Annotated in this window: 54 protein-coding genes and 1 pseudogene (1 of these 55 running past the window's edge); 26 read left to right on the top strand and 29 right to left on the bottom strand. The window is 62.7% G+C overall.

The features are described from left to right. Positions 1–280: the end of an inorganic phosphate transporter gene (locus ABM562_RS27250; RefSeq protein ID WP_115085492.1), read on the top strand. It extends 1,193 nt beyond the left edge of the window; the window shows 280 of its 1,473 coding nt (coding positions 1,194–1,473); its start codon lies beyond the left edge, outside the window; its stop codon occupies positions 278–280. 55 nt (positions 281–335) lie between these two features. Here ABM562_RS27250 and ABM562_RS27245 read toward each other — a convergent pair whose 3' ends face one another. Then, entirely contained in the window at positions 336–1,814 is a 1,479-nt protein-coding gene (locus ABM562_RS27245) for a helicase HerA-like domain-containing protein (RefSeq protein WP_115085491.1), read from the bottom strand. A 170-nt stretch (positions 1,815–1,984) separates the two neighbouring features. Here ABM562_RS27245 and ABM562_RS27240 point away from each other — a divergent pair. From ABM562_RS27240 to ABM562_RS27220, 5 genes and pseudogenes are all read left to right on the top strand, one after another. Then, positions 1,985–3,007 (top strand): annotated as a pseudogene (locus tag ABM562_RS27240) (HAMP domain-containing protein); the annotation flags it as partial. Positions 3,008–3,100: 93 nt separating this feature from the next. Beyond that, positions 3,101–3,865: a methyl-accepting chemotaxis protein gene (locus ABM562_RS27235; RefSeq protein ID WP_371128668.1), complete on the top strand. Its 765-nt coding sequence runs from the start codon at positions 3,101–3,103 to the stop codon at positions 3,863–3,865. 209 nt (positions 3,866–4,074) lie between these two features. Continuing rightward, a complete protein-coding gene (locus ABM562_RS27230) occupies positions 4,075–5,196 on the top strand; it encodes a glycosyltransferase family 4 protein (RefSeq protein WP_115085489.1) in 1,122 nt (373 codons plus the stop codon). Further along, positions 5,189–5,950 carry a DUF2334 domain-containing protein gene (locus ABM562_RS27225; protein WP_115085488.1) on the top strand — a complete coding sequence of 254 codons (762 nt, stop codon included), beginning with the start codon at positions 5,189–5,191 and terminating at the stop codon, positions 5,948–5,950. The genes ABM562_RS27230 and ABM562_RS27225 overlap by 8 nt, the downstream gene beginning before the upstream one ends. After that, positions 5,947–6,951, top strand: a complete 1,005-nt coding sequence (locus tag ABM562_RS27220) for a lysylphosphatidylglycerol synthase transmembrane domain-containing protein (RefSeq protein WP_460423923.1) — start codon at positions 5,947–5,949, stop codon at positions 6,949–6,951. Before ABM562_RS27225 ends, ABM562_RS27220 begins: the two co-directional genes overlap by 4 nt. On the opposite strand, the gene ABM562_RS27215 is transcribed toward ABM562_RS27220, so the two are convergent. Together ABM562_RS27215 and purU are read right to left on the bottom strand one after the other, a co-directional pair. After that, positions 6,926–7,099, bottom strand: a complete 174-nt coding sequence (locus tag ABM562_RS27215; RefSeq protein ID WP_166675645.1) for a hypothetical protein — start codon at positions 7,097–7,099, stop codon at positions 6,926–6,928. The genes ABM562_RS27220 and ABM562_RS27215 overlap by 26 nt on opposite strands. Positions 7,100–7,122: 23 nt before the next feature. Next, positions 7,123–7,974, bottom strand: coding sequence for a formyltetrahydrofolate deformylase (gene purU / locus ABM562_RS27210; protein ID WP_115085486.1), 852 nt, complete (start codon positions 7,972–7,974; stop codon positions 7,123–7,125). Between the two features lie 312 nt (positions 7,975–8,286). On the opposite strand from purU, the gene mvaT reads away from it, so the two are divergent. Continuing rightward, positions 8,287–8,664, top strand: coding sequence for a histone-like nucleoid-structuring protein MvaT (mvaT, locus tag ABM562_RS27205; protein WP_045197447.1), 378 nt, complete (start codon positions 8,287–8,289; stop codon positions 8,662–8,664). Between the two features lie 77 nt (positions 8,665–8,741). On the opposite strand, the gene sbcB is transcribed toward mvaT, so the two are convergent. The 3 genes from sbcB to ABM562_RS27190 form a co-directional block, all read right to left on the bottom strand. Further along, a complete protein-coding gene (sbcB, locus tag ABM562_RS27200; RefSeq protein WP_115085485.1) occupies positions 8,742–10,172 on the bottom strand; it encodes an exodeoxyribonuclease I in 1,431 nt (476 codons plus the stop codon). A 61-nt stretch (positions 10,173–10,233) separates the two neighbouring features. Continuing rightward, positions 10,234–10,593 (bottom strand): PilZ domain-containing protein, encoded by a 360-nt coding sequence (locus ABM562_RS27195; RefSeq protein WP_115085484.1) that lies wholly within the window; start codon positions 10,591–10,593, stop codon positions 10,234–10,236. A 126-nt stretch (positions 10,594–10,719) separates the two neighbouring features. Then, positions 10,720–11,106, bottom strand: coding sequence for a tetratricopeptide repeat protein (locus tag ABM562_RS27190; RefSeq protein WP_115085483.1), 387 nt, complete (start codon positions 11,104–11,106; stop codon positions 10,720–10,722). A gap of 229 nt (positions 11,107–11,335) precedes the next feature. Between ABM562_RS27190 and pyk the strand changes: the two genes are divergently transcribed. Further along, the gene (pyk, locus tag ABM562_RS27185) at positions 11,336–12,787 is read left to right on the top strand and encodes a pyruvate kinase (RefSeq protein WP_115085482.1); all 1,452 of its coding nucleotides are present in this window, start codon (positions 11,336–11,338) and stop codon (positions 12,785–12,787) included. Between the two features lie 66 nt (positions 12,788–12,853). On the opposite strand, the gene ABM562_RS27180 is transcribed toward pyk, so the two are convergent. Continuing rightward, positions 12,854–13,792 carry an iron-sulfur-binding ferredoxin reductase gene (locus ABM562_RS27180; RefSeq protein ID WP_460423922.1) on the bottom strand — a complete coding sequence of 313 codons (939 nt, stop codon included), beginning with the start codon at positions 13,790–13,792 and terminating at the stop codon, positions 12,854–12,856. Then, a complete protein-coding gene (locus ABM562_RS27175) occupies positions 13,785–14,897 on the bottom strand; it encodes a GGDEF domain-containing protein (RefSeq protein ID WP_460423921.1) in 1,113 nt (370 codons plus the stop codon). The genes ABM562_RS27180 and ABM562_RS27175 overlap by 8 nt, the downstream gene beginning before the upstream one ends. Before the next feature lie 315 nt (positions 14,898–15,212). Here ABM562_RS27175 and ABM562_RS27170 point away from each other — a divergent pair, with 315 nt between their 5' ends. Next, positions 15,213–16,736, top strand: a complete 1,524-nt coding sequence (locus ABM562_RS27170; RefSeq protein WP_045197431.1) for a fumarate hydratase — start codon at positions 15,213–15,215, stop codon at positions 16,734–16,736. Positions 16,737–16,923: 187 nt separating this feature from the next. Here the strand turns inward: ABM562_RS27170 and ABM562_RS27165 are convergent, their stop codons facing one another. The 6 genes from ABM562_RS27165 to ABM562_RS27140 form a co-directional block, all read right to left on the bottom strand. Next, positions 16,924–17,505, bottom strand: a complete 582-nt coding sequence (locus ABM562_RS27165; RefSeq protein WP_233673898.1) for a DJ-1/PfpI family protein — start codon at positions 17,503–17,505, stop codon at positions 16,924–16,926. A gap of 65 nt (positions 17,506–17,570) precedes the next feature. Continuing rightward, complete coding sequence (locus ABM562_RS27160) at positions 17,571–18,728, bottom strand: phospholipase D-like domain-containing protein (RefSeq protein WP_115085478.1); 1,158 nt, start codon at positions 18,726–18,728, stop codon at positions 17,571–17,573. Between the two features lies 1 nt (position 18,729). Next, a complete protein-coding gene (locus tag ABM562_RS27155) occupies positions 18,730–19,311 on the bottom strand; it encodes a YceI family protein (protein WP_115085477.1) in 582 nt (193 codons plus the stop codon). Between the two features lie 45 nt (positions 19,312–19,356). Further along, positions 19,357–19,653 (bottom strand): amidase, encoded by a 297-nt coding sequence (locus ABM562_RS27150; RefSeq protein WP_460423920.1) that lies wholly within the window; start codon positions 19,651–19,653, stop codon positions 19,357–19,359. Next, positions 19,650–20,726, bottom strand: coding sequence for a serine hydrolase domain-containing protein (locus tag ABM562_RS27145; protein WP_115085697.1), 1,077 nt, complete (start codon positions 20,724–20,726; stop codon positions 19,650–19,652). The genes ABM562_RS27150 and ABM562_RS27145 overlap by 4 nt, the downstream gene beginning before the upstream one ends. A gap of 63 nt (positions 20,727–20,789) precedes the next feature. Beyond that, positions 20,790–21,677, bottom strand: a complete 888-nt coding sequence (locus ABM562_RS27140; RefSeq protein ID WP_134061446.1) for an acyl-CoA dehydrogenase middle domain-containing protein — start codon at positions 21,675–21,677, stop codon at positions 20,790–20,792. 133 nt (positions 21,678–21,810) lie between these two features. Here ABM562_RS27140 and olsB point away from each other — a divergent pair, with 133 nt between their 5' ends. Beyond that, a complete protein-coding gene (olsB, locus tag ABM562_RS27135; RefSeq protein WP_460423919.1) occupies positions 21,811–22,566 on the top strand; it encodes an L-ornithine N(alpha)-acyltransferase in 756 nt (251 codons plus the stop codon). Beyond that, positions 22,566–23,351 carry a lysophospholipid acyltransferase family protein gene (locus tag ABM562_RS27130; RefSeq protein WP_134061444.1) on the top strand — a complete coding sequence of 262 codons (786 nt, stop codon included), beginning with the start codon at positions 22,566–22,568 and terminating at the stop codon, positions 23,349–23,351. Before olsB ends, ABM562_RS27130 begins: the two co-directional genes overlap by 1 nt. Here ABM562_RS27130 and ABM562_RS27125 read toward each other — a convergent pair. Beyond that, the gene (locus tag ABM562_RS27125) at positions 23,348–23,920 is read right to left on the bottom strand and encodes an acyl carrier protein phosphodiesterase (protein ID WP_115085472.1); all 573 of its coding nucleotides are present in this window, start codon (positions 23,918–23,920) and stop codon (positions 23,348–23,350) included. The genes ABM562_RS27130 and ABM562_RS27125 overlap by 4 nt on opposite strands. 155 nt (positions 23,921–24,075) lie before the next feature. Between ABM562_RS27125 and ABM562_RS27120 the strand changes: the two genes are divergently transcribed. The 3 genes from ABM562_RS27120 to ABM562_RS27110 are packed head-to-tail and all read left to right on the top strand — an operon-like array spanning position 24,076 to position 26,628. After that, positions 24,076–24,378 carry an ArsR/SmtB family transcription factor gene (locus tag ABM562_RS27120; RefSeq protein ID WP_028943335.1) on the top strand — a complete coding sequence of 101 codons (303 nt, stop codon included), beginning with the start codon at positions 24,076–24,078 and terminating at the stop codon, positions 24,376–24,378. Between the two features lie 13 nt (positions 24,379–24,391). Further along, positions 24,392–25,561: an MFS transporter gene (locus tag ABM562_RS27115; protein WP_115085471.1), complete on the top strand. Its 1,170-nt coding sequence runs from the start codon at positions 24,392–24,394 to the stop codon at positions 25,559–25,561. Between the two features lie 17 nt (positions 25,562–25,578). Continuing rightward, positions 25,579–26,628: an alkene reductase gene (locus tag ABM562_RS27110; RefSeq protein ID WP_115085470.1), complete on the top strand. Its 1,050-nt coding sequence runs from the start codon at positions 25,579–25,581 to the stop codon at positions 26,626–26,628. A 127-nt stretch (positions 26,629–26,755) separates the two neighbouring features. Here the strand turns inward: ABM562_RS27110 and ABM562_RS27105 are convergent, their stop codons facing one another. From ABM562_RS27105 to ABM562_RS27095, 3 genes are all read right to left on the bottom strand, one after another. Next, positions 26,756–27,598, bottom strand: coding sequence for an ATPase (locus ABM562_RS27105; RefSeq protein ID WP_115085469.1), 843 nt, complete (start codon positions 27,596–27,598; stop codon positions 26,756–26,758). A gap of 87 nt (positions 27,599–27,685) precedes the next feature. After that, positions 27,686–28,690 carry an NAD-dependent epimerase/dehydratase family protein gene (locus ABM562_RS27100; RefSeq protein WP_115085468.1) on the bottom strand — a complete coding sequence of 335 codons (1,005 nt, stop codon included), beginning with the start codon at positions 28,688–28,690 and terminating at the stop codon, positions 27,686–27,688. A gap of 52 nt (positions 28,691–28,742) precedes the next feature. Then, a complete protein-coding gene (locus tag ABM562_RS27095; RefSeq protein WP_460423918.1) occupies positions 28,743–29,633 on the bottom strand; it encodes a LysR family transcriptional regulator ArgP in 891 nt (296 codons plus the stop codon). A 121-nt stretch (positions 29,634–29,754) separates the two neighbouring features. Here ABM562_RS27095 and ABM562_RS27090 point away from each other — a divergent pair, with 121 nt between their 5' ends. The 9 genes from ABM562_RS27090 to ABM562_RS27050 all read left to right on the top strand — a co-directional run bounded on the left by ABM562_RS27090 (position 29,755) and on the right by ABM562_RS27050 (position 43,189). After that, the gene (locus ABM562_RS27090; RefSeq protein WP_115085466.1) at positions 29,755–30,354 is read left to right on the top strand and encodes a LysE/ArgO family amino acid transporter; all 600 of its coding nucleotides are present in this window, start codon (positions 29,755–29,757) and stop codon (positions 30,352–30,354) included. 189 nt (positions 30,355–30,543) lie between these two features. Beyond that, complete coding sequence (locus ABM562_RS27085; protein ID WP_010220832.1) at positions 30,544–31,140, top strand: superoxide dismutase; 597 nt, start codon at positions 30,544–30,546, stop codon at positions 31,138–31,140. Positions 31,141–31,485: 345 nt separating this feature from the next. Continuing rightward, on the top strand, positions 31,486–33,537 hold the full coding sequence (locus ABM562_RS27080; RefSeq protein ID WP_115085465.1) for a putative bifunctional diguanylate cyclase/phosphodiesterase: 2,052 nt from the start codon (positions 31,486–31,488) through the stop codon (positions 33,535–33,537). A 148-nt stretch (positions 33,538–33,685) separates the two neighbouring features. Next, on the top strand, positions 33,686–35,026 hold the full coding sequence (locus ABM562_RS27075; protein ID WP_115085464.1) for an imelysin family protein: 1,341 nt from the start codon (positions 33,686–33,688) through the stop codon (positions 35,024–35,026). Positions 35,027–35,222: 196 nt separating this feature from the next. After that, complete coding sequence (locus tag ABM562_RS27070) at positions 35,223–36,650, top strand: di-heme oxidoreductase family protein (protein ID WP_460423917.1); 1,428 nt, start codon at positions 35,223–35,225, stop codon at positions 36,648–36,650. A gap of 15 nt (positions 36,651–36,665) precedes the next feature. Then, positions 36,666–37,730 (top strand): imelysin family protein, encoded by a 1,065-nt coding sequence (locus ABM562_RS27065; protein WP_115085462.1) that lies wholly within the window; start codon positions 36,666–36,668, stop codon positions 37,728–37,730. Positions 37,731–37,732: 2 nt separating this feature from the next. Then, entirely contained in the window at positions 37,733–38,830 is a 1,098-nt protein-coding gene (locus tag ABM562_RS27060) for a DUF1513 domain-containing protein (protein ID WP_134061438.1), read from the top strand. A 125-nt stretch (positions 38,831–38,955) separates the two neighbouring features. Then, positions 38,956–40,107 (top strand): efflux RND transporter periplasmic adaptor subunit, encoded by a 1,152-nt coding sequence (locus ABM562_RS27055; protein ID WP_115085460.1) that lies wholly within the window; start codon positions 38,956–38,958, stop codon positions 40,105–40,107. A gap of 13 nt (positions 40,108–40,120) precedes the next feature. Further along, positions 40,121–43,189 (top strand): multidrug efflux RND transporter permease subunit, encoded by a 3,069-nt coding sequence (locus ABM562_RS27050; protein ID WP_115085459.1) that lies wholly within the window; start codon positions 40,121–40,123, stop codon positions 43,187–43,189. A 61-nt stretch (positions 43,190–43,250) separates the two neighbouring features. On the opposite strand, the gene ABM562_RS27045 is transcribed toward ABM562_RS27050, so the two are convergent. The 5 genes from ABM562_RS27045 to colR all read right to left on the bottom strand — a co-directional run bounded on the left by ABM562_RS27045 (position 43,251) and on the right by colR (position 46,984). Next, entirely contained in the window at positions 43,251–43,478 is a 228-nt protein-coding gene (locus ABM562_RS27045) for a hypothetical protein (RefSeq protein ID WP_115085458.1), read from the bottom strand. After that, positions 43,478–44,188: a lipopolysaccharide kinase InaA family protein gene (locus tag ABM562_RS27040; RefSeq protein WP_233674843.1), complete on the bottom strand. Its 711-nt coding sequence runs from the start codon at positions 44,186–44,188 to the stop codon at positions 43,478–43,480. The genes ABM562_RS27045 and ABM562_RS27040 overlap by 1 nt, the downstream gene beginning before the upstream one ends. A gap of 7 nt (positions 44,189–44,195) precedes the next feature. Beyond that, complete coding sequence (locus tag ABM562_RS27035; RefSeq protein WP_115085456.1) at positions 44,196–44,876, bottom strand: class I SAM-dependent methyltransferase; 681 nt, start codon at positions 44,874–44,876, stop codon at positions 44,196–44,198. Positions 44,877–45,012: 136 nt separating this feature from the next. Beyond that, positions 45,013–46,311: a sensor histidine kinase gene (locus tag ABM562_RS27030; protein WP_115085455.1), complete on the bottom strand. Its 1,299-nt coding sequence runs from the start codon at positions 46,309–46,311 to the stop codon at positions 45,013–45,015. After that, a complete protein-coding gene (gene colR, locus ABM562_RS27025; protein WP_100782556.1) occupies positions 46,301–46,984 on the bottom strand; it encodes a two-component system response regulator ColR in 684 nt (227 codons plus the stop codon). The genes ABM562_RS27030 and colR overlap by 11 nt, the downstream gene beginning before the upstream one ends. A gap of 189 nt (positions 46,985–47,173) precedes the next feature. Here colR and ABM562_RS27020 point away from each other — a divergent pair, with 189 nt between their 5' ends. Further along, positions 47,174–47,908, top strand: a complete 735-nt coding sequence (locus ABM562_RS27020; protein WP_115085454.1) for a phosphatase PAP2 family protein — start codon at positions 47,174–47,176, stop codon at positions 47,906–47,908. A gap of 162 nt (positions 47,909–48,070) precedes the next feature. Here the strand turns inward: ABM562_RS27020 and groL are convergent, their stop codons facing one another. The 5 genes from groL to ABM562_RS26995 all read right to left on the bottom strand — a co-directional run bounded on the left by groL (position 48,071) and on the right by ABM562_RS26995 (position 52,736). Beyond that, positions 48,071–49,723: a chaperonin GroEL gene (gene groL, locus ABM562_RS27015; RefSeq protein WP_460423916.1), complete on the bottom strand. Its 1,653-nt coding sequence runs from the start codon at positions 49,721–49,723 to the stop codon at positions 48,071–48,073. Positions 49,724–49,770: 47 nt separating this feature from the next. After that, the gene (locus ABM562_RS27010; protein WP_003260750.1) at positions 49,771–50,064 is read right to left on the bottom strand and encodes a co-chaperone GroES; all 294 of its coding nucleotides are present in this window, start codon (positions 50,062–50,064) and stop codon (positions 49,771–49,773) included. A 257-nt stretch (positions 50,065–50,321) separates the two neighbouring features. Next, on the bottom strand, positions 50,322–50,825 hold the full coding sequence (locus tag ABM562_RS27005) for an FxsA family protein (protein WP_460423915.1): 504 nt from the start codon (positions 50,823–50,825) through the stop codon (positions 50,322–50,324). 64 nt (positions 50,826–50,889) lie between these two features. Continuing rightward, entirely contained in the window at positions 50,890–51,621 is a 732-nt protein-coding gene (locus tag ABM562_RS27000; RefSeq protein ID WP_115085451.1) for a HugZ family pyridoxamine 5'-phosphate oxidase, read from the bottom strand. 107 nt (positions 51,622–51,728) lie between these two features. Further along, the gene (locus tag ABM562_RS26995; protein ID WP_460423914.1) at positions 51,729–52,736 is read right to left on the bottom strand and encodes a DUF481 domain-containing protein; all 1,008 of its coding nucleotides are present in this window, start codon (positions 52,734–52,736) and stop codon (positions 51,729–51,731) included. Positions 52,737–52,888: 152 nt separating this feature from the next. On the opposite strand from ABM562_RS26995, the gene ABM562_RS26990 reads away from it, so the two are divergent. Both ABM562_RS26990 and ABM562_RS26985 read left to right on the top strand, forming a co-directional pair. Then, positions 52,889–53,242, top strand: coding sequence for an MGMT family protein (locus tag ABM562_RS26990; RefSeq protein WP_115085450.1), 354 nt, complete (start codon positions 52,889–52,891; stop codon positions 53,240–53,242). Positions 53,243–53,285: 43 nt separating this feature from the next. Next, positions 53,286–54,827 carry an AmpG family muropeptide MFS transporter gene (locus ABM562_RS26985; RefSeq protein WP_134061434.1) on the top strand — a complete coding sequence of 514 codons (1,542 nt, stop codon included), beginning with the start codon at positions 53,286–53,288 and terminating at the stop codon, positions 54,825–54,827. Positions 54,828–54,851: 24 nt separating this feature from the next. Here the strand turns inward: ABM562_RS26985 and ABM562_RS26980 are convergent, their stop codons facing one another. Beyond that, complete coding sequence (locus ABM562_RS26980; RefSeq protein WP_460423913.1) at positions 54,852–56,102, bottom strand: MFS transporter; 1,251 nt, start codon at positions 56,100–56,102, stop codon at positions 54,852–54,854. Positions 56,103–56,297: the final 195 nt, after the last annotated feature.

Raw genomic sequence — 56,297 nt, 5'->3', positions numbered from 1 at the left:
CATCGGCGAGAAGATCGGCAAGCAGGGCATGACCTACGCCCAGGGCATGTCGGCACAGATCACCGCAGCCTGCGCCATCGGCATGGCCAACATCTTCAGCCTGCCGGTATCGACCACCCACGTACTGTCCTCGGGTGTGGCCGGTACCATGGTGGCGAACAAGAGCGGCCTGCAAGGTGGCACCGTCAGGACCATCCTGCTGGCCTGGGTACTGACCCTTCCGGCCACTGTGGGCCTGTCGGCAGGCTTGTTCTGGCTGGCGACCAAAGCCATCGGCTAAAGCACCCCGCAGTAAAAAGGCGCCCCGAGGGGCGCCTTTTTTATGCCTGATACAATCAGCGGCGCTTGCTGCCACCGAGCAACGAGCCCATCAGGCCACGCACCAGCTGGCGACCGAACTGGTTCGCCGCCTGGCGTACCGCCGACTTGATCGCCTGCCCCGCCGCGCTCTGGAGGAACTCGCCGGCCTTGTCGGCAAAGCTCTCTTCAGCCGCTGCCGGTGCTTGTTCAGGCGCAACCGCGCCGCCTTTGCGGGCATTGAGCAGCTCATAGGCCGATTCACGGTCTACCGGCTTGTCATAACGCCCGACCAATGGCGAAGCGGCAATCAGCGCCGCCCGTTCAGCAGCGCTCAGCGGCCCGATACGCGACTGCGGCGGCGCGATTAGCACACGCTGGACCATGCCCGGCGTGCCTTTTTCCTGCAGGGTACCGACCAGTGCCTCACCGATACCCAGCTCGGTCAATACGCTCAGGGTGTCGAATTCCGGGTTGGGACGGAAGCCATCGGCCACGGCCTTGAGGGATTTCTGCTCCTTGGCGGTAAAGGCCCGCAGGCCATGCTGGACGCGCAAGCCCAACTGCGCCAGAACATCATCCGGCAGGTCGCTCGGCGACTGAGTGACGAAATACACCCCTACGCCTTTGGATCGGATTAGCCGCACCACCTGTTCCAGGCGGTCCTGCAGGGCCTTGGGGGTGCCGTTGAACAGCAGATGCGCTTCATCGAAGAACAGCGCCAGTAACGGCTTGTCGGCATCGCCGCGCTCGGGCAATTGCTCGAACAGCTCGGCCAGCAGCCAGAGCAGGAAGGTCGCATAGACCTTCGGCGCTTCATGCACCAGGCGGCTGGCATCGAGCAGGTGAATGCGTCCGCGGCCATCGGCATCCGGTTGCAGGATGTCTTCCAGCTGCAAGGCCGGCTCGCCGAACAGCGCTTCGGCGCCCTGCTGCTCCAGGGTTGCCAGTCGCCGCAACAGGGCCTGGCTGGAGCCTGTGGTCATCAGCGCACTGTCTTCACCGAGCAGTTGCGGGTTGTCCTTCAAGTGCGCCAGCAGGGCCTTGAGGTCCTTGATATCCAGCAGCAACAGGCCTTCGCGGTCGGCGACCTTGAACGCGGCATACAGTGCGGCCTGCTGGCTGTCGGTCAGCTCCAGCAGATTACCCAGCAGTAGCGGGCCCATTTCACTGAGGGTGGTGCGCAACGGATGACCGGACTGACCGTGGATATCCCACAAGCTTACTGGATAAGCCTGAGGCCGATGCCCCAGCCAGGGCATGCCGGCAATGCGTTCGGCCACCTTGCCCTGGGGGTTGCCCACTGCGCCCAGCCCGCACAGGTCGCCTTTGACGTCGGCGGCAAATACCGCCACGCCCGCGTCACTGAAGGCTTCGGCCATATGTTGCAGGGTCACGGTCTTGCCGGTACCGGTCGCCCCGGCCACCAGGCCGTGACGATTGGCCAGGCGCATGGCCTGGGCCACCGGCTGTCCGGCAAGGTCGGCGCCGAGCACGAATTGCGAAGAGTCAGGCATGTTTTTTCACCCTCTGTTTAAAGCTTTGGCTTGAAACGGCCGATATTAAATAGCGATAGACCACCAGGAAGACAGGAATAGCCCGACAAGGAATTGGGACCTGCACCGCTTTTCACGCTGTTCTTTGTGCGAACGACCCGGATAACAAGACCTTAGCGGACCGACACGTTATGAACAAAAGCCTCCGATTCAGCCACAAGATCCTATTGGCCGCCTCGCTGATCGTCATGATCGCCTTTACCCTGTTTACTTTGTACAACGATTTCTTGCAGCGTAATGCCATTCGCGAGGATCTGGAAAACTATCTTGAGGAAATGGGCGAAACCACTTCGACCAATATCAAGAACCTGTTTGACGGTCGTATTCTGCTGGTACAAAACGTTGCACAAAACATTGCCGCGTTTCCCGAGGCCGACAAAATCGGCACCCTGCTCGGCCAACAGGCCCTGGTCTCAAGTTTCCTGACGATTTACCTGGGTGACGTCAACGGTGGCTTTACCATCCGCCCACAAACCAAGATGCCGGACGGCTACGACCCGCGCGTACGCCCCTGGTACAAGGACGGCATGGCGGCCAACGGAGCGATCCTGACCGAACCCTATATTGATGTCAGCACCGGCAAGATGGTCATCTCGGTAGTCGCGACCGCTGCGCGCAATGTCGGCGTGGTCGGTGGCGACCTGGCCCTCGATGGCCTGACCGAGATCATCAACTCGCTGAACTTCGGCGGCATGGGCTACGCCTTCCTGATCAACGATCAAGGCAAGATCCTCGTGCACCCGGACAAGAACCTGGTGATGAAGTCGCTGTCGGACCTGTTCCCGCAGAACACCCCGCGCATCAGCAAGGAACCGAGTGAAGTCCAGCTCGACGGCAAGACCCGGATCCTCAGCTTCGCCCCGGTCAAGGGCCTGCCTTCGGCCAACTGGTACATCGGCCTGTCGGTAGACAAGGACGAGGCCTACTCGATGCTGAGCAAGTTCCGCACCTCCGCGGTGATTGCCACCCTGGTCGCCGTGGTCATCATCATCGCCCTGCTCGGCCTGTTGATCCGCGTGCTGATGCAACCGCTGCACACCATGACCCGGGCCATGGAAGACATCGCCGAAGGTGAAGGCGACCTGACCAAGCGCCTGGCCATTCATAACCACGATGAGTTCGGCATCCTCGGTAGCGCCTTCAACCGCTTCGTCGAGCGCGTCCATGGCTCGATCCGCGAAGTGTCCTCGGCCACCGAGCAGGTCAACGAAGTGGCCCTGCGGGTGGTCAGCGCCTCGAACTCGTCGATGGTCAACTCCGACGAGCAGTCCAACCGCACCAACAGCGTGGCCGCGGCGATCAACCAGTTGGGTGCTGCCGCCCAGGAAATTGCCCACAACGCCGCGCAAGCCTCGCAACAGGCAAGCTCGGCACGGCATCTGGCCGAAGAAGGTCAGCAGGTGGTCGATCGCAGCATCCAGGCGATGAACCGTCTGTCGGACCTGATCTGCACCTCCAGCGCGCACATCGAGACGCTCAACAGCAAGACTGTGAACATCGGCCAGATCCTCGAAGTGATCACCAGCATCTCGCAGCAGACCAACCTGCTGGCGCTCAACGCCGCCATCGAGGCAGCACGGGCCGGTGAAGCCGGTCGCGGTTTTGCCGTGGTCGCCGATGAAGTGCGCAACCTGGCGCACCGCACCCAGGAGTCGGCGCAACAGGTGCAGAACATGATCGAAGAGCTGCAGGTCGGCGCCCGCGAGTCGGTCGACACCATGGGCCAGAGCCAGCGCCACAGCCAGGACAGCGTCGAGATCGCCAACCAGGCCGGCGAGCGCCTGGGCAGCGTGACCCTGCGCATCGGCGAGATCGACGGCATGAACCAGTCGGTGGCCACCGCCACCGAGGAACAGACCGCCGTGGTCGATTCGATCAACATGGACATCAACGAAATCAACATGCTCAACCAGGAAGGCGTCGAGAACCTGCAGTCGACCCTGCGCGCCTGCGCCGACCTGGAGCAGCAGGCCAGCCGCCTGAAACAACTGGTGGGCAGCTTCCGTATCTGAACTTGAGCTGCAAGCGGCAAGCTTGAAGCTGCAAGAAGAAACAGAGCCGAGTGCGCTTGTCTTTTTCTTGCAGCTTGTAGCTTGTAGCTTGCAGCCAGCCGCTGCCGAACCCCATCGAACAAACTATCCTTCATAGAGGTCAACCTTAGGGCGCGTCTCCAGCGGCGAAAAGCTGCCTGGCGACACACTCTGGAGACGATCTCGGAGGGATGCTGATCGTGCACATCGCTGACATCACCATGTTCTACGCTCCTGCCAGTGGCGGCGTGCGTACCTATCTTGATGCCAAACACCGCCGCCTGGGCCTTACTCCCGGTGTCCGTCACAGCCTGTTGATCCCCGGCGCCAGCGCCAGCCACGACAACGGTATCTACAAGGTACCGGCACCGGCCCTGCCGTTCGGCAACGGCTACCGCTTTCCTCTGCGCCTGGCGCCCTGGCGCAATGTCCTGCAGGATCTTCAGCCCGATCTGATCGAAGTCGGCGACCCTTACCTGACCGCCTGGGCAGCCCTGGATGCCCGCCGCCAGCTCGACGTACCCGTGATCGGCTTCTACCATTCCGACCTCCCGCTGCTGGTGAGCAACCGCATGGGCAATTGGTTTACGCCCAATGTCGAAGCCTACGTCAGCAAGCTCTACGGCAACTTCGACCGGGTCCTGGCGCCGAGCCAGGTGATGGCCGACAAGCTGCGCGGCCTGGGCATCGATAATGTTCACGTGCAGCGCCTGGGCGTCGACCTGACGACCTTCAACCCGCAGCACCGCGACCTGTCTCTGCGCCGTGAACTGGGTATAACCGATACCACCCGCCTGCTGGTGTTCGCCGGGCGCGGCTCGCGGGAGAAGAACCTGCCGGTGCTGCTCGACTGCATGAAACGCCTGGGCAAGCACTACCATCTGCTGCTGGTCGGCTCGCACATGCCGGCCAATGTGCCAGCCAATGTCAGTGTCATCGATCACTTCTGCCCGGCCAGCGAAGTCGCCCGCCTGCTGGCCAGTGCCGATGCCCTGCTGCACGCTGGCGACCAGGAAACCTTCGGCCTGGTCATTCTCGAAGCCATGGCCAGCGCCATCCCGGTCATTGCCGTGGCCGCCGGGGCCTTCACCGAAATCGTCAATGACCAGTGCGGCCGCCTGTGTACGCCCAACGATGGCTTGGCCATGGCCCGCACGGTCAGGGAGGTGTTCGAGGTCGGCGCCCGGCAAATGGGCCTGCAGGCCCGCGCCCATGTCGAGCAGCACTACGCCTGGGACACCGTGGTCAACGGGCTGCTGGAACATTACCGGGCAGTGCTGGGCCACCCGATGCTGGTGCGCGCTCATGCCTGAGCATGCTGATCGACAAAGCCTGCTGCTGGTGCTGCATGATGTTGCGCCGGAAACCTGGCCGGACTACCAGCCTTTCGTCGAAGCGGTCGATGCCCTGGGCGACATTCCCATGACCTGGCTGGTGGTGCCGGACTTTCACAAACGCAATGCCCTGGAGCATTCGCCCGGTTTTCGCCTGATGCTTGACCGGCGCCTGCAGCGTGGCGACGAAATGGCGCTGCATGGCTACTTTCATGCTGATGACAGCCCGCCGCCACGCTCGCCGCGAGACTACTTCATGCGCCGGATCTACACCTGGGAAGGCGAGTTCTACAGCCTCGACCAGGCCCAGGCACGCGAGCGTCTGGAGGCCGGCATCGCGCTGTTCCAGCGTTATGACTGGCCACTGGCGGGCTTCGTCGCCCCGGCATGGCTGATGAGCGACGGTACACGCCAGGTATTGCGCAGCTTGCCGTTGCGCTATACCAGCGACTCGCAGCACATCTATCAACTGCCAGACTTCAGCCCGATCCCCGCGCCCGGCCTGGTCTGGAGCGCCCGTAGCCGTTGGCGGCGAGGCCTGTCGAAAGTGCTCTGTGATATGCGTGAAACGCGCCTGCGCCAGGCCCCGGTCATCCGCCTGGGCCTGCACCCGGTGGACATGCGCCATGGCTTTTCCCGCCGCTACTGGCTGCAAACCGTGCAACGCCTGTTGCGCCAAGGCCGCGAACCGCTGACCAAATCCGCCTGGCTGGCCAGCAGGCACGGCCGGTGAACCGCCTGCTCTGGCTGCTCCTGGCGCTGATTGTGGCGTTGTTGGTGCCGGCGTTGCTCGGCGGCAGCGAGCTGTTGTCGCGTCTGCGTGGCTTTGCCCCGCACCTGCTGCTCGGCCTGTTCGCCATGATCGTGCTGTGCTGGATCATCAACGCCGTCCGCCTGCGCTTGCTGCTCGGCAGCCAGGGCGCGGCGTTGGGACGCTGGCGCAGCCTCGGCGTGATCATGGCCACCGAGTTCGCCATCTGCACCACCCCGGGCGGCAGCGGTGGCCCGCTGGCGCTGATGGCCTTGCTGGCCCGCGACCGCATTGGTCCTGCGCGCAGCAGCGCAGTGTTTGCCGCCGACCAGCTCAACGACCTGCTGTTCTTTTTCTGCGCCATGCTGGGGATCGCCGGCTACACGCTGTTCCACAACCTCAACCGCCGCCTGGAAAGCATGTTGCTCGGCAGCGCGGTCTTGATGTTCGCAGCCTTTGGCGCGTTGCTCGGACTGGTGCGCTACCGCCGCGCGCTGCTGTGCCTTAATGGCCGGCTGCTGCGCAGGCTCAAGATGGCCGCCCCCAGGCGTCGGCGCTGGACGCGCAAGCTGCTGCACTTCTTTCGCGCCTTCGGCGAAACCTGGCGCCTGCCCAAGCGCACCCTGGCACTGGTGTTTGCCCTGACCTGCGTGCATTGGGGGTTACGTTACAGCGTGCTGTACCTGGCGCTGCGCGGGCTGGGCGTCGACCTGCAATGGATACCGAGCTTTCTGGTACAGATGCTGTCGCTCAGCGCCGGTCAGTTCAGCCTGCTGCCGGGTGGCGCGGGCGCCGCCGAAATGACTTCGGCCGCGTTGCTTTCGCCCATGGTGGGAACGTCCACCGCGGCGGCGGCAATCCTGATCTGGCGGTTGGTGACCTATTACTTCTATCTGCTCGCCGGTGGCCCGGTGTTCCTCTGCCTGCTGGGTCGGCCATTGCTGCAGCGCTTGCGGCTCAGTCAAGCGCGGATTCGTCGCTAGCCGGCTTGACCCGCTCCCAGAGCTCGGCGGCACCGGGAAAATCGGTGCCGTCTTCGCTGTCCAGCGCATCCGGGTCGTAGCGGCTCAGGCAGCCCTCGCCGAGGGTCGGCGGGGCCTTGGAGGTGGCCTTGTCGAGGGGATCGGCCATGGGGCAACCTCCTGCACTGAGGCTTAGTTGAACACCACGGTCTTGTTGCCGTGCACCAGCACGCGGTCTTCCAGGTGGTAGCGCAGGCCACGGGCCAGGACCATCTTCTCGACATCACGGCCGAAACGCACCATGTCTTCGATGCTGTCGCTATGGCTGACCCGGACCACGTCCTGCTCGATGATCGGGCCGGCATCCAGCTCTTCGGTGACGTAGTGGCAGGTAGCACCAATCAGCTTGACCCCACGCAACGAAGCCTGGTGGTACGGCTTGGCGCCAACGAACGACGGCAGGAAGCTATGGTGGATGTTGATCACCTGCTGGGCGTATTCCTGGCACAGTTGCGGCGGCAGGATCTGCATGTAGCGCGCCAGCACCACCACGTCGGCACCGTGCTCCTTGACCAGGCGCGACACTTCGGCAAAGGCCGGCTGCTTGTTCTGCGGGTCGACCGGGACATGGAAGAACGGGATGCCGTGCCACTCGACCATGCTGCGCAGGTCATTGTGGTTGGAGATCACGCAGGGAATATCGCAATCGAGTTCCTTGGTGTGCCAGCGGTGCAGCAGGTCAGCCAGGCAGTGGGACTCACGGCTGGCCATCAGCACCACGCGCTTCTTCTGGTCGGTATCGGTGATACGCCAGACCATCGAGAACTCTTCGGCGATCGGCGCGAACGCTTCGCGGAACGCCTCGATGCCGAATGGCAGGGTTTCGGCGCGGATTTCGTGGCGCATGAAGAACCAGCCGCTCTGCTCATCGGAGTGATGGTTCGCTTCGTTGATCCAGCCGTTATAGGACGCCAGGAAATTACTGACTTTGGCGACGATGCCAACACGGTCGGGGCAGGCAATCACCAGCCGGTAGGTGCGCATGAAATGGACTCCAGAAACTTTCGCAAAGGCGCACATTCTAGCGAGTGCCCGACAAAACTGCAGTACTCATTGCGCGCGGCCTGTCGCCTGCCCAGGTAGCACCGTACGGGGTGCACCCGCCTGGTGCGGTGGGCCGGCGACTAAGTTAACTATTGGAAAAAAGTCTTAGTTTGTAAATTTTTCTTAACCTATTCTATCGAGGTGATTAACAATTCATTGAGCTAATTGCCCGCTTTAATGTTTACTTGGGGGTACCGTCTGATTATTATTGCCGCACTGTCTCTCTAAACCTTCATTTCCAAGGAACGCCTCATGTCCCTGATCAACGAATATCGCGCTACCGAAGAAGCCATCAAAGAACTGCAGGCGCGTTTGCAGAACCTGTCGCAAGACGACAAGCTGCAAACCGAGCTGGAGTTCGAAGGCAAACTGCGTGCACTGATGGGCGAATATTCGAAGTCCCTGCGTGACATCATTGCGCTGCTGGATCCAGAAGCCAAACTGAACAAAGCCCCTCGTGGCGCGGTAAAGACCACCGGCACCAAACGTGCGCGCAAGGTCAAGCAATACAAAAACCCGCACAACGGTGAAGTCATCGAAACCAAAGGCGGCAACCACAAAACCCTGAAAGAATGGAAAGCCAAATGGGGTGGTGACGTGGTTGAAGGCTGGGCAACCCTGCTGGGTTAATACGCCCGCTGGTAACCATGTGTTACTCGCTAAAAAAAACGCCAGCTTAGCTGGCGTTTTTTATTTTCAACGATTGCTTACATCCCCAATTGCAACTTCAATGCCTGTACATGGCTGCGCCACTGGCCAAGCAGCGCCTGTTGTTCGGCATCGGCTTGCGCCCAGCAGTCCTGCAAGGCCCGCTCGAAATCCCCGAGGGTATTGGGTGCGCCCATCAGCGGATCGCTCAAGCGTTGCTGGCAGAAGGTTTGCCAGCGCTGGCGTTCTTCGGCATTCAAGGTTTCGCTAAAATTACGCGCGCGGTAGCGAAACAACAGTTCCGGCAAACGTTCATCATCGAACATCCACTGGCCCTGCCCCAATTGCTGCGGATCGACACTGCGCACTTGCTCGCACAAACGACGATCGCGGTCGCCAAGAAAACCGTCATACAACTGCTGTTCCGGGTCTTCACTGGGGGCAAACTCCTCGGCGCTGTAGATCACCGGCAATTTGTCCTGCCATTGTCCTGCTGCAGCTATCAGGCTCGCGGCTCGCGCCTGATAAACAGCCATATCCAGTTCCAGACGCTGCTGATCTTCGCCGCGCAATACACTCAAGGGCGCGACCACCGGGCAGCGATTGATATGGATTAGTTTCAGCGGCACCGGCAATTGTCCGTCAGGCATTTCCTCGCGACGTGTGTATAAACGCTGACGCAGTGAATCAGCATCCTCATCTATCAAGGGTTGAGCATCCAGATGCAGGTCACAGACAATCAAGGCATTGCGATTACGCGGATGCCAGGCCAGGGGTAATACCACGCCTAAATAATTGCGTGCGGCAGAGAAGCGTCCGGAAATATGCACCAGCGGTTGTAATAATCGAATCTGGTCGAGGACTTTCTGCTTGCTGCGCAGTTGAAACAACCAGTCATAAAGCTTGGGCTGTTTCTGTCGGATCAATCGCGCAAGTGCAATGGTGGCGCGCACGTCTGACAGCGCTTCATGGGCCTGACCATGGTCGATGCCGTTGGCGGCAGTCAGCAACTCCAGGCGCAAACTGGTGCGACCGTCCTGTTGCGGCCAGACAATCCCGTCCGGGCGCAGGGCATAGGCAGTGCGGACGATGTCGATCAAATCCCAGCGGCTGTTGCCGCCCTGCCACTCGCGGGCGTACGGATCAAAGAAGTTGCGATAGAGGCTGTACCGGGTGACCTCATCGTCGAAACGCAAGCTGTTGTAACCAGCACCACAAGTACCTGGGCGCGCCAGTTCGGCATGCACCCGGGTCATGAATTCGGCTTCGCTCAAACCCTGGCTGGCCAGCTGCTGCGGGGTGATGCCGGTGACCAGGCAGGCCTTGGGGTGGGGCAGGATGTCGTCGCTGGGCTGGCAATAGAAGTTGATCGGCGCCTCGATCTCGTTGAGGTCAAGGTCGGTGCGCACCCCGGCGACCTGCAAGGGCCGGTCGTTGCGCGGGTTGATGCCGGTGGTTTCGTAGTCGTGCCAGAAAATGCTGGAGCTCACGGGGTCGTCCTGAACAGAAGATCGACCAGAGTCTAGGGCCACAGGCCCGTCACGGCCAGCGTCAGGCCGAAGCGTTCAACGGATGGAAGCTGAAATAGTTGCGCAGGGCGCGCACCAGTTGCTCGTAGTCGCGCGGCGCCTGCAGCAGCATGAAGCCGGAGTCGTAATGCCCGGGCGTCTGGTCTTCATGGCTCCACAGGCAGCTGGCGGTAAGGTTGATCGGGTGCACGGTGCCGTCGCGACCAGGGACTTTGAGTTGCAACTCGAAATCCGGGCCGACCAGCATCGGCAACTGGCTGATCAGCATCAGGCCGTCTTCAGACACATTTCCCAGGTAGCCGATGGGCTGGTCGGTGAAGCGGTTGAAGACTTTGAGAAAATAAGGGAGCTGGTGACGCTCGATGCGGCGCTCGTCAAACATGGTCGGGATCGCTGTCGAAGACCCTTTTAGCAGGGCCGCGCTAGGGCTGCTGATTTTCATTCATCTCAGCAACAAGATTAGCGCACCCTGACCCGCGCGTCACAATCAGACCTGCTGACTTTAGTATTAACGCCAAGGCGTGGTCGTGACCGGGCGGGCAATCGCCGCTTCGCCGGTGCGGTAGTGGCCCAGTTGCTCGAGGGTCTGCAGGCGGGCACGGGCACGGAAGGCGTATTCGCTCTGTGGGTAGCGCTGAAGGATGAACTGGTAGGTCTGTGCCGCATCGACGAACAGCTTCTGCCGTTCCAGGCACTGGCCGCGCAGCAGCGACACTTCCGGCTGGATGAACGGTCGGGCACGGCTGGTGCGTTCGACCTGGGACAGCTCCAGCATCACCTTCTCGCAGTTGCCCCGGTCATAGGCGCGGTAGGCGTTGTTCAAATGATGGTCCATCGACCAGCGGGTACAGCCGACGACGCTGGTGGCCAGGGCTAAAACGATCAAGGCTCGCATGGGGGATCTCCTGTATTGAGCAGTGTATCGGCTTTGTACGGAAAATCTGTAGACGTTGCTGGCTGCAAGGGCCTCATCGCGGGGCAAGCCCGCCCCCACAGCGGCCGCGCTCGGGCCCTGCCGCCGTTCAAACGCCACCCGCGCTAACCGGCAGGTAGTGCAAAGGAACAATGACTACAGCGATTTTCCGGAGTAGCCTTTCGCTGCGCTTCACTATAGGAGTCTGTGCATGACCATCCGCCGTACCAAAATCGTCGCCACCCTTGGCCCCGCCAGCAACTCGCCGGAAGTGATCGAGCAACTGATCCTTGCCGGCCTGGATGTCGCTCGCCTGAACTTCTCCCACGGCACGCCTGACGAGCACAAGGCTCGCGCGCGCCTGATCCGCGAAATCGCCGCCCGCCTGGGCCGCCACGTGGCGCTGCTCGGTGACCTGCAAGGGCCGAAGATCCGTATCGCCAAGTTCAGCAACAAGCGTATCGAACTCAAGGTCGGTGACCGCTTCACCTTCTCCACCGCCCACCCGCTGACCGAAGGCACCCAGGAAATCGTCGGCATCGACTATCCGGACCTGGTCAAGGACTGCGGCGTCGGTGATGAACTGCTGCTCGACGACGGCCGCGTGGTCATGCGCGTAACCAGCGCCACTGCCGATGCCCTGCACTGCGAAGTACTGATCGGCGGCCCGCTGTCCGACCACAAAGGTATCAACCGTCGCGGCGGCGGCCTGACCGCCCCGGCCCTGACCGAAAAAGACAAGGCCGACATCAAGCTGGCAGCCGAAATGGACCTGGACTACCTGGCCGTTTCCTTCCCACGCGATGCCTCCGACATGGAATACGCCCGTCGCCTACGCGACGAAGCCGGCGGCAGCGCCTGGCTGGTGGCCAAGATCGAGCGCGCCGAAGCGGTCGCCGATGACGAGACCCTCGACGGCCTGATCGCCGCCAGTGACGCAGTCATGGTTGCCCGTGGCGACCTGGGCGTGGAAATCGGCGATGCCGAGCTGATCGCGATCCAGAAGAAGATCATCCAGCACGCCCGCCGCAACAACAAGGCGGTGATCGTTGCGACCCAGATGATGGAGTCGATGATCCAGAACCCGATGCCGACCCGTGCCGAAGTATCCGACGTGGCCAACGCTGTGCTGGATAACACCGACGCGGTGATGCTGTCGGCCGAAAGTGCCGCCGGTGCCTACCCGATCGAAGCCGTACAGGCCATGGCGCGCATCTGCCTGGGCGCGGAAAAGCATCCGACCAGCCAGAAGTCCAGCCACCGTCTGCACACCCGCTTTGAGCGCTGCGACGAAAGCATCGCCCTGGCGGCCATGTACACCGCCAACCACTTCCCCGGCGTCAAGGCGATCATCGCCCTCACCGAAAGTGGCTACACCCCGCTGATCATGTCGCGCCTGCGTTCTTCGGTGCCGATCTACGCCTTCTCGCCGCACCGCGCCACCCTGGCCCGCGCCGCGATGTTCCGTGGTGTGTACCCGGTGGCCTTCGACCCGGCAGCCCTGCCGGCCGAGAAAGTCAGCCAGGCGGCAGTCGACGAGCTGCTGCAGCGTGGCGCGGTCGAGCCAGGTGACTGGGCGATCCTGACCAAAGGCGACAGCTACCACACCATCGGTGGCACCAACGGCATGAAGATCCTGCACGTCGGTGATTCGCTGGTCTGATGCTCGGACATTGCTGAACAAAGCCCCGCAGCCTGTGCTGCGGGGCTTTTTTTTGCCTGGCCGGAATCAGGCGTGACCGATGAAAATGTCGGCGAACAGCTGGTTGCGCGGCAGGCCGGCGAGGAACATGCGCCGGGAAAACTGTTCGACATTGGCTGCAGAGCCACACGCCAGGGCCACGGTCTGGCGTGACTGCAAACGTAACGCCGCCAGGGCCTGGGGCAATTGAGCCGGGGTCAGCAGCTCGACCTGCAGCTGCGGGTGGCGGCTGGCCAGCGCCGCCAGGGCCGGCGCCAGGTAATGTTCCCGGGTGTCATGGGCCAGGTGCAGCAAGCGAATCGGGCCGTGATGCTCCTGGCGCAGCGCCTCGCGCAGAATCCCCCACAACGGCGCCAGCCCCGTACCGGCGGCCAGCAGCCACAACGGGCGTTCCTGCCAGTCCGGATCGTAATGCAGGGCCCCGCCGCGCAATTCGCCCAGGCGCAGCGTTGCACCGAGACTCAGTTGCCGCGCGGCATCGCAGAAAGCGCCGGGTTGCCGGCAATCGAGATGAAACTCCAGAAAGCCCTCCTCCCCCGGCAGGCTGGCCAGCGAGTAAGGCCGGGCGACCCCGTTCGGGCTCCACAACACCAGGTGCTGGCCGGCCTGATAGCGCAGCGATCTTTGTGGCTCAAGACGCAGGCGCAGCACGGTCGGGCTCAGCCAGTCGAGGCTGGTAACCTGGGCCGGCAAGCCATCCTGGAGCGGGTCGAACAAGGCCACCTGCAAGTCTTCCTCGACGCTGCACTGGCACGACAAGCGCCAGCCTTGCTGGCGTTTGTCCGCCGCCAGGGCATCGGGCCGGGCATCCCCCGGCTGGCCCTGCAGGCAGCGCACCAGGCAGGCGTGACAACTGCCCGCGCGGCAACTGTAGGGCACCGACAACCCGGCATCATTCAAGGCATCGAGCAGGTTGCTGCCCGGCGCCACCGTCCATTGCCGCTCACCGACCCGCAACTCAGGCATCGACGGCCTCCCAGGCGGCCAGGCAGCGATTGCGTCCGCTGCGCTTGGCCCGATACAGGGCCTGGTCGGCGCGCTGCAGGGCATCATCGAGGTCATCACCTTCGCTCAGCAGAGTCATCCCTGCCGACAGGCTCAACGGTTCGACCCGCAATCCGACGGCCGGTGGCTGGGCCAGGGCAAAAGCCTTGCGCAGCCGCTCGCAACAGCTGGCCAATTGCTCTTCGCTGCAATCAGGCAGCAACAGCACGAACTCTTCACCGCCGTAACGGGCCAGTACTGCAGTGTCACCCAGGCAGTCGCTGGCGATCGTGGCAAACACCTGCAGCACCTGGTCACCGGCGGCATGACCATACACATCATTGATACGCTTGAAATGGTCGAGGTCGATCAGCGCCAGGCCATGGCAACTGTCCGCGCGCATCCGCTCCAGTTCGCAGGTGGCCAGGCTCAGGAAGTGCCGACGGTTGAACAGGCCGGTCAGCTCGTCGGTGGCGACCAGGTCTTCAAGCTGGCGCATCATGCCGCGCAAGGTGTCCTGATGGGCTTGCAGGGCATAGCGCCGCTGGCGCATGCGCTGGCGTGCGGCCTGAACATAGCGGGCATACAGGCACAACCAGCACAGCACCACCAGCAAGGCACAGGCCTGCAACGCCAGCAACGACCCGTCGAAATGTGCTGTCTGCCAAGCCTCCCAGGCAATCAGCCCAACGAAACTGCACAACACCAGCAGCGCGCAGCGCACAAACACCCGCCCGCTCAGGTGAAACAGGCCGAACATCAGGATCAAGGGGTAGAACATCAGGAAGGTGCCGCGGCCCTGGTCAAGCTGGGCCAACAGCCAGGTTTGCCAGGCGATCGCCAGCAACACCTGGAATTCGGTCAGGCTCGGGTCGCTAAAACGCAGGTTGTGGCCGCTGGCAAATACCCAGCCGAGCAGCAACTGGCACACCAGCAACAGGCCGCTACCCAGCAGCAAAGCATTCAGGGAGGCTTGCAGATGACCGCTCAAAAGCGCCACCCAGACCAGCGCCAACACCAGCAGATAAGTGCCAGCCGCCATGAGAAAGCGTTTGAGAAGAAGTTTCTGCAGCGCTGTTTCGGTCACAGGTGACTCACCGTGCTCTGGCCAGGGCAGAGGAATGGGGCATGGCCAACCGCCACTTTAGGGTGTGTGAAGAATAATTGCCATGTTTGCACAAATCGCTCGGGCAAACGCTCAGGCAAGAACAGTGCCCGGCCACTGCCGACCTTGGTGGGGACCTTTGGTACGTGTACCAGCGGCGGATGCGCGCTATACTGCCGCGCCTTTTTTGCGCCGACAGCCTTGCGTTGGCGCCTGTTGAAGGTCGTTTCGACACCTCGGCCAGTCCGCGTCGAAATACCTTAATGAATGTTCCCGTCTTTAAGAGGAGCGCGCTGCATGACCGTGATCAAGCAAGACGACCTGATTCAGAGCGTTGCCGACGCCCTGCAGTTCATTTCGTACTACCACCCCGTTGATTTCATCCAGGCCATGCATGAGGCCTATCTGCGTGAAGAGTCGCCTGCTGCGCGCGATTCCATCGCCCAGATCCTGATCAACTCGCGCATGTGCGCCACCGGCCACCGACCGATCTGCCAGGACACCGGTATCGTCACCGTGTTCGTGCGCGTCGGCATGGACGTTCGCTGGGACGGCGCGACCATGAGCCTGGACGACATGATCAACGAAGGCGTGCGCCGCGCCTACAACCTGCCGGAAAACGTCCTGCGTGCCTCCATCCTGGCCGATCCGGCAGGTGCGCGTAAAAACACCAAGGACAACACCCCGGCGGTCATCCACTACTCCATCGTCCCGGGCAACACCGTGGAAGTGGACGTGGCGGCCAAGGGCGGCGGCTCCGAGAACAAGTCGAAGATGGCCATGCTCAACCCGTCCGACTCGATCGTCGACTGGGTGCTCAAGACCGTTCCGACCATGGGTGCTGGCTGGTGCCCACCGGGCATGCTCGGCATCGGCATCGGCGGCACCGCCGAGAAAGCCGCGGTGATGGCCAAGGAAGTGTTGATGGAATCCATCGACATCCACGAGCTCAAGGCCCGTGGCCCGCAGAACCGCATCGAAGAGATCCGCCTGGAGCTGTTCGACAAGGTCAACCAGCTGGGCATCGGCGCCCAGGGCCTGGGCGGCCTGACCACCGTGCTCGACGTCAAGATCATGGACTACCCGACCCACGCCGCCTCGTTGCCGGTGTGCATGATCCCTAACTGCGCCGCCACCCGTCACGCCCACTTCGTGCTCGACGGTTCCGGCCCGGCTGACCTCGAAGCGCCATCGCTGGACGCCTACCCGGAAATCGTCTGGGAAGCCGGCCCGTCGGCCCGCCGTGTCAACCTCGACACCCTGACCCCGGAAGACGTGCAGAGCTGGAAGCCGGGCGAGACCATCCTGCTCAATGGCAAGATGCTCACCGGTCGCGACGCTGCGCACAAGCGCATGGTCGAGATGCTCAACAAGGGCGAAGAACTGCCGGTCGACCTCAAGGGTCGCTTCATCTACTACGTTGGCCCGGTTGATCCGGTTGGTGACGAAGTGGTTGGCCCGGCCGGCCCGACCACCGCGACGCGGATGGACAAGTTCACCCGTCAGATCCTCGAGCAAACCGGCCTGTTGGGCATGATCGGCAAATCCGAGCGCGGCCCGACCGCCATCGAAGCGATCAAGGACAACAAGGCCGTGTACCTGATGGCCGTCGGCGGCGCTGCCTACCTGGTAGCCCAGGCGATCAAGAAGTCCAAGGTCCTGGCATTTGCCGAACTGGGCATGGAAGCGATCTACGAGTTCGAGGTCAAGGACATGCCGGTCACCGTCGCGGTCGACAGCAACGGCGAATCGGTACACATCACCGGCCCAGCGATCTGGCAGCACAAGATCGCTGAAAGCCTGGCGGTGGAAGTGAAGTAAGCCGTAAAGGTTTGCTGATAGAAAAAAGCGGCAGGGGGATTATTCCCCTGCCGCTTTTTTATTGCCTGTACCGGCCTCATCGCTGGCAAGCCAGCTCCCACAATGGCTCTTCATGCACCTGACCTGTGGGAGCCGGCCTTGCCGGCGATCGAGCGCGAAGCGCTCGTACTTCGGCCAGCACCTTGGTTCACAGGGTAATGCGCGTACCCAGCAGTTGCAGGAAACCCGCCAGCCACGCCGGGTGCGCCGGCCAGGCAGGTGCCGAGGCCAGGTTGCCCTGCACATGGGCCTGATCGACGGCGATCTCGACATACTGCCCTCCGGCCAGGCGCACTTCCGGGGCACAGGCCGGGTAAGCGCTGCACTCGCGCCCTTCGAGCACGCCAGCCGCCGCCAGCAGCTGTGCGCCATGGCACACCGCGGCAATGGGTTTGCCGGCCTGATCGATCGCCTTGACCAGCGCCAGCACCTGTTCGTTCAAGCGCAGATACTCCGGTGCCCGGCCCCCCGGAATCACCAGCGCGTCGTAGTCATCAGCCTTGACCTGGGCAAAATCAAAGTTGAGCACGAAGTTGTGCCCGGGTTTTTCGCTGTAGGTCTGATCGCCTTCGAAATCGTGGATCGCAGTGCGCACCGTCTGCCCGGCGCTCTTGCCCGGGCACACTGCATGCACGCTATGGCCAACCATCTGCAGGGCCTGGAACGGCACCATCACTTCGTAATCTTCAACGTAGTCGCCAACCAGCATCAGAATCTTCTTCGCAGCCATGTCATCAACTCCTTCAGGTGCAATGGAAAGGTAAAGACACCATAGACCGTCAGCTTGCGACAGGCTCAATCACGCCGGTCGAGCAGGTTGACCACCAGGCGATCAAGCCAGCCCCACAAGCGTTGCTGCACCCGCTTCCACAACGGCCGCGCATGCCAGTGGGCCAGGTCGACGGCCAGGCTTTGGGCAAAGTCGCGCTCGAAGCTTGCCGCCACGTCTGCGGTCAACGGCGGGTCGATTGCTTCGACGTTGGCCTCAAGGTTGAAGCGCAGGTTCCAGTGATCGAAGTTGCACGAGCCGATGCTCACCCAGTCATCCACCAGCACCATTTTCAGGTGCAGGAAGCACGGCTGGTACTCGAAGATTTTCACCCCGGCGCGCAACAGCCGCGGGTAATAGCGATGGCCGGCGTAACGCACTGAAGGGTGATCGGTGCGTGGCCCGGTCAGCAGCAATCGCACATCGACACCCCGGGACGCGGCGCGGCGCAGGGAGCGACGGACTTTCCAGGTCGGCAAGAAATACGGTGTGGCCAGCCAGATGCGCCGTTGGCCGCTGTTCAGGGCACGCACCAGCGACTGCAGGATATCCCGGTGCTGGCGGGCATCGGCGTAGGCTACCCGCCCCATGCCGGCGCCACTGAGCGGTATCCGTGGCAAACGCGACAGGCCGAAATGGGTCGGTGGCCGCCAGGCCGTACGGCGCAAGTTGGCCCGCCACTGGCGGTCGAACAGCATCTGCCAGTCGGCCACCAGCGGGCCTTGCATCTGCACCATCACTTCGTGCCATTCACTGACGTCTTCCGTTGGCGTCCAGAACTGGTCGGTAACGCCGGTGCCGCCCACCACTGCCCAGCGCTGGTCAACCAACAGCAACTTGCGGTGATCGCGAAACAGGTTGCGAAAGCCCCGGCGCCAGCGCAGGCGGTTGTACCAGCGCAACTCGACGCCGGCGGCCAGCAAGCGCTGGCGCAAGCTCAGGGTGAAGGCCAGTGAACCGTAGTCATCGAACAGGCAACGCACCTGCACACCGCGCTCGGCGGCCTGTACCAGGGCCTGGACCATGGTTTCGGCACAGGCCCCCGCTTCGACCAGGTACAACTCAAGGTCGACCTGATGCTCAGCGCGCACGATCGCGGTGAGCATGCGCGGGAAGAATTGCGGACCGTCGATCAATAGCTCGAACTGATTGCCATCGCGCCAGGGAAAGACCGGTCCGGCCATATCAGCGCGCCGTGAAGATCAGCACCGCGGCCACCGGCACTGACGGGCTGATGGACTTGAGCCCGGCCAGCTTGCGCAGAGTGGCAAGCCCCGGGAGCAGATCGAAATCATCAGCACGCAGCATCAACGGCTCCAGGGTTACCACCTGAAAGCGCCGCTCATCCAGGCGCGTGGCCAGCAACAGGGCGCTGTAGCTGTGCTGCTTGCCATGCAGGCTGACGGTCAGCGGCAGGCGCAGTTCCACCTGGGCGCCGTTGGCCAGGTCGTTGATCGGACGCAGGTCGATCTGTGCGTTGACCTTGGCCTCGGGGAATTTGCTGAACTCGAACAGCTCCTTGCGCATGCGCTCATCACGTAGCGGCACGCTGCTGCTGTTGGAGTCCATCTCGATCTGCAACTCGGCGGCGCCCTTGCGATCGACCTTGCCATGCAGGACGAGGAAGCGATGCACCTCGGCGGTGTCGCCATTCTTGCTGGAAACGAACGACAGGCGTGACGACTCGCCATCCAGGTGCCAATTGGCCTGGGCAGGGAGACTCAAGACGACCAGCAGGGCAAGCAGAAGACGCGGCAGACTGAACATGTGAAATCCTGTAACACAATGATCGCCAACCTTACCCGGCTGCCTTCACGGCAGCAAGCGACAGCCCTCGCGCGGGCCCAGCCACTGCGCACGATTCTCTATCCCCAGCCCGGCAGCGCTGATCAGCCGCTGCTGCAGGTCCTCGTCCAGGCGACTCAGCGGCAGGTACTGCTGCACGTAGCCCTGGCAATACTGCGAATCAAAGCCCATGACATAACGGCACGAACAGTATTCCTTGGCCGAGTAGGCACTGAGAATGCCGGGGAAATCCATCAAGGCCTGGCGTTCGTACCAGGCCCAGCCGCCTGTCAGCAGCAACAGCACCAGCAACACGCGCTTCATGGCCGCACCTCGTTGAGCGCAGCCAGTACCCGCTTGAGCAGTTCGTTGTGGGCGAAACTGGCGTCGCGATCATCGGCATAACGCACGATCACCAGCCTGTGCGTCGGCAGCACATACATCGCCTGGCCCCAGTGTCCCAGGGCTGCGTAGGTATCAGGCGGCGCATCCGGCCAGGGTGGCGGGCTGCCGGGCAACGGCAGGTTGAGCCACCAGTGCCCACCCGGATTGGCTTCACCGGGTTGGGCCGTAGCCTGCAGGAACGGCCGGCGATTGAAGGTAACCCACTCGCTGGACAGCAACTGCCGTGAGTGCCAGCGCCCTTCGCGCAACATCAGCAGGCCGATGCGGGCCAGATCGCGAGCACTCATGTACAGGTAGGAAGAACCCACCAGGGTACTTTTGGCGTCACGCTCCCAGACTGCACTGCCGATGCCCAACGGTTCGAACAAAGCGCGCCAGGGATACTCCGCATAACCAGCGTCGCCGACCATGCCACGCAAAGCAGCCGCCAGCACGTTGCTGTCGCCGCTGGAGTAGCGAAAGCGTTGCCCGGGGCTGACCGCTTCGGGCCTGGCCGCCGTGTAGCCGGCCATATCGCCGCGCCCGCGGGTGTAGAGCATGGCCACCACCGAGGACTTGAGCGGTGCATATTCGTAGTCTTCCTGCCAGTCCAGGCCGCTGGCCCAGTGCATCAGGTCCTCGATGCGCACCTGGGGATGGGCACGCATCGGTGAATAAAAACGCGCGACCGGATCCTGCAGGTCAAAGCGGCCTTCGGCGTGGGCAACGCCGAGCAGGGTCGCCAGTACGCTCTTGCTGATCGACCAGGTCAGGTGCGCAGTTTCGGCGGTGCTGGGCGCGGCATAGTGCTCGTAGACAATGCGCCCGTCGGCGATCACCAGCAGCGCGTCGGTGCGTACACCCCGGCGTTGCTGATCATCGCGTGGGGCGAAGGCATAGCGTTCGACCGCCTGCCAGGCGTTTTGGTGGGTAGCGTGCGCAACCGCCCAGTCAGGTACAGGCCAGTATTCCTCGGCCGGCACTGCCTTGCTGAAGGCGAACACAGCCAGCATCCACCACGCCACTTTGCTCATGCCGCTTACTCAAGGCCAGGGTTCGCCCAGCCTGCCAGCGTTTCATGACAGTCCGGCGGCGGCCCAGGCCTTGGCCAGGCGTTTGGCCCGGGCGGCGCTGGCGATCTCCAGCAAGCCCTGATCGCGTTGCCACAGGGTTGCCCACTCGCCTGGGCTGGCCAGCAGCGCCTGGTTGAGTTCCTCCTTCAAGGCGTTGAACTGGGCAAACAGACCGCCCAGCAGCAGATGACTGGCCGCGGCATCAGCGCTCTGGCGGGTGCTTTCGGCGCACGCGCCGAGCAGGCCGATAAGGCGCAATTGCAGACCTTGCGGCCAGCCCGTTTCCTGGCCGACGCCATAGAGCCAGGCACACAAGGCACTGAGCACATAGAGATCTTCCAGCGAGCGGAAGGGTTTGACGTAGGCATCCCAGCCGTCCCCCGCCAGGCGCTCGCACAACGCCCCTTGCAGATGCAGGCGGGCATGGCCGACTTCCGGCATCAACGGCAAGGCCGGCAGCGGTTCGAGGCGTACGCCAGGCTCGCCGGCATAGACCACCGCCAGGCTCAGTTCCACCGGCTGCCCTTGCGCCTCGCAGCGCGCCGCCACCAGCAGCCATTCGGCATCGAGCCCAGCGGTGACGAAGTCCTTGCTGCCGCTCAGGCGCAGGTCATCCAGACGCACCTGCATGTCCGCCGGGCGCACGCTGCGCCGCTCGCTGGCGCACAGGGCACCGAGGCTCTGCGGCGCGCTCGGCCACAGCACCCTCAGGGCTGCCTGATAACCGACCAGAAAGGCCAGGCCCGGGGTGGCCATGGCCCGCCCGCCGAGCACCGCCAGCTCGAACGGGCTGACCGGGCCCAGGCGCGCCAGCAGGCTGGAATAGGTGTCGGCCAGATTGGCCGCCTGAGGGTGTCGCTGTCGGTCGTTGAGTCGTTGCAGCCAGGTCATCGAAGCGCTCCTTGAGGGCTGTCATACAAGCATCACCAATTGTTCATGGGGGTGACACCGCATCTACCTAGGCTGAGCTTGCACAACAAAGTCGACCGGCCGCAACCCCATGGCTGGCTTATGGAGACACGCAATGACTCGGATCGCTCGCTCTGGCGACAACAGCACTGAACGCCGTCTGCAAGCCGAACGCCTGGTCGGCCCGGCGGCCCTGCAGGAAGCACAGGCCCTTCGTTTCAGCGTATTCAGCGGTGAATTCAAGGCCAAGCTCAAAGGCGCCGAACTGGGCCTGGACATGGATGACTATGACATTCATTGCCGCCACATCGGCGTGCGCGACCTCAATAGCGGGCGCCTGGTCGCCACCACCCGCCTGCTCGATCATCAGGCGGCCAGCAGCCTGGGGCGCTTCTACAGCGAAGAGGAGTTCAGCCTGCACGGCCTCGGCCACCTGCAAGGGCCGATCCTCGAGCTGGGCCGCACCTGTGTCGACCAGGCCTACCGCAACGGCGGCACCATCGCCGTGCTCTGGGCGGAACTGGCCGAAGTGCTCAACGAAGGCCGCTACAGCTACCTGATGGGCTGCGCCAGCATTCCCATGCAGGATGGTGGCGTGCAGGCCCATGCGATCATGCAGCGCCTGCGCGAACGCTACTTGTGTACCGAGCATCTGCGCGCCGAACCGAAGAAGCCGCTGCCGAGCCTGGCCCTGCCGAGCAACGTCATCGCCGAAATGCCGCCACTGCTCAAGGCCTACATGCGCCTGGGAGCGAAGATTTGCGGCGAGCCATGCTGGGACGAAGACTTCCAGGTGGCCGACGTGTTCATCCTGCTCAAGCGCGACGAGCTGTGCCCGCGCTATGCCCGCCACTTCAAGGCGGCGGTCTGATGCAGCGCCTGCGCGTCTATGGGCGCGTGGTTCGGGTGCTGCTGGTGGTGCTGTTCGGCCTGGCCATGGCCGCACTGTTCACCCTCTATGAACGCCTGCGCGTGCCGGCCTCGACCGAGCGCCGCCAGCGCTGGTCGCAACTGTTCATGGGCAAACTGAGCAACGCCCTGCCGTTCAAGGTGCGGGTGGTGGGCCAGTTGCCGCAACAGCCGACGCTCTGGGTCAGCAACCATGTATCGTGGACCGACATCCCGTTGCTGGGCATGCTTGCGCCACTGTCGTTCCTGTCAAAGGCCGAAGTGCGCACCTGGCCGGTGGCCGGCTGGCTGGCGCTCAAGGCCGGCACCCTGTTCATCCGCCGTGGCGGCAACGACAGCCAGTTGCTGCGCAAGCAAATCAGCCAGCACCTGCAACAAGACTGCGCGCTGTTGATTTTCCCTGAAGGCACCACCACCGACGGGCGCAGCCTGCGCACCTTCCACGGCCGTCTGCTGGCCAGCGCCATCGACACGCAAACACCGCTGCAACCGGTGGCCCTGCGCTACCTGCGCAACGGGCAAACCGATTCGATCGCGCCGTTTATCGGTGATGACGACCTGCTCTCGCACCTGCTGCGGCTGTTCAGCAATGATTGCGCTGAGGTCGAGATCCATTTGCTCGCGCCGATTGCCAGCGCCGGTGAAGAACGCGCCGCCCTGGCCTTCAAGGCGCAGCAGGCGATCCAGCAGGCATTGTTCGGTAGCGAACCGGCGGTCCAACAGCAACGCCGGGCCAGGGCTGCCTAGGTATTGGCCCGGGCAAAGCGCTGCAGCTGCGGATAGAAATTGCGAAAGTCATCCAGCAACGGCGCATACAGCGCCGCCACCTCCTCCACCGCGCCGTCCATGCCTTCGGGCCGCGACAGGCGCCGGGCGATGCCGCGAAACACCTGTTCAAGTACCGCAAAATCGCGGTAAGACCCCAGCCAGTCATCAGCGGCCATGTACGGTGCAATCTGCGCCAGGCGCCCGGGCAGGGCCGGCTCTGCGGCGAGCACCCGATACACGCGGTCGGTGAACTGGCTCAAGGGCTGCTCGGCATAGTCCTGCCAGTGCAAGGCCAGGCAATGGTCGAAAAACACATCGAGGATGATCCCGGCGTAACGCCGCCGCTCCCGCGGAAAGCGCGACAGCGCCGCCAGCACCAGCGGATGGCTGTCGGTGTAGACATCGATCTGCCGGTGCAGACGGATCGCCGCTTCCAGCGGCAAGGGGAAGCGCCCCTGCAGCGGCCCTTTGACGAAATCGCCATAGAGGCTGCCGAGCAATTGCTCAGGCTGCTGACCGCCGAGATGAAGGTGTGCGAGGTAGTTCATGGGGAGGGATTCTAGCACCCTGCCACCCATATCGTTATAACCCGATATAGCGATTCAAGCTGAGCTCAGAACCACATCATATTTGTATATCGCGAAATACCGATTTATATTTCGCCCCATCGCGATATAACGCTACACACACCACGAGCCCAACCATGCCTCTCGATCTCGACGAAATAATAAAAGCCCTGGCCCACCCAGTACGGCGAGAAATCCTCAACTGGCTGAAGGACCCCGACGCGCAGTTCCCCGACCAGCACCACAGCACCGAACACGGTGTGTGTGCCGGGCAGATCGATCAACGCTGCGGCCTGTCGCAGTCGACCGTCTCCGCCCACCTGGCGACCTTGCAGCGCGCGGGCCTGATCAGCAGCCAGAAGATTGGCCAGTGGCATTTTTTCAAACGCAACGAGGAAACCATCCAGGCCTTCCTCAAGCAGATGAGCCAAGAGCTCTGACAAGGACCTTGCAATGCCCCTTTCGCTGATAATCCTGGCGCTCAGCGCCTTCGCCATCGGTACCACCGAGTTCGTCATCATGGGTCTACTGCCCGATGTGGCGGCAGACCTGGGGGTATCGATTCCCGGCGCCGGCTGGCTGGTCACCGGTTACGCCCTGGGCGTGGCCATCGGTGCGCCGTTCATGGCCCTGGCCACCTCGCGCCTGCCGCGCAAAGCGGCGCTGATTGCGCTGATGGGCGTGTTCATCGTCGGCAACCTGCTGTGTGCGGTGGCCAGCGACTACAACCTGCTGATGTTCGCCCGGGTGGTGACCGCCCTGTGCCACGGTGCCTTCTTTGGTATCGGTTCGGTGGTGGCGGCAAGCCTGGTGCCGGCCAACCGCCGTGCCTCGGCGGTCGCCTTGATGTTCACCGGCCTGACCCTGGCGAACGTGCTGGGTGTGCCGCTGGGTACCGCGCTGGGTCAGGAATACGGCTGGCGCTCGACCTTCTGGGCGGTAACCGTGATCGGCGTGATTGCCTTGATCGGCCTGATCCGCTTCCTGCCGTTCCGGCATGACGAAGAAAAACTCGACATGCGCGCCGAACTGGCTGCGCTCAAAGGCGCCGGCATCTGGCTGTCGCTGTCGATGACCGTGCTGTTCTCGGCCTCGATGTTCGCCCTGTTCACTTATGTCGCGCCGCTGCTGGGTGATGTTACCGGGGTGTCGCCACGAGGCGTGACCTGGACCCTGCTGCTGATCGGCGTGGGCCTGACCCTGGGCAACATCCTCGGTGGCAAGCTTGCCGACAAGCGCCTGGGCGCCACCCTGATCGGCGTGTTCGCCAGCATGGCGGTAGTCTCTACCGTACTGAGCTGGACCAGCGTTGCGCTGATTCCGGCGGAAATCACCCTGTTCCTCTGGGCCACTGCAGCGTTTGCCGCCGTCCCCGCCCTGCAGGTCAACGTGGTGACCTTCGGCAAGGCTGCCCCGAACCTGGTCTCGACCCTGAACATCGGCGCGTTCAACCTGGGCAACGCCCTCGGCGCCTGGGTCGGCGGCACCGTCATCGCCCAGGGCCTGGGCCTGACCCGCGTGCCCCTGGCCGCCGCAGCGCTGGCGGTACTGGCGCTGATCGTCACCCTGATCACTTTCAGCCAGGGCGGTAACAAAGCCGAACTGGCACCTGCCACTCACTGATAGGCCTTGAGGTACATATGACGACTCTTTTCGATCCGATCACCCTCGGCGACCTCGACCTGCCGAACCGCATCATCATGGCCCCGCTGACCCGCTGCCGCGCCGATGAAGGCCGGGTGCCCAACGCACTGATGGCCGAGTACTACGTACAACGGGCCAGTGCCGGGCTGATCCTCAGCGAAGCCACCTCGGTCACGCCGATGGGCGTGGGCTACCCGGACACCCCGGGCATCTGGTCGAACGATCAGGTGCGTGGCTGGACCAACGTGACCAAGGCGGTGCATGGCGCCGGTGGGCGGATTTTCCTGCAGCTGTGGCATGTGGGGCGTATCTCGCACCCCAGCTACCTCAATGGTGAAGCCCCGGTCGCGCCGAGCGCCATCCAGCCGAAAGGCCATGTCAGCCTGGTGCGTCCATTGGCCGACTACCCGACCCCGCGTGCGCTGGAAAGCGCAGAAATCGCCGACATCGTCGAGGCCTACCGCACCGGTGCCGAGAACGCCAAAGCGGCTGGTTTCGATGGCGTCGAAGTGCATGCCGCCAACGGTTACCTGATCGACCAGTTCCTGCAGAGCAGCACCAACCAGCGCAATGACCAGTACGGTGGTTCGCTGGAGAACCGTGCACGGCTACTGCTGGAAGTGACTGACGCGGTGATCGAAGTCTGGGGCGCGCAAAGGGTTGGCGTGCACCTGGCGCCACGGGCCGATGCCCATGACATGGGCGATGCCAACCGTGCCGAGACCTTCACCTATGTGGCCCGGGAACTGGGCAAGCGCGGTATTGCCTTTATCTGCTCGCGGGAGAAGGAAGCGGACGACAGCATTGGCGCGCTGATCAAGCAAGCCTTTGGCGGCCCTTATATCGTCAACGAGCGCTTCACCAAAGCCAGCGCCAATGCTTCGCTGGCCAGTGGCAAAGCCGATGCAGTGGCCTTCGGTATCCCGTTCATTGCCAACCCGGACCTGCCGGCGCGGCTGGCGGCGGATGCACCGCTGAACGAGCCGCACCCGGAGACCTTCTATGCCAAGGGGCCGGTGGGTTATATCGATTATCCGCGGATGTAAACCTTGGGGCTGCCTTGCAGCCCATCGCCGGCAAGGCCAGCTCCCACAAAGTCCGCTGCAAGCAGATCCAGTGTGGGAGCTGGCCTTGCCGGCGATGGGCCGCAACAGCGGCCCTGTTTAGCGCCGATCAAGGCCGGGCGTTGATCTGCTGTTGCAGGTTCTGCACCTGGCTTTGCAAGGTATTGATGTTTCGAGTCACCTGGCCACGAAACGCATCGAACTCCGCCGTTGACGCACCGCCACTGGCCGCAGGCGCCGGGCGGTTCTCCTGCTCGCTCTTGAGCACGATCAGGTCCTGCTCCAGGCGCTGGATCGCCGCCGTCGGGTTACCCTGCTTCTTCAACGCCGTCACCTCAGCGTTCAGGCTCTTGAGCTCACCATCAAGCTTGCCGCCATCCACCTGGGCCGTCTTCAATGCAGCCAGCTCGTCGTTCACCCGCTTGAGCTGAGCCTGCAGCTGTTCCTGCAACTTGGCATTGGCCGCCTGTTGCTCACTGGCCTGAGCCAGTACCAGCTCCAGGCGTTTGCCCAGATCGCCGGTCTGCCCGGCCACACCTTGCTGTTGCTTACCCTGCTCGGTCAGGCTCGCCTGCAGTTGCTTGATCTGCAGCTTCAGGGCCTCGCTGTCGGTGCTGACGCTGGTCTCGCTGGCCGCAACCTTACCGCTGATCGCCTGCAGGCGCCCCGCCGCGTCTTCACTGATGCGGGCAAAGCTCTCCTGGGTGGCAACCAGTTGCTGCTCCATCAGGGAAATCTGTTGAAAACTCCACCAGCCAAGGCCGGCCAGGGCAATGAACGAGGCGCCGAGCAATGCCCACAGCGGGCCAGTATTTGCCGCCTTCGGTACAGCGCGCGGAGCCGATGCATGGCCACGTCGCGCACCCGCTACCGGTACGAAATCATCGTCATCACGGCTACCGGCGGTCAAGGTCGGCACGTTATCGAAATCATCTGGAGCATCGTTACGCATGGGATCCCTTCAACCACGGTGATAGCAAATGGTCAGTAGTATAAAGCCTGATCAGCGCACTGATCGACCGCAAAGCCTTGATCCGGTTCAGTCCTTGCCGGACGGAAGGTCCTGGGCTTTCCACCAGCCGCAGAACTCATCCAGCGCCGACCACAGGCTGACACTGGGGCGGTAATCAAGAAACTGCCGGGCGCGGCTGATGTCGAGGGTGAAGTCCTTGCTCATCACCTGCATCCCCAGGCGCGACAGGGTCGGTTGCGGGCGGCCCGGCCAGAGCAGGCAGGCGCCTTCGTTCAAGGCGGCAAGGCTGTAGGCGAGGCCGTAGGAACGGTAGCGAGTGACCTGCGGAAGGTGCATTTGCCGCATCACGTAATTGACCACATCCCACAATGGCAAAGGGTGACCATTGCTGATGTTGTAGGCCTGACCCAGCGCTGCCTCGTCGGCGAGCAAGGCACTGACCAACGCCTCGTTGAGGTTCTGCACGCTGGTGAAATCGACCTTGTTCAGGCCGTTGCCGATGATTGCCAGGCGCCGCTTGCGCTGCATCTGCAGCAAGCGCGGGAAGATACTCACGTCGCCCGCGCCGGTGACAAAGCGCGGACGCAAGGCCAGCACTTCGAGACCGAACTCCTGGGCCCCAAAGACCTTCTGCTCAGCCAGGTACTTGGTCGCCCCGTAATGATCATGGAAGCGCCGCGGCACCTGGTCTTCGGTGATACCCAGCTGCGAGCGGCCATTGAAGTAGATCGATGGCGACGACAGGTGCACCAACCGCCGCACATGCTCCTTCAAGCAAGCCTCGACAACGTTTTCAGTGACCGCCACGTTGCCTTGATAGAAGTCCTGGTATCGCCCCCAGTTACCCACCGCACCGGCACAATGCACCACCGCCTCGACGCCCTGGCACAGGCGCCGGGCCAGGTCCGGGTCGTTCAGGTCACCCGGGATGAACTGCGCGCCGCGCCGCACCAGGTGCTCGACGCCTTCGGCGCGTCGGCCGTTGACCCGAACGTCAAAGCCCTGCTCCAGGGCAAAGCGCGCAAAGCGCCCGCCAATGAAGCCGCTCGCGCCGGTGACCAGAATTCGCATGTAGCACTCCGCCTAAAACAGGTTTTTCAGATACTGCTGACGCCGCCAGGGCCTACAAGGGCACCAGCCACTGCCCGGCTGTGAGGCGCAGGTGTTCCGTCAGTTGGCCGAGCAACTGCCCGCCATTGCGCCAATGATGCCAGTACAAGGGCACGTCGATGGGTTTATCCGCTGATATTTCTACCAGACGCCCGCTGGCCAGCTGATCGCGTACCTGCAGTTCCGGCACCAGGCCCCAACCCAGGTCTGCCTCGGTCATGCGCAAAAAGCCTTCGGAAGAGGGACACAGGTGATGAAGGAAACCGTCCTGAATACCCAGGGAAGCCAGATAACGATGCTGGAGAAAATCATCCGGTCCGAACACCAGCGCCGGGGTGCGCGACAAGCGGGCGGCATCGAAGCCCGCTGGAAAGTAGCGGGCCATGAACGCCGGGCTGGCCAGGGCCCGATAGCGCATGGCGCCGAGCAACAGGCTGCGTGCGCCTGCCACCGGGCGTTCGCTGCCACACAGGCAGGCGGCCACTTCACCGGCGCGCATGCGCTTGAGGCCGACTTCCTGATCTTCCACGACCAGGTCCAGCAGCACTTGCTGATCGGCACAAAACTCACCCACCGCTCCTGCCCACCAGGTCGCCAGGCTGTCGGCGTTCAGGGCAATGCGCAGACGCTCGGGCATGCCCTCCTCGTCCAGCGCCGGCACCTGACTTTGCAGGTCGCGTTCGAGCAGGCGCACCTGCTGTACATGGTTGAGCAAGCGCCGGCCGACATCGGTGGGGCTCGGCGGATTGGCGCGCACCAGCACCGGCTGGCCGACCCGCGCCTCGAGCAGCTTGATGCGCTGGGAAATCGCCGACTGCGACAAACCCAGCACCTGGGCGGCGCGCTCGAAGCCGGCCTGCTCGACAACGGCAGCGAGGGCTGAAAGCAGTTTGTAATCGAACATTATTTTTCCTAATGCCTGATCAGCTTTATTTGTTTTTCTTATACAGATGAAATCCCCACAATGGCCAGCATCTTCTTTGTGTTTGCACCCGCGCCCTGCGGGTGTCTGTGGAGTCTTCCCTATGTGGCAAAGCTACCTGAACGGCCTGCTGGTCGCCTTCGGCCTGATCATGGCGATCGGCACACAAAACGCCTTTGTCCTGGCGCAAAGCCTGCGCCGTGAACATCACCTGCCGGTGGCGGCGCTGTGCGTGGTCTGCGATGCCATCCTGGTGGCGGCCGGGGTATTCGGCCTGGCCACGGTGCTGGCGCAGAACCCGACCCTGCTGGCAGTGGCGCGCTGGGGCGGCGCGGTGTTTCTGATCTGGTACGGCGGCAAGGCCCTGCTGCGCGCCTGCTCGCAACAGAGCCTGCATCAGGGCGAGGGCCAGGGCCTGCGCTCGCGTCGGGCGGTGCTGCTCAGCGCCCTGGCGGTGACCCTGCTCAACCCGCATGTGTACCTCGATACCGTATTGTTGATCGGCTCCCTGGGTGCCCAGCAAACCGTGCCCGGCGCCTACGTGGCCGGTGCCGCCAGCGCCTCGCTGCTGTGGTTCTTCACCCTGGCCCTGGGCGCCGCCTGGCTGGCACCGTGGCTGGCGCGCCCAGGCACCTGGCGGCTGCTCGACCTGATGGTGGCGGTGATGATGTTTGCCGTGGCGGCACAGTTGATCTTTACCTGAGGCGCCGCTCGTCCGGCACCGGCAAAGGCTCTGGAACCTCTTTCCCGTACACTTGTTGCGTGGTTAAGCACCGGGCCCGGTGCTATGATCCAGCCCTTGCGTCGCAAAGAGTACAAACTCGCCGACGCACACCGGCCGCCCGTGATCGGCCTTGCGCTCACCGCAACAGACCTGATTAGGAGAATCACCATGGCTTTTGAATTGCCGCCGCTGCCTTACGCCCACGACGCCCTGCAGCCGCACATTTCCAAGGAAACCCTGGAATACCACCACGACAAGCACCACAACACCTATGTCGTGAACCTGAACAACCTGGTGCCAGGCACCGAGTTCGAAGGCAAAACCCTGGAAGAGATCGTCAAGACCTCCTCGGGCGGTATCTTCAACAACGCCGCTCAGGTCTGGAACCACACCTTCTACTGGAACTGCCTGGCGCCAAACGCTGGCGGCCAACCAACCGGCGCCCTGGCTGAAGCCATCAACGCCGCGTTCGGTTCCTTCGACAAGTTCAAGGAAGAGTTCACCAAGACTTCGGTCGGCACCTTCGGTTCCGGTTGGGGCTGGCTGGTGAAAAAAGCCGACGGTTCCCTGGCCCTGGCCAGCACCATCGGCGCCGGCAACCCGCTGACCAGCGGCGACACCCCGCTGCTGACCTGCGACGTCTGGGAACACGCCTACTACATCGACTACCGCAACCTGCGTCCGAAGTACGTCGAGGCGTTCTGGAACCTGGTCAACTGGAAGTTCGTGGCCGAGCAGTTCGAAGGCAAGACCTTCACTGCCTGAGCCGGCTGCTGATCGATACGTTGCACAAGGTATCGAGCGACCGAAAAGCCCACCCTAGCGGTGGGCTTTTTTATGGGCGCCTTCGCTGCAACATTTTTCATCCTATTCACGCGCCGTGTATCTTGCCGCGCACGCAGAGCGCGCTAACATCAAACGTTGGGAAACTCGTTCCCACGGATTAAAGTCGCGAGGCCGGGCAACCGATACAGTGACGGCAGGTAGCCAACCTGCTCCGGGTGCAAAAAAGCACCCTCGCGGAGCTGGAGAAGTCCTGTTGACGGCCGATAGTGGATTGCCAAGTTTGATGGCAAAATGATGCCATGCGCATGGATTAAGGAAACCCCATTGAAGCTGGAACTCAAGAACAGCTTATCGGTCAAGTTGCTCAGGGTAGTACTGCTCTCGGCGTTGGTCGTCGGTGTAGTTCTCAGTTGTGCGCAGATCGTCTTCGATGTCTACAAGACCCGCCAGGCCGTCGCCAATGACGCTCAACGGATCCTCGACATGTTCCGTGACCCTTCGACCCAGGCGGTGTACAGCCTCGACAAGGAAATGGGCATGCAGGTCATGGAGGGCTTGTTCCAGGACGAATCCGTGCGCATGGCCGCCATCGGCCATCCCAACGAAACCATGCTGGCGGAAAAATCCCGCCCGCTGCAGGAAGTTTCCAGCCGCTGGTTAACCGACCTGATTCTCGGCCAGGAACGTAGCTTCACCACCCAACTGGTCGGCCGTGGCCCCTATAGCGAATATTACGGCGACCTGAGCATCACCCTCGACACCGCCGCATATGGCGAGGGCTTCCTGGTCAGTTCGGTGATCATCTTCATTTCCGGCGTGCTGCGCGCCCTGGCCATGGGCCTGGTGCTGTACCTGGTCTATCACTGGATGCTGACCAAGCCGCTGTCGAAGATCATCGAGCACCTCACCCAGATCAACCCCGACCGTCCCAGCCAGCATCAACTGCCGCTGATCAAGGGCCACGAAAAGAACGAGCTGGGCCTGTGGGTCAATACCGCCAACCAGCTGCTGGCGTCGATCGAGCGCAACACCCACCTGCGCCACGAAGCCGAGAACAGCCTGTTGCGCATGGCCCAGTACGACTTCCTCACCGGCCTGCCCAACCGCCAGCAACTGCAGCAGCAACTGGACAAGATCCTCGTCGACGCCGGCCGCCTGCAACGCCGGGTAGCGGTGCTGTGCGTCGGCCTGGACGACTTCAAGGGCATCAACGAGCAGTTCAGCTACCAGGCCGGCGACCAGTTGCTGCTGGCCCTGGCCGATCGCCTGCGTGCCCACAGTGGCCGGCTTGGCGCCCTGGCGCGCCTGGGCGGAGACCAGTTCGCCCTGGTCCAGGCCGATATCGAGCAGCCCTACGAAGCTGCCGAGCTGGCCCAGAGCATTCTTGATGATCTCGAGGCGCCGTTCGCCCTCGACCATCAGGAAATCCGCCTGCGTGCCACCATCGGCATCACCCTGTTCCCCGAGGACGGCGACAGCACCGAGAAGCTGCTGCAAAAGGCCGAACAGACCATGACGCTGGCCAAGGCCCGCTCGCGCAACCGTTATCAGTTCTACATTGCCAGCGTCGACAGCGAGATGCGCCGCCGTCGCGAACTGGAAAAAGACTTGCGCGAAGCCCTGCCGCGCAACCAGCTGTTTCTGGTCTATCAGCCACAGATCAGCTACCGCGACCATCGCGTGGTCGGTGTGGAAGCGCTGCTGCGCTGGCAGCATCCGGAACTGGGCATGGTTCCGCCGGACCAGTTCATCCCCCTGGCCGAGCAGAACGGCAATATCATCACCATCGGTGAGTGGGTGCTCGACCAGGCCTGCCGGCAACTGCGCGACTGGCACGACCAGGGCTTCAGCGAACTGCGCATGGCGGTCAACCTGTCGACCGTGCAACTGCACCACAACGAGCTGCCGCGGGTGGTCAACAACCTGCTGCAGATCTACCGCCTGCCACCGCGCAGCCTGGAGCTGGAAGTCACCGAAACCGGCCTGATGGAAGACATCAGCACCGCCGCCCAGCACCTGCTGAGCCTGCGCCGCTCCGGGGCGCTGATCGCCATTGACGACTTCGGTACCGGCTACTCATCGCTCAGCTACCTGAAGTCGCTGCCGCTGGACAAGATCAAGATCGACAAGAGTTTCGTCCAGGACCTGCTCGATGACGACGACGATGCCACCATCGTTCGCGCCATCATCCAGCTGGGCAAGAGCCTGGGCATGCAGGTCATTGCCGAGGGTGTCGAGACAGCTGAACAAGAGGCCTACATCATCGCCCAGGGTTGCCACGAAGGTCAGGGCTATCACTACAGCAAACCGCTGCCTGCCCGGGAGTTGACCGCGTTCCTCAAGCAGGCGCAGCGCAACCAGGTTTCGATTCTGTAACCCCTGTTCGCATTGCCCGAAGGGGTGGAAACACGCATTTGAATATTTACGTGACTGCCCCTTTACACAAAATGCAAATCTTTCGCATTATGTTGCAGTTTTGCGTGCCCCGGTACGCCTGTCCAACCTCTCGACGCAGGAATTCGCCATGATTCGTATGCCTCTGGCCACCGCCAGTCTGTTGGCCATTGCCATCTCTCTCGCCGGTTGCGGCGACAGCAAGGACAAGGACAAGGCCGCCGCACCGCAAGCCCCGGCTGCCACCTCCTCGGCTGCCGCACCGGCCGCCGCTGGCGCCGTCGACGAGGCAGCGGCAAAAGCCGTGGTCAAGCATTACGCCGACATGGTCCATGCCGTCTACAGCGACTCGCTGAGCACCGCCAAGACCCTGCAAACCGCCATCGATGCCTTCCTCGCCAAGCCCAACGATGAAACCCTGAACGCCGCCAAGGCCGCCTGGGTCGCTGCCCGTGTGCCGTACCTGCAGAGCGAAGTGTTCCGCTTCGGCAACACCATCATCGACGACTGGGAAGGTCAGGTGAACGCCTGGCCGCTGGACGAAGGCCTGATCGACTACGTCGACAAGAGCTACGAGCATGCCCTGGGCAACCCTGGCGCCACCGCCAACATCATCGCCAACACGCAAGTGCAGGTCGGCGAAGACAAGGTTGACGTCAAGGACATCACCCCGGAGAAACTGGCCAGCCTGAACGAGCTGGGCGGCTCCGAAGCCAACGTTGCCACCGGTTACCATGCCATCGAATTCCTGCTCTGGGGCCAGGACCTCAACGGCACCGGCCCAGGCGCTGGCGCTCGTCCTGCTTCCGACTACCTCGAAGGCAAGGGCGCTACCGGTGGCCACAATGAACGCCGTCGCGCTTACCTGAAAGCCGTGACCCAACTGCTGGTCAACGACCTCGAAGAAATGGTCGGCAACTGGGCGCCGAACGTCGCCACCAACTACCGCGCCACCCTCGAAGCCGAGCCGGTTGCCGACGGCCTGCGCAAAATGCTGTTCGGCATGGGCAGCCTGTCGCTGGGCGAACTGGCTGGTGAGCGCATGAAGGTTTCCCTGGAGGCCAACTCGCCTGAAGACGAGCAGGACTGCTTCAGCGACAACACCCACAACTCGCACTTCTACGACGCCAAGGGCATCCGCAACGTCTACCTGGGCGAGTACACCCGCACCGACGGCACCAAGCTGACCGGCCCGAGCCTGTCGTCGCTGGTGGCCAAGGTCGACGCGGCCACCGACACCACCCTCAAGGCCGACCTGGAAGCGACCGAAGCCAAGATCCAGGTCATGGTCGACCACGCGGCCAAAGGCGAGCACTACGACCAGCTGATCGCAGCCGACAATGCTGCCGGCAACCAGATCGTGCGTGACGCCATCGCCGCCCTGGTCAAGCAGACCGGTGCAATCGAACAGGCGTCGAGCAAACTGGGCATCGCCAACCTGGCGCCAGACACCGCCGATCACGAGTTCTGATTCAGCGGCGGTTTAAAAAGGCGACCTTCGGGTCGCCTTTTTTATGCGCATCATCGCGGGCGAGCCCGCTGCCACCTGTAGGAGCGGGCTTGCCCCGCGATAGATTTCATCCAGCAAACGCAAATCCCTCTTATTCAATTACCCTGAGCCTGCTAAGCTTGCACGCCGGTTTTTTGCCCAAGCCCCAGGATTATTGATGTCCTCGTTGCTTCCCCGCCTCAGTCCCCTGCTTCTGGCCGTCCTTCTGGCCGGTTGCGACGACGCACCGCGTTTCACCCAGGCCGAGCCCGGTGAAGCGCTGGCCGGTGGCAAGGCGACGGTGAACAAGCGCGACCAGAACGCCTATTCCATGCCTTCGGCGAACCTGCCGCCGAGCCGGCGCCTGGACTTCAGTGTCGGCAACAGCTTCTTCCGCAGCCCCTGGGTGATCGCGCCGTCGACCACCACCGCCCGTGACGGCCTGGGCCCGCTGTTCAATACCAATGCCTGCCAGAACTGCCACATCAAGGACGGCCGCGGCCACCCGCCCGGGCCCACCGCCGCCAACTCGGTGTCGATGCTGGTGCGCCTGTCGATCCCGGATCAGCCGCAGTACACCAAGGTCATCGAGAAACTGGGCATCGTTCCGGAGCCGGTGTATGGCGGTCAGTTTCAGGACATGGCAGTGCCCGGTGTCGCCCCCGAGGGCAAGGTCAGGGTCGAATACGACCCGGTAGCCGTGGCCTTCAAGGACGGCACTCAGGTCGAGCTGCGCCAGCCCAGGTTGCAAATCAGTCAACTGGGCTACGGTCCGATGCATCCGGACACGCGCTTTTCCGCCCGCGTCGCCCCGCCGATGATCGGCCTGGGCCTGCTCGAGGCCATCCCCGAGGCGGCGATCCTGGCCAATGCCGACCCCGATGACCGCAACGGCGACGGTATCCGTGGTCGCGCCAACCGGGTCTGGGACGATGCCCTGGGCAAGACCGTGGTCGGCCGCTTCGGCTGGAAGGCCGGGCAGCCGAACCTCAACCAACAGAATGTCCACGCGTTTTCCGGCGACATGGGCCTGACCACCAGCCTGCGGCCGATGGACGATTGCACCCCGGCGCAGACCGACTGCCTCAACGCCCCCAACGGCAACGGCGCCAATGGCGAGCAGGAGGTCAGCGACAACATCCTGCGCCTGGTGCTGTTCTACACCCGCAACCTGGCGGTGCCGGTGCGCAAGGACGTCGACTCGCCCCAGGTACTGGCCGGCAAGAACCTGTTCTACCAGGCCGGCTGCCAGAGCTGCCACACCCCGCAATTCACCACCGCCAGCAACGCCGCCGAGCCGGAGCTGGCCAACCAGCTGATCCGCCCCTACAGCGACCTGCTGCTGCACGACATGGGCCCGGGCCTGGCCGACAACCGCAGCGAGTTCGCCGCCAGCGGCCAGGACTGGCGCACCCCGCCACTGTGGGGCATCGGCTTGAACGAGACCGTCAGCGGTCACACCCAGTTTCTCCACGATGGCCGCGCCCGCAGCCTGCTCGAAGCCGTGCTCTGGCATGGCGGCGAGGCCGAAGCGGCCAAGCAGCACGTACTGACCTTCAATGCCGAGCAGCGCGCCGCGTTGCTGGCCTTCCTGAATTCACTTTAAGCAAAGGAGCCGGGCATGTTCCGTCCCAAACTGTTGTTCACCAGCCTTGCCGCCCTCGCCCTCGGCGCCTGCTCGCCGCAAGACCCGCAAGCGGTGACTTCGGCAGCGATCGCCAAACAAGTGATCCTGCCGACCTACAGCCGCTGGGTCGAAGCCGACCGCCAACTGGCCGTCAGTGCCCTGGCCTTCTGCGAAGGCAAGGCGGACCTTGCCACTGCCCGCGCCGACTTCCTCCACGCGCAAAAAGCCTGGGCAGAGCTGCAGCCGCTGCTGATCGGCCCGCTGGCTGAAGGCAACCGCGCCTGGCAGGTGCAGTTCTGGCCCGACAAGAAAAACCTGGTCGGCCGTCAGGTCGAGCAACTGGTCAACGGTGACAAGCCGGTCGACGCCGAAACCCTGGGCAAATCCAGTGTCGTCGTGCGCGGGCTGTCGGCTTACGAATACATCCTCTTCGACAGCAAGCCGGATACCGCCAACGCCGAACAGAAAGCCCGCTACTGCCCGCTGTTGGTGGCCATCGGCGAGCATCAGAAGGCCCTGGCCGAAGAAATCCTCAAAGGCTGGAACACCACCGACGGCATGCTGGCGCAGATGACCAAGTTCCCCAACCAGCGTTATGCCGATTCCCACGAGGCCATTGCCGACCTGCTGCGTGCCCAGGTCACCGCCCTGGACACCCTGAAGAAGAAGCTCGGCGCACCCATGGGCCGCCTGAGCAAGGGCATCCCGCAGCCACTGCAGGCCGAAGCCTGGCGCAGCCACTCTTCGCTGAAAAGCCTGGAAGCCAGCCTGAACGCTGCCCAGACTGTCTGGGTCGGGGTCGACAACAAGGGCCTGCGCGGCCTGCTGGGCAAAGACCAGCAAGCCCTGGCCGACAAGATCGACGCCGCCTACGCCAACGCGATCAAGCTGCTGACCAGCAACCAGAAAACCCTGGGCGAGTTGCTCGACGACGAAGCCGGTCGCCAGCAGTTGAACACCCTTTACGACAGCCTCAACGTCGTCCACCGCCTGCACGAAGGCGAGCTGGCCAAGGCGCTGGGCATCCAGCTCGGCTTCAACGCCAACGACGGTGACTGATCATGTTGCGACGCCAGGCTCTCAAACTCGGTAGCGTTGTGCTCAGTGCCCTCACCCTCGGCGGCTGGGCCCTGTTTCGCAACAAGGGCAGCACCCCGCTGCTGCTCTCGGCGCGGGACGATGGCGATGGCAAGCACTACGCCGTCGGCTACCGCCTGGACGGTACCCAGGTGTTCGCCACCCAGGTGGGCCTGCGTTGCCACGACATCATCAACCATCCCGAGCAGCCGATTGCCCTGTTCGTCGCCCGCCGCCCCGGCACCGAGAGCTACCTGATCGACCTGCGTGATGGTCGCTTGCTGCAGACCATCACTTCGCAGCCGAACCGGCATTTCTACGGCCACGCGGTGATTCACAAGAGCGGTGAATGGCTGTACGCCACCGAGAACGACACCACCGAGCCCGGTCGTGGCGTGCTGGGTGTGTATCGCTTCGACGGCGAACGCCTGCAGCACAGCGGTGAAATCTCCACCCACGGTATCGGCCCGCATCAGGTGTCGTGGATGCCCGACGGCGAAACCCTGGTGGTGGCCAACGGCGGCATCCGCACCGAAGCCGAAAGCCGGGTAGAGATGAACCTCGACGCCATGCAGCCAAGCCTGGTGCTGATGCAGCGCGACGGCACCTTGCTGAGCAAAGAGGTGCTGAGCCAGCAGATGAACAGCGTGCGCCACCTGGCGATTGCCGCCGATGGCACCATCGTTGCCGGCCAGCAGTTCATGGGGGCCAGCCACGAGACCGCCGAGCTGCTGGCGATCAAGCGCCCGGGCCAGGCTTTCGAAGCCTTTCCGGTGCCCGAGCAGCAGTTGCAGTCCATGGCCCACTACACCGCCAGCGTCGCCATTCACAACGAGCTGCGCCTGGTCGCCCTGACCGCGCCACGGGCCAACCGCCTGTTCATCTGGGACCTGGACACTGCCCAGGTGCGCCTGGATGCACCGATGCCCGATTGCGCCGGCGTCGGCGCCGTGGCAGACGGCTTTGTCGTGACCTCCGGCCAGGGCCGCTGCCGCCTGTACGATTGCCGCAAAAGCGAGCTGATCGGCCAGCCGCTGCAACTGCCTTCAGGGCTCTGGGACAACCACCTGCACCTGGCCTGAAATTAGCCTGGAACACAGGCTTCCCAGGCCCGGTCAACAGAGTAATATTCGGCTACATCGCACGTGGGCAGGAGCGCCCGCAGTCGTGCCAATCGAACAAAAAATCGTATCCAAGGAACTGGACTATGCTGCGCCGCCGCATGCTGATCATGTTAGGTGTTGTCCTGCTGCTCGTACTGATCCTGGGGGGCTATAAAGCCTTCACGATTTACCAGCAGGTGCAGATGTTCTCGGTCCCCAAGCCGCCGATCAGCGTGGCGGCGACCGAGGCCCGCGAGCGCGCCTGGCAGAACCGCCTGCCCGCCGTCGGTAGCCTCAAGGCCCTGCAAGGGGTCGACCTGAGCCTGGAGATCGCCGGTACGGTCAAGACGCTGCTGTTCGAGTCCGGGCAGCAGGTCAGCAAGGGCCAACCGCTGCTGCAACTGGACAGCGATGTCGAAACCGCCCTGCTCGGTACCGCCTTGGCCGATCTGGGCCTGGCCCAGGTCGATTACAACCGCGGCAGCCAGCTGGTCGGCAGCCAGGCCATTTCCAAGGGCGAGTTCGATCGGCTCAGCGCCCAGTTCAAGCGCAACAAGGCGGTGGTCGACCAGCTCAAGGCCTCACTAGCGAAAAAGAGCATCAATGCGCCCTTCAGCGGTACCATCGGCATCCGCCAGGTCGACGTCGGCGACTACCTGGCCAGCGGTACGGTAATCGCCACCCTGCAAGACCTTAGCAGCCTTTACGTCGATTTCTTCGTCCCGGAACAGTCGATTCCCAAGTTGAGCATCGGCCAGCAGGTGCTGGTCAACGTCGCCGCTTACCCGCAAGAAAACTTCCCCGGCAGCATCAGCGCAATCAATCCCAAGGTCGAGGACAGCACGCGCAACGTGCAGGTTCGCGCCACCCTGGCCAATCCCGAGGGCAAGCTGCTACCCGGCATGTTCACCAGCCTGCAGGTGCTGCTGCCCGACCCGCAGCCACAGGTGGTGGTCCCGGAAAGCGCGGTGACCTACACCCTGTATGGCAACTCGGTGTATGTCGCCGTACCGCAAAAAACCGACGACGCTCAGCCGCCGCACAACGCCGATGACCAGCCGCCGGCGCTGATCGCCGAGCGGCGCTTCGTCGAGACCGGCGAACGGCGTGACGGCCTGGTGGTGATCAGCAAAGGCTTGAAACCCGGTGAAACCGTTGTGACCGCCGGCCAGTTGAAACTCACCCAGGGCGCGGCGATCAGCATCAGTCCGGACAAGACCCAGGCAGCACCGAACAGCCAGTCGCGCGTCAACTGAGCGAGGAACCGTCATGGCTTTTACCGATCCGTTCATCCGCCGCCCGGTACTGGCCACTGTGGTCAGCCTGTTGATCGTCCTGCTCGGTTTTCAGGCCTGGAGCAAGTTGCCGATCCGGCAGTATCCGCAGATGGAAAATGCCCTGATCACGGTAACCACCGCTTACCCCGGAGCCAACGCCGAGACCATCCAGGGTTATATCACCCAGCCACTGCAACAGAGCCTGGCCAGCGCCGAAGGCATCGACTACATGACCTCGGTGAGCCGGCAGAACTTCTCGGTGATTTCGATCTACGCGCGCATCGGCTCGGACAGCGACCGGCTGTTTACCGAGCTGCTGGCCAAGGGCAACGAGGTCAAGAACAAGCTGCCTCAGGACGCCGAAGACCCGGTGCTGAGCAAGGAAGCCGCCGACGCTTCGGCGCTGATGTACATCAGTTTCTACAGCAGTGAACTGAGCAACCCGCAGATCACCGACTACCTGTCACGGGTGATCCAGCCCAAGCTTGCAACCCTGCCGGGCATGGCCGAAGCGCAGATCCTCGGCAACCAGTTGTTCGCCATGCGCCTGTGGATCGACCCGGTCAAGCTGGCCGGCTACGGCCTGAGCGCCAATGACGTGACCCAGGCGGTGCGCGGCTACAACTTCCTTTCCGCGGCCGGCGAACTCAAGGGCGAGTACATCGTCACCAGCATCAACGCCACCACCGAGCTGAAAACCGCCGAAGCCTTTGCCAACATCCCGCTCAAGACCAGTGGCGACAGCCGGGTGCTGTTGGGTGATGTGGCACGGGTCGAAATGGGTGCGGAAAACTACGACACGGTCAGCTCCTTCGACGGCACGCCATCGGTGTACATCGGCATCAAGGCCACCCCGGCGGCCAACCCGCTGGAGGTGATCAAGGAGGTGCGCAAGCTCATGCCCGAGCTTGAGAGCCAGTTGCCGCCAAACCTGAAATCCTCGATCGCCTACGACGCCACGCTGTTCATCCAGGCCTCGATCGACGAAGTGGTGAAAACCCTGGTCGAAGCGGTGCTGATCGTCATCGTCGTGGTCTTCCTGTTCCTCGGCGCCCTGCGCTCGGTGCTGATCCCGGTGATCACCATCCCGCTGTCGATGATCGGCGTGCTGTTCTTCATGCAGTTGATGGGCTACTCGCTGAATCTGCTGACCCTGTTGGCGATGGTGCTGGCGATCGGCCTGGTGGTCGATGACGCCATTGTCGTGGTGGAAAACATCCATCGGCATATCGAAGAAGGTAAATCGCCCTACGACGCAGCCCTGGAAGGCGCGCGGGAGATCGCCATGCCGGTGGTATCGATGACCATCACGCTGGCGGCGGTCTATGCCCCTATCGGCTTCCTGGAGGGGCTCACGGGCGCGCTGTTCAAGGAGTTCGCCCTGACCTTGGCAGGCGCCGTGGTGATCTCCGGGATCGTCGCCCTGACCCTGTCACCGATGATGTGCGCCCTGCTCTTGCGCCACGAACAGAACCCCACCGGCCTGGCCCACCGTCTGGATGTACTGTTCGAGCGGCTCAAGCAGCGCTACCAGACAATCCTCCACGGCACCCTCAACACCCGGCCGGTGGTGCTGGTGTTCGCACTGATCATGCTGTGCCTGATTCCGGTGTTCCTGATGTTCACCAAGAACGAACTGGCGCCAGATGAAGACCAGGGCATCATTTTCATGATGGCCACCGCCCCGCAGCCGACCAACCTCGACTACCTGAACAGCTACACCGAGGAGTTCCTCAAGATCTTCAAGGCGTTTCCCGAGTACTACTCGTCGTTCCAGATCAACGGCTTCAACGGTGTGCAGTCGGGTATCGGCGGCTTCCTGCTCAAACCGTGGAACGAGCGCGAGCGCACCCAGATGGAGCTGCTACCGCTGGTACAGGCCAAGCTTGAAGGCATCAGCGGCCTGCAGATCTTCGGCTTCAACCTGCCCTCGCTGCCCGGCACCGGCGAAGGCTTGCCATTTGCCTTCGTGATCAACACGGCCAACGACTACGCGTCGCTGCTGGAGGTGGCCGAGCGGGTCAAGACGCGTGCCCAGGCGTCCGGTAAATTCGCCTTCCTCGACATCGACCTGGCCTTCGACAAGCCGGAAGTGGTGGTCGATATCGACCGGGCCAAGGCCGCGCAGATGGGCGTGTCCATGGACGCCCTTGGCGGCACCCTGGCGACCCTGCTCGGTGAGGCGGAGATCAACCGTTTTACCATCGACGGGCGCAGCTACAAGGTCATTGCCCAGGTCGAACGGCCCTACCGCGACAATCCCGACTGGCTGAACAACTACTACGTGAAGAACCAGCAAGGGCAGATGCTGCCGCTGTCGACCCTGATCAGCATCAGCGATCGTGCCCGCCCGCGTCAGCTCAACCAGTTCCAGCAACTGAACTCGGCGATCATCCAGGGTTTCCCGATGGTCAGCATGGGCGAAGCACTGGAAACCGTGCGCAGCATCGCCCGTGAAGAAGCGCCGGAGGGCTACGGTTTCGATTATGGCGGCGCGGCGCGTCAGTTCGTCCAGGAAGGCAGTGCTCTGTGGGTAACCTTCGGCCTGGCCCTGGCGATCATCTTTCTGGTGCTGGCAGCCCAATTCGAAAGCTTCCGCGACCCGCTGGTGATCCTGGTGACGGTACCGTTGTCGATCTGCGGGGCGTTGATTCCGCTGTTCCTGGGCATATCGAGCATGAACATCTACACCCAGGTGGGGCTGGTGACCCTGATCGGGCTGATCAGCAAGCACGGCATCCTGATCGTCGAGTTCGCCAACCAGTTGCGCCAGCAAAGAGGCCTGAGTGCCCGCGAAGCGGTGGAAGAAGCGGCGGCCATCCGTTTGCGTCCGGTATTGATGACCACTGCGGCGATGGTGTTTGGCATGGTGCCGCTGATCCTCGCCACCGGCGCCGGTGCGGTCAGCCGCTTCGACATCGGCACGGTAATCGCCACCGGCATGTCGGTGGGCACCTTGTTCACCCTGTTCGTGCTGCCTTGTATCTACACCCTGCTGGCCAAGGCCGACGCGCCGCAGGTGAATGCGGGCTTGACCCGCGATGAGGTGCTGCCTGAATAACCTTCGCTTCGGGATCGACCGCGGGGCAAGTCGAATCGTCGCACCGCCGCTCCCTCAGGGTTCAGCCGCTGGCGCGTACGCCCTGGCTCAGCCCGAACAGCAACAGCAGCAGATCGTGGTCAGGTTTGGCATCGACCTGGGGTTTCACTACCCGTGGCAGCGGGCATTGCGCACCCGCATCGACTTTGCTGAAAATCTGCGGGCGCGGCTCCTCCCACGCGGCCACGGCGGCGGTTGCCACCCCCAGCGCAATCAACAGAAACACACCTCGAGCAATTTCTAGTTTCATTACTCTAAACCTTTGACTGCGCTGCCAAACGCCCTCTGATAAAAATAGAGCAGTTTTTGCCACTCTGCGTCAGTGAAAGACGAATGGCGGCGCAATTGTTTAAGGTCGTTGGCGGCGGCGCGCTGGCAGCTGATACGCCGGCGGCATTTCTCCAGGTCGAGCAACGCCACCTCAGCCCTGGCTTCGGCGCCTTCGCCGATAACCTTGACGAACACATGCTTGCCGTACAGGCAACCATGTTGCCAGTGGCCACGGTGCATCCGCGCCAGGTTCTGCGCCAGGTCCTGCAGAACCCGCTCATGCAGCGCCGGGTGGTAACGTTCACGGGCGCCGTCGGCGAACCAGCTGTCGATATCCTCGAAACCTTCCAGTGCCTCGCTGACCAGCAGGGCTCGCCACTGATGCTCGGTGTCGCGGTCAACACCGCAATAGACAATATGCGGCACCCGCACGCCGAGCTGCTCGAAACTGTTCAAGGCATCGTACTCACGCAGCACGGTAGGGCGGCCGAAGGGATGCAACAGGCTGCGGTAGATATGGCCGATCTGGCGCTTGGCGTAGAACGTATGGCCAGTGTCATCGCTCAGTCGCTGTACACCACTCTCGCCGCCGCGGCGCTGATTGGGCTCTTCCACCCATTCGCCCTGCTGGTGCCAGAAATGATCGAACTGATCCTTGTTCGTCGTTGCTGTTGTGCGCTCAAACCCCATGCCCCGCTTACCCCTTACGCAATAGATAGACTCGCCACATGGCATAGAACGGCAAGAAGTCCAATCGTTCCTGAATACGGAATCCTGCGGCTTCGAACTCTTCCTCAACCGTAGCAGCTGGTAACACAAAGCGATTCTGGTAACTGCCCTGCCCCTTTTCGGTGTAACGCCGCTGTTCGAGCTTCTTGCGCCGCCAGGCTTTGAAATTGCCATCGACCCACAGCGACACGATCACGCTGTCGCGGGTAACTCGTTGAAATTCCGAAAGTAATGTCTTGCGGTGGGCGGCCTCGCCGATGTGATGCATCAGGCGCATGCAAAAAATGCTGTCGACCGAGTTATCCGGTAAATCGATGGCGAACGCAGATGTCTGCAAAGTGCGTACCCGTTCCACCACTTCGGCCGGTTGCGAGGCACGTGCCGTTTCGAGCATGGCTTCGGAGTTGTCGGCGCCGATGATCACCCGGTTGGGTTTTTCCGCCAGCAGGGGCCAGAAACGCCCGGCGCCGCACGGCAGGTCGAGGACCAGCCCGGGTTCGCCAGCCAGCGCCAGGGCGCGACGGGCCATTTGCTCGTCACGCTGGTGGGACATCCTGCGCGCCAGACCGTCCTGGTGCTTGTGGAAGTATTCCTTGGCGTGCTGCTGGTCGTACTTTTCCGAAAACTCGAGCTTGATGGGGCTACGCATGGTGCATCTCCTGACTCCAATACGCCCACCTTAGGCAGGCAAGCGTTGGCGTCAGGTCATGCGGGTGTGAAAAATTTGTGAGTTAGCGCGGCAAAGGTTTCAATTAATTACAAACTTTCACAGCTGGCCAATGGCCCTATTGCGCCTCGACCGTCCGATCCGGGGCCAGGCTCAGGTCCACATGAAAGCGGCAGCCGTGGGGCACCATGGCGGTCAGGCTCACCGTCCAGCCCTGGTCGTCGCAGATCCGCTGCACCAATGACAGCCCCAGGCCCAGCCCTTCACCACGCCTCTCATCACCGCGCACGAACGGCCGGAACATGGCTTCGCGCTGCTCTTCAGGAATCCCGACGCCACTGTCTTCGACCAGGAACCCGGCCGGCTCCAGGGTCAGGCGGATAAAACCCTGATCGGTATAGTGCGCGGCGTTGCGCAACAGGTTGCCCATCACTGCCTGGAGGAACGTGGCGTTATACAGGGTCGCGCTTGCAGCCCTGACGTCGTACAGCAAGGTCAGGCCCTTTTGCTCGATGGTGTCGCGCCAGACGCCAATCAGGTCGTCCGCCACTTCCTTCATGCTCGCCTGCGACGCCACGGCCCCTTCGTCGCGCTGGGCGCGGGCGAGCATCAGGAAGGTCTTCACCAGTTCCTGCATTTCTTCGGTGGCGCGGGCGATGCGCTCGACCTGAGAACGCGCACGGGTGTCAATGTTGGGATTGACCAGCAGCAGCTCGCAGGAGCTGGCCAGCACCATCAACGGGGTGCGTAGCTCATGGCTGACATCGCTGGTAAACAGCCGCTCACGGGTCAGGGCATCACGCAGACGCCCCAGGGTGTCGTCGAACGCCACCGCCAACTGGCCGACTTCGTCCGCAGCGTAATCAGGTGCCAACGGTGGTGCCAGGCCGAGCAACTGGTCACGGTGACGTACCTGGCGCGCCAGGCGGATCACCGGTGCCATCACCCGCCGGGCCAGGACCCAGCCGAGGAACACCGCCAGTGCCAGGCTGAGGATGAAGCCGACCACCACCACCGCGAACAGCACGCGCTCGCGTTCTTCGAAGTCGCTCTGGTCCTGCAGCAGTACATAGTGCCGGCCATCGACGATCTCAACCATCGCGTGGTAGGACAGATCCTCACGAAACACTTCGTGAAAGCCACGGTCGAGGTGGCGCAGATCCTTGGGCAGCTCGAAGTCATCGCGCCCGCCGCTGAAATAGAACAGTTGATCCGGTCGCGGCCGGTGGCTCCAGTCGCCGACGCTGTCCATGCGCAGCAAACGCTGGAGGTCGCCGCCCAGCACTGCGGAAATCAGCCGTTCTTCAACCAGGTGGACGGTAGCGACAATGCCGAAAGCGAAAGCCCCGGCCACCAGCGCGCTCATCAGGGCAAAGGCAATGATGATCCGCTGGGCAAGGCTCTGTCTAAACTCCATCACGGCCCTCGGCCAGACGATAGCCCACGCCGTGAACGGTATGCAGCAGGGGCTTTTCGAACGGCTTGTCGATCACCTGGCGCAGTTGGTGAACGTGGCTGCGCAGGCTGTCGCTGTCCGGGCAATCATCACCCCACAGGGCCTCTTCGAGCACTTCGCGGCGCAGCACGTGGGGGCTCTTCTGCATCAGCACCGCCAGCAGCTTCAGGCCGACCGGGTTGAGCTTGAGCAGCTTCCCTTCGCGGCTGACTTCCAGGGTGTCGAGGTCATACACCAGGTCGCTGACCTGCAAGGTACGCCGGCCGCCGCCTTGGGCCCTGCGCAGCACCGCTTCGATGCGCGCGGCCAGTTCTGACAGGGCAAAAGGCTTGAGCAAGTAATCGTCGGCGCCGGAGCGAAAGCCCTGCAGGCGATCATCCAGCTGGTCACGGGCGGTGAGCATGATGACCGGGGTGTCACGACGGGCATCTTCGCGCAGGCGCTTGCACAGGGTGTAGCCGTCGATGCCTGGCAGCATGATGTCGAGCACGATCAGGTCATAGTGTTCGGTCGCCGCCAGGTGCAGGCCGGACAGACCATCCTGGGCACAGTCCACCGTATAGCCCTTCAGGCCAAGGTAGTCGGCCAGGTTGGCAAGGATATCGCGGTTGTCTTCAACCAGTAGAATTCGCATTGGGGTATCTCCCGTCTGGCGCTTTTGCCTGCTTGGCAGGCGCAGCTTAAGGCCATCGGCGACGCCCGGCTAGGTCGGCGCGACTTTATTGCAGGTTAACGTTTTTTTCACCGAGCCTTCACGGACAGGTGATGGCGGCTGCCCGAGAATTGCCGGTCGGATTGTCCCCTCCATTCACCTGGACTTGCCATGTCGCTACCTGCCTACTCCCGTCCGCTGAATTTCTGGATTGCCCTGGGCATCCCCGCCGTCACCGCGGTGATATTGATCCTGCTGGAGCTGACCTCACTGGACATGGACCTGGCCAAGCTGGCGTTCGACCCGCTGGCCGGGCAGTTCATTGGCCGGCACAGCTACTTCCTCGAAGATATCCTGCATGACCGGGCCAAACAGGCGGTGATCGTCCTGGGTCTGCTGGCGATCGTCGCCTTTGCGATGAGTTTCTTCTGGTCGCGGCTGTTCAGCTGGCGTCGGGAACTGGGCTGCCTGGTGCTGGCCATGGGGTTGTCGACCAGCTTTGTCACACCGGTCAAGGCAGTGACGGCGGTGCAGTGCCCGTGGAGCCTGACCGAGTTTGGCGGCAAGGAGACCTATAGCGAGCTGCTCAGCCCGCGCCCGGCGACGGACAAGCCCGGGCGCTGCTGGCCGGGTGGCCACGCGGCGACTGGCTTTACCCTGTTTGCGCTGTTCTTTGTCCTGCGTGACCGGCGCCCGCGCCTGGCAAAGGCGGCACTGTTGTTCGCCTTTGGCCTGGGCACGCTGTTTTCGGTAGGGCGCATGCTGCAGGGCGCGCACTTCTTTTCGCACAACGTGTGGACCGCGGTGTTTTGCTGGTTGATCAGCCTGGGCTGTTACTACTGGGTGTTGTATCGCCGGCCGGTTGAACTGAAGCACAAGGCTGCGGTTACCGTGCCGACCTCGTAAGGCTGGAATGTGTGGTGACTGCATCGCTGGCAAGCCAGCTCCCACATACAGCCCCCCGTGGGAGCCGGTCTTGCCGGCGATGGGTTGCACAGCAACCCCAGAATTCAGGCAAAAAAAAGCCCCGCACTAGGCGGGGCTTTTTATCGAACGGGTAAGGCTGGCTTACATCATGCCGCCCATGCCGCCCATACCACCCATGCCGCCCATGTCTGGCATGCCGCTGCCAGCACCAGCTTCAACTGGAGCGTCAGCAACCATGGCTTCGGTGGTGATCATCAGACCGCCGATCGAAGCTGCAGCTTGCAGGGCCGAACGGGTTACCTTGGCAGGGTCCAGGATACCCATTTCGATCATGTCGCCGTACTCGCCGGTAGCAGCGTTGTAACCAAAGTTGCCGGAACCTTGCTTGACCTTGTCGACCACTACGCTTGGCTCGTCGCCGGCGTTGGCAACGATCTGGCGCAGCGGCGCTTCAACAGCGCGACGCAGCAGCTGGATACCAACGTTCTGCTCTTCGTTGTCGCCTTTCAGGCCTTCGATGGCTTGCAGAGCGCGAACCAGTGCAACACCACCGCCAGGCACCACGCCTTCTTCGACGGCTGCACGGGTAGCGTGCAGGGCGTCTTCAACGCGGGCTTTCTTCTCTTTCATTTCGACTTCGGTGCCAGCACCGACCTTGATCACGGCAACACCGCCAGCCAGTTTGGCCAGACGCTCTTGCAGTTTTTCACGGTCGTAGTCCGAGGAAGTCTCGTTGACCTGAGTGCGGATCTGGGCGATACGCGCCTGGATGTCGCCTTCTACGCCAGCACCGTCGACGATGATGGTGTTTTCCTTGGACAGGGTCACGCGCTTGGCGTTACCCAGGTGCTCCAGGGTAGCCGATTCCAGGCTCAGGCCGATTTCTTCGGAGATCACGGTACCGCCGGTCAGGACAGCGATGTCCTGCAGCATGGCCTTGCGGCGGTCGCCGAAGCCAGGTGCCTTGACCGCTGCAACCTTGACGATGCCGCGCATGTTGTTGACTACCAGGGTAGCCAGCGCTTCGCCTTCGACGTCTTCAGCCACGATCAGCAGTGGACGGCCGGCCTTGGCAACGGCTTCCAGAACTGGCAGCAGTTCGCGGATGTTGGAGATCTTCTTGTCAACCAGCAGCAGCAGCGGGCCATCCAGCTCGGCGACCATGGTGTCTGGCTTGTTGACGAAGTAAGGGGACAGGTAGCCACGGTCGAACTGCATGCCTTCCACGACCGACAGTTCGTTTTCCAGGCCCGAGCCTTCTTCGACGGTGATCACGCCTTCTTTACCGACTTTTTCCATGGCTTCGGCGATGATGTCACCGATGGAGTTGTCGGAGTTGGCCGAGATGGTACCGACCTGGGCGATGGCCTTGGAGTCGGCGCATGGCTTGGACAGGGTCTTCAGCTCTTTGACGATGGCGATGGTGGCCTTGTCGATACCACGCTTCAGGTCCATCGGGTTCATGCCGGCAGCAACGGCTTTCAGGCCTTCGCTGACGATGGCCTGAGCCAGAACGGTTGCGGTGGTGGTGCCGTCACCGGCTTCGTCGTTGGCCTTGGAGGCAACGTCTTTGAGCAGCTGGGCGCCCATGTTTTCGAAAGCGTCTTTCAGCTCGATTTCTTTGGCAACCGAAACACCGTCTTTGGTGATGGTCGGAGCGCCGAAGCTCTTGGCCAGAACAACGTTACGGCCTTTCGGGCCCAGGGTGGCTTTTACAGCGTCAGCCAGAACGTTGACACCAACGAGCATTTTCTTACGGGCGGAGTCGCCGAATTTTACGTCTTTAGCAGCCATGATCGTTTAATCCTTGAATACTTTGGAGTAACGGGAAACCAGCGGAATCAGCCTTCGATGACAGCGAGAATTTCGTTCTCAGCCATCACCAGCAGGTCTTCGCCGTCAACTTTCACAGTGTTGCTGCCCGAGTAAGGGCCGAAAACCACCTTGTCACCCACTTTCACGGCCAGCGCACGCACTTCACCGTTGTCCAGGATGCGACCGGTACCTACAGCGACGACTTCGCCACGGTTAGGTTTTTCAGCGGCCGAACCTGGCAGAACGATACCGCCAGCGGTTTTCGATTCTTCTTCGCTGCGACGGATAACGACGCGGTCATGCAGAGGACGAAGCTTCATTGTCGATCTCTCCTAATTGTGGTTTTCATCGGCCGGTATCGACACCGGCGGGTTGATGCTTGCGGCTTGGCCGCTCGTAGCCCGCGGGGCGGACCACACATGTAATGTCTGGTGCAAATCACCAGAAACCTTGCGGTGACCCATACATGAGGTCGCCAAGAGCAATTACAAGGCTTGCTGATGAAAATTTTTAGCGATCAGCCCCCTGTACAGCAAAACGGCCCCAAAAGGGGCCGCTGGCACAGCACAAGCAACCTTTACAGATCCCGAGGATTGCGCAGGTTGGGCTGAGCAGGATCTTCACGGCCGACCACTTCGCCTTCGATCACCGTTGGCTGATGGCCACGGCTGGACTGATCTGGGCGCGCCATGAACGGGTCATCGCCAAAGGCGCGCTGGCGCATGGCCTGGGCCTCGGCGCGCTCGCGCATCTTGCGCCCGAGCAGGCGGCGGGTGAACGGCAGCAGGCAGACCAGGCCGATCACGTCACTGATGAAACCTGGCAACAGCAGCAGGCCGCCACCCAGCGCCAGCATCAGCCCGTGGAACATGTCTTCGGCAGGCAATTCGCCACGCTGCAGGCTCTCGCGGGCACGCAGGGCGGTGGCCAGACCCGCCACCCGCACCACCAGCACGCCCAGGGCAGAGCCGGCGATGATCAGCAGCAGCGCCGGAAAGAAGCCGATCGCGGTGCTGACCTTGAAAAACACATACAGCTCCAGCACCGGAAAAATCAGAAACAGCAATAGAAAAGCACGCATCAACGGTTCCTCTGCGCAAGATGTCCTTGCAGTAGACCTTTAATGGATGCGATCCATCGCCATTTCAAGCCTCGGCGGTTGCACGTTGCGGCCATTGATCGGCGCGGGCCAGAAAAACCAGGGCCTCGCGCACTTGTATCGGCGTATTGCAGGGCGCAGCGAACGGCAACCAGTGCAAGCCCTGACCAATGCGCAGGTGCATGCCCTCGCTGTCGATGCCGACCATCTGCGCCGCCACGCCCTGGGGCAGGCCGCTAAGCTGGACGTAGTGTTCGATGGCATTGGCATGATCGCTGTTCATGTGCTCAATCATGCTCTGTTCGGCCTTGCCGGCAAAGGGGTTGGCCAGGCTCAGGTGATCGACCCAGTGGATCGCGCCGAAGCCGCCGATGTAGCGATGGCGCACCGGCTTGAGCACCCAGAAGTCAAAATCGTGGGCTTGATGGTAGTTGGCCGACTCTGGAAAATAGCGATAGTAGCGCTCTGCTGCGGCTTCGACCGCTTCGGGCTCAACCAGCTTGTGCGCCTCGGCCAGCACGGTCAGGCGGCCCACTGCCTGGACGTCTTGGGCATCACGCTCGCCTACCAGCAACGAGCACTTGGGGTCTTTTTGCAGGTTGTGGGTGTGCTGGGCAATGCGGCTGATCAGGATCAGCGGGTTGCCGTCGGCATCCAGGCAGTAGGGCACCACCGAACCGAAGGGAAACCCCGGCATCGACTTGGAATGGGTCGACAGCACCCCGCGGTATTCCTTGAGCAGCAGCTCCCGTGCCTGTGTTGCGGCTTTCGCGCTCACTGTATGTCTCCCCGCTCGATAATCGTCGTCGTGGCTGGCGGTGAAAGTGCCCGACCAGCCTGGTTAACCGACAAAATAATCATTATCGCCCGGGGTTGCCAGCGTGCTTACCAGGCGACGCCAAAACCTGCGGTGTAGCGGGTCTTGTCCAGGTCGCTGTCGCGGGTGCCGCTGATGATGTCCTTCTCGGCCTTGAGGTTGAGCGAGGCCCATTCGGTGACCTTGTAGCGCAGGCCGACTTCGGCATCCAGGGCGTACTCGGCGACGCCGCCGAGCGGCTTGCCGACCTCGCCGTTGGTGAAGAACTCGACGCGCTTGCCGATCAGGTAGCGGTTGTAGTCCCACTTCATGGCCAGCGAGTAGAAGTTGTCCTTGCCGCCATCAGCGTATTCATAGTCGGTACGGTTGATCAGCGAGCCGAGGGAGAACGCGCCCAGCTCGTTGTCCCAGAACTGGTAACCCGGGCCGGTACCCACGGTGCGCTGGCGGGCCAGGTCTTCGATATGGTCACGCTTGTATTCCAGACGGCCCTGCCAGAACCACTTCTCGGTAATGAAGCGGTCCAGCGCGTATTCGGCGCTCCAGTTGTTGGTGGTGGTGACGTCGTCCTTGCTCTCGCGGTTGTATTCGCCCTCGGCCTGGTGGCGCCAGCGGCCGTGACGGGCGGTGGTCTTGAAGTCGATGTCGTAGTCGTCGCTGTTGGTTTCGGCGCGTTTGTAGTCCAGGGCCAGGTCGACGTTACCCTTCCAGGTCAGGTCCTCGACCACCGGCTTTGGCTTCATGATCTGCTGGATGCTGGCCAGCTCGACCGTCTTGGGTGTCTCGCCGTTGGCCAGAGTGACCTTACCGTTGTCCGCAGCGTGCAGCGACTTGGCCTTCTCGCCGGTGTAGGCGTCCTGCTTGACCAGCAGTTCCTGGTCGCTTTCCAGAGTCTTGACCTGCTTCCAGTCCAGTGCAATGGAGCCGCCATAGGGCGTTTCGAGCAGCAGTTTACCGCCATCAAAGACCTTGATCTTGCCGCTCAGCTTGTCACCGTTTTTCATCCACACGGTATCGGCAAGGGCTGGGGTACAGGCAGCGGCCAGGGCAACGCACAACAGGGCTCTAGGAGACATAAGCAGCAACGGACTCGGGTTCGCGAAAAAAGTCGGGCATTATCCAGATACCCGCCATCAGAGCAAGGACTGACCTGCACCATGTCGATGAGTTCAATTCTTATTTGCCCGCTCTACCCGGCACATCCCGCGTGGCCTGGGTCAATTGCGCGATGAGCGGGATTCCTGGCGATCCGACCGAAAGCGCCGAAGCCCGACGAATGGCACTCTATCTGGTGCTTGGCCAGGTACCCGCCGGCAAGGTGATCAGCTACGGCGAGCTCGCCCACCTGGCCGGCCTTGGCCGTGCAGCGCGCTGGGTCGGGCGTACCCTGAGCCAGCTGCCCAGTGACACCCAGTTGCCCTGGCACCGGGTGCTGGGCGCCGGCGGTCGCCTGAGCCTGGCGCTGGGCACCCCATCGGGCGACGAGCAGCGTGCCCGGCTACGGGCAGAAGGCATCACCCTGCACAATAATCGTGTGGATATGTTGCGCCATGGCTGGCGCCCGATGGAGCACAGCGGTTAGAGTGCGCGCTTTGTTTTCGTAAACTTGAGGCAGATGTTGGCCCATGCCCCGTAAAACCTGGCGCGCTGCGCTCGCTGCCTATGCCAGCCCGTCGACACTGGTACTGTTGTTGCTCGGCTTTGCCGCCGGCTTGCCTTACATGCTGGTGTTTTCGACCCTGTCGGTATGGCTGCGCGAGGCCGGCGTGGCCCGTGAAACCATCGGTTATGCCAGCCTGATCGGCTTGGCCTATGCCTTCAAATGGGTGTGGTCGCCGCTGCTCGACCAATGGCGCCTGCCCTTGCTCGGCAAACTCGGGCGCCGTCGCTCCTGGCTGGTGCTGTCTCAGGTGCTGGTGGTCATCGGGCTGGTCGGCATGGGCTTCTGCGACCCGCAAAAACACCTGTCGTGGCTGATTGCCCTGGCGGTGCTGGTGGCCTTTGCCTCGGCCACCCAGGACATCGCCGTCGACGCCTATCGCCTGGAAATCGCCGACGACCAGCGCCAGGCTGCGCTTGCCGCCAGCTACATGGCCGGCTACCGGGTTGCCGCGCTGCTGGCCACCGCCGGTGCGCTGTTCTTCGCCGAGGGCTTCGGCTCCACCGGCTTCAGCTACCTGCACAAGGCCTGGACCGGCACCTACGTGCTGTTCGGTGTGATGATGCTGCCGGCAGTGATCACCACCCTGTTGATGCGCGAGCCTCCGGTGCCACTGCGCACCCAGCTGTCGGCGGCGCGCTACGGCCTGAGCCACCAGTTGGTGTCGGTGTTCGTGCTGATCATCCTGCTGGTATCGGTACCGGCAACGTTCACCCAGCTGTACAACACCGATTTCGCCAGCGTGCTGTTCGAAGGCGTGAGCCTGCTCGACCTGCTGCTCGAAGACCGCGCCTTCCTGCGGGCGATCCTGTACATCACCCTGACCGTCCTGTGCCTGTCGTCCATGGGCCGCCGTGGCCTGGCACCGGTGCTGACCCCGGTCAACGACTTCATCACCCGCTACCGCTGGCAGGCCCTGCTGCTGCTCGGGCTGATCGCCACCTACCGGATGTCCGACACGGTGATGGGCGTGATGGCCAACGTGTTCTACATCGACCAGGGCTTCACCAAGGACCAGATCGCCAGCGTCAGCAAGATCTTCGGCCTGATCATGACCCTGGTGGGTGCCGGTTTTGGCGGCCTGCTGATCGTGCGCTTCGGTATCCTGCCGATCCTGTTCATCGGCGGCGTGGCGTCGGCGGCGACCAACATTCTGTTCCTGATGCTCGCCGACATGGGCGCCAACCTGCAGATGCTGGTGGTGACCATTTCGCTGGACAACTTCAGCTCGGGCCTGGCCACCTCGGCGTTCGTCGCCTACCTGTCGAGTTTGACCAACCTGAAGTTCTCGGCGACGCAGTACGCCCTGCTCAGTTCGATCATGCTGCTGTTGCCGCGGCTGATCGGCGGTTACTCGGGGGTCATGGTCGAGAAATTCGGCTACCACGACTTCTTCCTGATCACCGCCCTGCTCGGCGTGCCGACCCTGATCCTGATCGCCCTGCAATGGCGCCAGGAGCGGGGCAAGCAGGAACCGCTCGAGAACCAGGTTGGAGAACGCCCCTGAACCGCGCTGAGGCTATTACCGGAGCTACTCCGGGATAGCCTCTGACAAGTTGGTGGAAGCGCTCAGAACGACCCTCAGCGGCCATAGCGCCAGAATTCCCGCCGCCCCCGCCGCCAGGGCGAAGTGCACAAGGCTGGCGCCAGCCCCGAACATCGCCAGCAACGCCCCGCCAAGGCCCAGCAGGGCAATGGTGATCATCCCCAGCATCGCCGATACCAGACCCTTGCTCTGCTCGCTGGAAAACAGCGTCATGCGGTACAGCACGGCGTTGGCAATACCCAGGCCCAGCGCATACACCGACATGCCGATCACCAGGCTCGGTACCGAAGGGAACAGCCAGGTGCCGAGCATCATGCCCAGCAAACCGATCAGAAACGGCCACAACGCCAATCGCACCAGGGTGGTGAGCGCATGGCGATCGGCAATCCGGTTGATCACCAGGTTGCCGAGGATCAGGCCGCCGAACACCGGCAATTGCCACAGGGCGTAATCCAGGGTGCTCAGGCCCTCGTCGTGGATCAACAGCACCGGCGACAGGCCGATCCAGCCGATCAGCGGCAGGCCGACCAGGCCCAGCGCGGCACTGCCGGCGACAAAGCGGCGGTTGGCCAACAGTTGCCCGTAGCCGGCCAGCAACGGCAGCAAGTGGATCGGCTGGAACGCCAGGCGCGAGCCATCCCGGCGTTCGACGCCGAGGGTCTCCGGCATGAACCGGTACAGGGCAAACCAGGCCAGCACCGCTGCCGCACCGAACAGCACGAACAGCCAGCGCCAGGACACCCACTCCAGCAGCAGGGTACCGACCAGCGGGCCAAGCAGCGGCGACAGCAGGGCGATATTGGCCAGCAAGGCCATCATCCGCACTGCATCGGCTTCGCTGAACGCCTCGTTGAGTGCCGGGTAGCTGACCGTCACCACAAAGCCCAGGCCAATCCCCTGCAACAGGCGCAGCAGGTTGAACAGCTCGATGCTCTGCACCCAGAAGGTGGCGATACAGGCCAGACAGAAGAACGCGCAGCCGCCCAGCAGCAACGGACGACGGCCGTAACGGTCGGCCAGCGGGCCGATCAGCCATTGCAGCAGCACGCCACCGAGCAGGTAGAGGTTCAGGGCATGGGGGATGAATTCGGGGCTGGCGTTGAGCTCACCGACCACCACCGGCATGGCCGGCATCACCACGTCGCTGGCGAGGTAGGTAAGCAGTTCGAACAGCGCCAGGGTCATGGCGAAACAAAACGCCCGTAGCGGCGTAATGTTGATCAGGGGGGTAAGCATGATAAGACCGGGCAAACAGAAGTAAGCGAGCCTATATGCCAGAAAGCACTGGGCGCAGATAGCGCGAAGACGTGAACAAGTGTAATGGCTGCTGAAAGCATCGCGGGGCAAGCCCGCTCCTACAGGATTGTGTAGGAGCGGGCTTGCCCCCCGAGTTTTTCGGTCGTTCCTTCCACCCCACCTCCCGTACCACAC

The organism is Pseudomonas sp. ZL2, assembly GCF_054788455.1.
Note: the sequence above shows the minus strand (reverse complement) of the source record. Positions and strands in the feature narration are given on the sequence as shown.

Bases quoted from the DNA above. Each gene is read 5' to 3' on its own strand.
- ABM562_RS27130 (WP_134061444.1), top strand. From the start codon at position 22,566: ATGCAGCGCCTGCGCGTCTATGGGCGCGTGGTTCGGGTGCTGCTGGTG.
- ABM562_RS27100 (WP_115085468.1), bottom strand. From the start codon at position 28,690: ATGCGAATTCTGGTCACCGGCGCGAGCGGCTTCATTGGCGGGCGCTTT.
- ABM562_RS27215 (WP_166675645.1), bottom strand. From the start codon at position 7,099: ATGGCCGATCCCCTCGACAAGGCCACCTCCAAGGCCCCGCCGACCCTC.
- ABM562_RS27115 (WP_115085471.1), top strand. From the start codon at position 24,392: ATGCCCCTTTCGCTGATAATCCTGGCGCTCAGCGCCTTCGCCATCGGT.
- ABM562_RS27010 (WP_003260750.1), bottom strand. From the start codon at position 50,064: ATGAAGCTTCGTCCTCTGCATGACCGCGTCGTTATCCGTCGCAGCGAA.
- colR (WP_100782556.1), bottom strand. From the start codon at position 46,984: ATGCGAATTCTACTGGTTGAAGACAACCGCGATATCCTTGCCAACCTG.
- ABM562_RS27145 (WP_115085697.1), bottom strand. From the start codon at position 20,726: ATGCTGGCTGTGTTCGCCTTCAGCAAGGCAGTGCCGGCCGAGGAATAC.
- ABM562_RS27120 (WP_028943335.1), top strand. From the start codon at position 24,076: ATGCCTCTCGATCTCGACGAAATAATAAAAGCCCTGGCCCACCCAGTA.
- ABM562_RS27020 (WP_115085454.1), top strand. From the start codon at position 47,174: ATGTCGCTACCTGCCTACTCCCGTCCGCTGAATTTCTGGATTGCCCTG.
- ABM562_RS27085 (WP_010220832.1), top strand. From the start codon at position 30,544: ATGGCTTTTGAATTGCCGCCGCTGCCTTACGCCCACGACGCCCTGCAG.
- ABM562_RS27245 (WP_115085491.1), bottom strand. From the start codon at position 1,814: ATGCCTGACTCTTCGCAATTCGTGCTCGGCGCCGACCTTGCCGGACAG.
- ABM562_RS27060 (WP_134061438.1), top strand. From the start codon at position 37,733: ATGTTGCGACGCCAGGCTCTCAAACTCGGTAGCGTTGTGCTCAGTGCC.
- ABM562_RS27155 (WP_115085477.1), bottom strand. From the start codon at position 19,311: ATGTTCAGTCTGCCGCGTCTTCTGCTTGCCCTGCTGGTCGTCTTGAGT.
- olsB (WP_460423919.1), top strand. From the start codon at position 21,811: ATGACTCGGATCGCTCGCTCTGGCGACAACAGCACTGAACGCCGTCTG.
- ABM562_RS27140 (WP_134061446.1), bottom strand. From the start codon at position 21,677: ATGACCTGGCTGCAACGACTCAACGACCGACAGCGACACCCTCAGGCG.
- ABM562_RS27150 (WP_460423920.1), bottom strand. From the start codon at position 19,653: ATGAAGCGCGTGTTGCTGGTGCTGTTGCTGCTGACAGGCGGCTGGGCC.
- ABM562_RS27125 (WP_115085472.1), bottom strand. From the start codon at position 23,920: ATGAACTACCTCGCACACCTTCATCTCGGCGGTCAGCAGCCTGAGCAA.
- ABM562_RS27230 (WP_115085489.1), top strand. From the start codon at position 4,075: ATGCTGATCGTGCACATCGCTGACATCACCATGTTCTACGCTCCTGCC.
- ABM562_RS27195 (WP_115085484.1), bottom strand. From the start codon at position 10,593: ATGTTTGACGAGCGCCGCATCGAGCGTCACCAGCTCCCTTATTTTCTC.
- ABM562_RS27065 (WP_115085462.1), top strand. From the start codon at position 36,666: ATGTTCCGTCCCAAACTGTTGTTCACCAGCCTTGCCGCCCTCGCCCTC.
- ABM562_RS27170 (WP_045197431.1), top strand. From the start codon at position 15,213: ATGACCGTGATCAAGCAAGACGACCTGATTCAGAGCGTTGCCGACGCC.
- ABM562_RS27070 (WP_460423917.1), top strand. From the start codon at position 35,223: ATGTCCTCGTTGCTTCCCCGCCTCAGTCCCCTGCTTCTGGCCGTCCTT.
- purU (WP_115085486.1), bottom strand. From the start codon at position 7,974: ATGCGCACCTACCGGCTGGTGATTGCCTGCCCCGACCGTGTTGGCATC.
- ABM562_RS27075 (WP_115085464.1), top strand. From the start codon at position 33,686: ATGATTCGTATGCCTCTGGCCACCGCCAGTCTGTTGGCCATTGCCATC.
- ABM562_RS26995 (WP_460423914.1), bottom strand. From the start codon at position 52,736: ATGTCTCCTAGAGCCCTGTTGTGCGTTGCCCTGGCCGCTGCCTGTACC.
- ABM562_RS27110 (WP_115085470.1), top strand. From the start codon at position 25,579: ATGACGACTCTTTTCGATCCGATCACCCTCGGCGACCTCGACCTGCCG.
- ABM562_RS27040 (WP_233674843.1), bottom strand. From the start codon at position 44,188: ATGGGGTTTGAGCGCACAACAGCAACGACGAACAAGGATCAGTTCGAT.
- ABM562_RS27005 (WP_460423915.1), bottom strand. From the start codon at position 50,825: ATGCGTGCTTTTCTATTGCTGTTTCTGATTTTTCCGGTGCTGGAGCTG.
- pyk (WP_115085482.1), top strand. From the start codon at position 11,336: ATGACCATCCGCCGTACCAAAATCGTCGCCACCCTTGGCCCCGCCAGC.
- ABM562_RS27030 (WP_115085455.1), bottom strand. From the start codon at position 46,311: ATGGAGTTTAGACAGAGCCTTGCCCAGCGGATCATCATTGCCTTTGCC.
- ABM562_RS27035 (WP_115085456.1), bottom strand. From the start codon at position 44,876: ATGCGTAGCCCCATCAAGCTCGAGTTTTCGGAAAAGTACGACCAGCAG.
- ABM562_RS27165 (WP_233673898.1), bottom strand. From the start codon at position 17,505: ATGGCTGCGAAGAAGATTCTGATGCTGGTTGGCGACTACGTTGAAGAT.
- ABM562_RS27190 (WP_115085483.1), bottom strand. From the start codon at position 11,106: ATGCGAGCCTTGATCGTTTTAGCCCTGGCCACCAGCGTCGTCGGCTGT.
- ABM562_RS27090 (WP_115085466.1), top strand. From the start codon at position 29,755: ATGTGGCAAAGCTACCTGAACGGCCTGCTGGTCGCCTTCGGCCTGATC.
- ABM562_RS27045 (WP_115085458.1), bottom strand. From the start codon at position 43,478: ATGAAACTAGAAATTGCTCGAGGTGTGTTTCTGTTGATTGCGCTGGGG.
- ABM562_RS27105 (WP_115085469.1), bottom strand. From the start codon at position 27,598: ATGCGTAACGATGCTCCAGATGATTTCGATAACGTGCCGACCTTGACC.
- ABM562_RS27095 (WP_460423918.1), bottom strand. From the start codon at position 29,633: ATGTTCGATTACAAACTGCTTTCAGCCCTCGCTGCCGTTGTCGAGCAG.
- ABM562_RS27180 (WP_460423922.1), bottom strand. From the start codon at position 13,792: ATGCCTGAGTTGCGGGTCGGTGAGCGGCAATGGACGGTGGCGCCGGGC.
- ABM562_RS26980 (WP_460423913.1), bottom strand. From the start codon at position 56,102: ATGCTTACCCCCCTGATCAACATTACGCCGCTACGGGCGTTTTGTTTC.
- ABM562_RS27160 (WP_115085478.1), bottom strand. From the start codon at position 18,728: ATGGCCGGACCGGTCTTTCCCTGGCGCGATGGCAATCAGTTCGAGCTA.
- ABM562_RS27050 (WP_115085459.1), top strand. From the start codon at position 40,121: ATGGCTTTTACCGATCCGTTCATCCGCCGCCCGGTACTGGCCACTGTG.
- ABM562_RS27235 (WP_371128668.1), top strand. From the start codon at position 3,101: ATGGTCAACTCCGACGAGCAGTCCAACCGCACCAACAGCGTGGCCGCG.
- ABM562_RS27225 (WP_115085488.1), top strand. From the start codon at position 5,189: ATGCCTGAGCATGCTGATCGACAAAGCCTGCTGCTGGTGCTGCATGAT.
- mvaT (WP_045197447.1), top strand. From the start codon at position 8,287: ATGTCCCTGATCAACGAATATCGCGCTACCGAAGAAGCCATCAAAGAA.
- groL (WP_460423916.1), bottom strand. From the start codon at position 49,723: ATGGCTGCTAAAGACGTAAAATTCGGCGACTCCGCCCGTAAGAAAATG.
- ABM562_RS27055 (WP_115085460.1), top strand. From the start codon at position 38,956: ATGCTGCGCCGCCGCATGCTGATCATGTTAGGTGTTGTCCTGCTGCTC.
- ABM562_RS26985 (WP_134061434.1), top strand. From the start codon at position 53,286: ATGCCCCGTAAAACCTGGCGCGCTGCGCTCGCTGCCTATGCCAGCCCG.
- ABM562_RS26990 (WP_115085450.1), top strand. From the start codon at position 52,889: ATGAGCGGGATTCCTGGCGATCCGACCGAAAGCGCCGAAGCCCGACGA.